This is a genomic window from Rhizobium alarense, from assembly GCF_021555155.1.
Classification (GTDB): Bacteria; Pseudomonadota; Alphaproteobacteria; order Rhizobiales; family Rhizobiaceae; genus Rhizobium_D; species Rhizobium_D alarense.
This window is the reverse complement of the sequence record NZ_JAKGBU010000024.1, coordinates 1-57,259: the sequence shown is the minus strand read 5'-3', so window position 1 is coordinate 57,259 and position 57,259 is coordinate 1. Positions and strand designations below refer to the sequence as shown.

General features: G+C 63.7%; 53 protein-coding genes and 2 pseudogenes (1 of these 55 cut by a window edge). 36 read left to right on the top strand and 19 right to left on the bottom strand.

From position 1 onward, the window contains the following. Both repA and hisC read right to left on the bottom strand, forming a co-directional pair. Positions 1-649, bottom strand: partial view of a plasmid partitioning protein RepA gene (repA, locus tag LXM94_RS09915; protein ID WP_235771054.1) — the 5' portion only. It extends 551 nt beyond the left edge of the window; 649 of the gene's 1,200 nt are visible here — the first part of the coding sequence; its start codon is at positions 647-649; its stop codon lies off the left edge, out of view. Between the two features lie 205 nt (positions 650-854). After that, complete coding sequence (gene hisC, locus LXM94_RS09910) at positions 855-1,961, bottom strand: histidinol-phosphate transaminase (RefSeq protein ID WP_235771053.1); 1,107 nt, start codon at positions 1,959-1,961, stop codon at positions 855-857. A 141-nt stretch (positions 1,962-2,102) separates the two neighbouring features. Between hisC and LXM94_RS09905 the strand changes: the two genes are divergently transcribed. The 15 genes from LXM94_RS09905 to LXM94_RS09835 all read left to right on the top strand — a co-directional run bounded on the left by LXM94_RS09905 (position 2,103) and on the right by LXM94_RS09835 (position 17,730). Beyond that, complete coding sequence (locus LXM94_RS09905; RefSeq protein WP_235771052.1) at positions 2,103-2,873, top strand: SDR family NAD(P)-dependent oxidoreductase; 771 nt, start codon at positions 2,103-2,105, stop codon at positions 2,871-2,873. 21 nt (positions 2,874-2,894) lie between these two features. After that, a complete protein-coding gene (locus tag LXM94_RS09900; protein WP_235771051.1) occupies positions 2,895-4,043 on the top strand; it encodes an ABC transporter ATP-binding protein in 1,149 nt (382 codons plus the stop codon). Positions 4,044-4,082: 39 nt separating this feature from the next. Next, positions 4,083-5,198 carry an ABC transporter substrate-binding protein gene (locus LXM94_RS09895; RefSeq protein ID WP_235771050.1) on the top strand — a complete coding sequence of 372 codons (1,116 nt, stop codon included), beginning with the start codon at positions 4,083-4,085 and terminating at the stop codon, positions 5,196-5,198. Positions 5,199-5,270: 72 nt separating this feature from the next. Next, positions 5,271-6,215, top strand: coding sequence for an ABC transporter permease (locus tag LXM94_RS09890; protein WP_235771049.1), 945 nt, complete (start codon positions 5,271-5,273; stop codon positions 6,213-6,215). Then, positions 6,212-7,012, top strand: coding sequence for an ABC transporter permease (locus LXM94_RS09885; protein ID WP_235771048.1), 801 nt, complete (start codon positions 6,212-6,214; stop codon positions 7,010-7,012). The genes LXM94_RS09890 and LXM94_RS09885 overlap by 4 nt, the downstream gene beginning before the upstream one ends. 36 nt (positions 7,013-7,048) lie before the next feature. After that, positions 7,049-8,365, top strand: coding sequence for a histidinol dehydrogenase (hisD, locus tag LXM94_RS09880; RefSeq protein WP_235771047.1), 1,317 nt, complete (start codon positions 7,049-7,051; stop codon positions 8,363-8,365). Between the two features lie 16 nt (positions 8,366-8,381). Next, on the top strand, positions 8,382-9,404 hold the full coding sequence (locus LXM94_RS09875; protein ID WP_235771046.1) for a zinc-dependent alcohol dehydrogenase: 1,023 nt from the start codon (positions 8,382-8,384) through the stop codon (positions 9,402-9,404). 18 nt (positions 9,405-9,422) lie between these two features. Beyond that, complete coding sequence (gene hutC, locus LXM94_RS09870) at positions 9,423-10,154, top strand: histidine utilization repressor (protein ID WP_235771045.1); 732 nt, start codon at positions 9,423-9,425, stop codon at positions 10,152-10,154. A 10-nt stretch (positions 10,155-10,164) separates the two neighbouring features. Next, the gene (locus LXM94_RS09865) at positions 10,165-11,457 is read left to right on the top strand and encodes a hypothetical protein (protein ID WP_235771044.1); all 1,293 of its coding nucleotides are present in this window, start codon (positions 10,165-10,167) and stop codon (positions 11,455-11,457) included. 152 nt (positions 11,458-11,609) lie between these two features. Then, the gene (locus LXM94_RS09860) at positions 11,610-12,332 is read left to right on the top strand and encodes a FadR/GntR family transcriptional regulator (RefSeq protein ID WP_235771043.1); all 723 of its coding nucleotides are present in this window, start codon (positions 11,610-11,612) and stop codon (positions 12,330-12,332) included. Further along, entirely contained in the window at positions 12,329-13,501 is a 1,173-nt protein-coding gene (locus tag LXM94_RS09855) for a PLP-dependent transferase (RefSeq protein WP_235771042.1), read from the top strand. Before LXM94_RS09860 ends, LXM94_RS09855 begins: the two co-directional genes overlap by 4 nt. 41 nt (positions 13,502-13,542) lie before the next feature. Next, positions 13,543-14,802, top strand: a complete 1,260-nt coding sequence (locus tag LXM94_RS09850; protein ID WP_235771041.1) for an ABC transporter substrate-binding protein — start codon at positions 13,543-13,545, stop codon at positions 14,800-14,802. An 87-nt stretch (positions 14,803-14,889) separates the two neighbouring features. Further along, the gene (locus LXM94_RS09845; RefSeq protein ID WP_235771040.1) at positions 14,890-15,813 is read left to right on the top strand and encodes a carbohydrate ABC transporter permease; all 924 of its coding nucleotides are present in this window, start codon (positions 14,890-14,892) and stop codon (positions 15,811-15,813) included. Between the two features lie 4 nt (positions 15,814-15,817). After that, complete coding sequence (locus tag LXM94_RS09840; protein ID WP_235771039.1) at positions 15,818-16,651, top strand: carbohydrate ABC transporter permease; 834 nt, start codon at positions 15,818-15,820, stop codon at positions 16,649-16,651. An 11-nt stretch (positions 16,652-16,662) separates the two neighbouring features. After that, positions 16,663-17,730: an ABC transporter ATP-binding protein gene (locus LXM94_RS09835; protein ID WP_235771038.1), complete on the top strand. Its 1,068-nt coding sequence runs from the start codon at positions 16,663-16,665 to the stop codon at positions 17,728-17,730. Between the two features lie 8 nt (positions 17,731-17,738). On the opposite strand, the gene LXM94_RS09830 is transcribed toward LXM94_RS09835, so the two are convergent. From LXM94_RS09830 to LXM94_RS09810, 5 genes are read right to left on the bottom strand one after another with little or no spacing between them, the layout of a single operon-like run. After that, complete coding sequence (locus LXM94_RS09830; RefSeq protein WP_235771037.1) at positions 17,739-18,788, bottom strand: L-idonate 5-dehydrogenase; 1,050 nt, start codon at positions 18,786-18,788, stop codon at positions 17,739-17,741. Then, positions 18,785-20,191, bottom strand: a complete 1,407-nt coding sequence (locus LXM94_RS09825; protein WP_235771036.1) for a TRAP transporter large permease — start codon at positions 20,189-20,191, stop codon at positions 18,785-18,787. Before LXM94_RS09825 ends, LXM94_RS09830 begins: the two co-directional genes overlap by 4 nt. 3 nt (positions 20,192-20,194) lie before the next feature. Beyond that, positions 20,195-20,752 (bottom strand): TRAP transporter small permease, encoded by a 558-nt coding sequence (locus LXM94_RS09820; protein ID WP_235771035.1) that lies wholly within the window; start codon positions 20,750-20,752, stop codon positions 20,195-20,197. A 60-nt stretch (positions 20,753-20,812) separates the two neighbouring features. Next, positions 20,813-21,793, bottom strand: a complete 981-nt coding sequence (locus LXM94_RS09815) for a sialic acid TRAP transporter substrate-binding protein SiaP (protein WP_235771034.1) — start codon at positions 21,791-21,793, stop codon at positions 20,813-20,815. Between the two features lie 37 nt (positions 21,794-21,830). Then, complete coding sequence (locus LXM94_RS09810) at positions 21,831-22,520, bottom strand: GntR family transcriptional regulator (protein WP_235771033.1); 690 nt, start codon at positions 22,518-22,520, stop codon at positions 21,831-21,833. A 114-nt stretch (positions 22,521-22,634) separates the two neighbouring features. Between LXM94_RS09810 and uxuA the strand changes: the two genes are divergently transcribed. The 3 genes from uxuA (at position 22,635) to LXM94_RS09795 (ending at position 26,613) form a co-directional block, all read left to right on the top strand. Then, positions 22,635-23,852, top strand: coding sequence for a mannonate dehydratase (gene uxuA / locus LXM94_RS09805; RefSeq protein WP_235771032.1), 1,218 nt, complete (start codon positions 22,635-22,637; stop codon positions 23,850-23,852). After that, positions 23,849-25,333, top strand: coding sequence for a mannitol dehydrogenase family protein (locus LXM94_RS09800; protein ID WP_235771031.1), 1,485 nt, complete (start codon positions 23,849-23,851; stop codon positions 25,331-25,333). Before uxuA ends, LXM94_RS09800 begins: the two co-directional genes overlap by 4 nt. A 119-nt stretch (positions 25,334-25,452) precedes the next feature. Next, entirely contained in the window at positions 25,453-26,613 is a 1,161-nt protein-coding gene (locus LXM94_RS09795; protein WP_235771030.1) for a fumarylacetoacetate hydrolase family protein, read from the top strand. Positions 26,614-26,630: 17 nt separating this feature from the next. Here the strand turns inward: LXM94_RS09795 and LXM94_RS09790 are convergent, their stop codons facing one another. The 4 genes from LXM94_RS09790 to gcl form a co-directional block, all read right to left on the bottom strand. Continuing rightward, positions 26,631-27,899, bottom strand: a complete 1,269-nt coding sequence (locus LXM94_RS09790) for a glycerate kinase type-2 family protein (RefSeq protein WP_235771029.1) — start codon at positions 27,897-27,899, stop codon at positions 26,631-26,633. Positions 27,900-28,001: 102 nt separating this feature from the next. Then, a complete protein-coding gene (glxR, locus tag LXM94_RS09785; RefSeq protein WP_235771028.1) occupies positions 28,002-28,886 on the bottom strand; it encodes a 2-hydroxy-3-oxopropionate reductase in 885 nt (294 codons plus the stop codon). Between the two features lie 4 nt (positions 28,887-28,890). Further along, positions 28,891-29,706: a hydroxypyruvate isomerase gene (gene hyi / locus LXM94_RS09780; protein WP_235771027.1), complete on the bottom strand. Its 816-nt coding sequence runs from the start codon at positions 29,704-29,706 to the stop codon at positions 28,891-28,893. A 23-nt stretch (positions 29,707-29,729) separates the two neighbouring features. Then, positions 29,730-31,514, bottom strand: coding sequence for a glyoxylate carboligase (gene gcl, locus LXM94_RS09775; protein WP_235771026.1), 1,785 nt, complete (start codon positions 31,512-31,514; stop codon positions 29,730-29,732). Between the two features lie 160 nt (positions 31,515-31,674). Here gcl and bhcR point away from each other — a divergent pair, with 160 nt between their 5' ends. The 8 genes from bhcR to apnL all read left to right on the top strand — a co-directional run bounded on the left by bhcR (position 31,675) and on the right by apnL (position 41,066). Beyond that, the gene (gene bhcR, locus LXM94_RS09770; protein ID WP_235771025.1) at positions 31,675-32,496 is read left to right on the top strand and encodes an HTH-type transcriptional regulator BhcR; all 822 of its coding nucleotides are present in this window, start codon (positions 31,675-31,677) and stop codon (positions 32,494-32,496) included. Between the two features lie 155 nt (positions 32,497-32,651). Further along, positions 32,652-33,479: a phosphogluconate dehydrogenase C-terminal domain-containing protein gene (locus LXM94_RS09765; RefSeq protein ID WP_235771024.1), complete on the top strand. Its 828-nt coding sequence runs from the start codon at positions 32,652-32,654 to the stop codon at positions 33,477-33,479. 76 nt (positions 33,480-33,555) lie between these two features. After that, positions 33,556-34,497, top strand: coding sequence for a D-ribose ABC transporter substrate-binding protein (locus LXM94_RS09760; protein ID WP_235771023.1), 942 nt, complete (start codon positions 33,556-33,558; stop codon positions 34,495-34,497). A gap of 77 nt (positions 34,498-34,574) precedes the next feature. Next, entirely contained in the window at positions 34,575-35,216 is a 642-nt protein-coding gene (locus tag LXM94_RS09755) for a DUF2291 family protein (protein WP_235771022.1), read from the top strand. Beyond that, on the top strand, positions 35,213-36,793 hold the full coding sequence (locus LXM94_RS09750; RefSeq protein WP_235771021.1) for a sugar ABC transporter ATP-binding protein: 1,581 nt from the start codon (positions 35,213-35,215) through the stop codon (positions 36,791-36,793). Before LXM94_RS09755 ends, LXM94_RS09750 begins: the two co-directional genes overlap by 4 nt. Further along, positions 36,793-37,857 carry an ABC transporter permease gene (locus LXM94_RS09745; RefSeq protein WP_235771020.1) on the top strand — a complete coding sequence of 355 codons (1,065 nt, stop codon included), beginning with the start codon at positions 36,793-36,795 and terminating at the stop codon, positions 37,855-37,857. Before LXM94_RS09750 ends, LXM94_RS09745 begins: the two co-directional genes overlap by 1 nt. Positions 37,858-38,130: 273 nt before the next feature. After that, positions 38,131-39,165: a Gfo/Idh/MocA family protein gene (locus LXM94_RS09740; RefSeq protein WP_235771019.1), complete on the top strand. Its 1,035-nt coding sequence runs from the start codon at positions 38,131-38,133 to the stop codon at positions 39,163-39,165. Continuing rightward, on the top strand, positions 39,162-41,066 hold the full coding sequence (gene apnL / locus LXM94_RS09735) for a D-apionate lactonase (RefSeq protein ID WP_235771018.1): 1,905 nt from the start codon (positions 39,162-39,164) through the stop codon (positions 41,064-41,066). The genes LXM94_RS09740 and apnL overlap by 4 nt, the downstream gene beginning before the upstream one ends. Positions 41,067-41,117: 51 nt before the next feature. On the opposite strand, the gene LXM94_RS09730 is transcribed toward apnL, so the two are convergent. Continuing rightward, positions 41,118-41,840 (bottom strand): transcriptional regulator NanR, encoded by a 723-nt coding sequence (locus tag LXM94_RS09730; RefSeq protein ID WP_235771017.1) that lies wholly within the window; start codon positions 41,838-41,840, stop codon positions 41,118-41,120. Positions 41,841-42,011: 171 nt separating this feature from the next. Here LXM94_RS09730 and oiaX point away from each other — a divergent pair, with 171 nt between their 5' ends. Further along, positions 42,012-43,268: a 3-oxo-isoapionate-4-phosphate decarboxylase OiaX gene (oiaX, locus tag LXM94_RS09725; RefSeq protein ID WP_235771016.1), complete on the top strand. Its 1,257-nt coding sequence runs from the start codon at positions 42,012-42,014 to the stop codon at positions 43,266-43,268. 1 nt (position 43,269) lies between these two features. Next, on the top strand, positions 43,270-44,628 hold the full coding sequence (locus tag LXM94_RS09720; protein WP_235771015.1) for a four-carbon acid sugar kinase family protein: 1,359 nt from the start codon (positions 43,270-43,272) through the stop codon (positions 44,626-44,628). 77 nt (positions 44,629-44,705) lie between these two features. Here the strand turns inward: LXM94_RS09720 and fba are convergent, their stop codons facing one another. The 3 genes from fba to LXM94_RS09705 form a co-directional block, all read right to left on the bottom strand. Next, the gene (gene fba / locus LXM94_RS09715; RefSeq protein ID WP_235771014.1) at positions 44,706-45,749 is read right to left on the bottom strand and encodes a class II fructose-bisphosphate aldolase; all 1,044 of its coding nucleotides are present in this window, start codon (positions 45,747-45,749) and stop codon (positions 44,706-44,708) included. 130 nt (positions 45,750-45,879) lie between these two features. Next, positions 45,880-46,182 carry a WGR domain-containing protein gene (locus tag LXM94_RS09710; protein ID WP_235771013.1) on the bottom strand — a complete coding sequence of 101 codons (303 nt, stop codon included), beginning with the start codon at positions 46,180-46,182 and terminating at the stop codon, positions 45,880-45,882. A gap of 88 nt (positions 46,183-46,270) precedes the next feature. After that, a complete protein-coding gene (locus tag LXM94_RS09705) occupies positions 46,271-46,738 on the bottom strand; it encodes a MarR family winged helix-turn-helix transcriptional regulator (protein WP_235771012.1) in 468 nt (155 codons plus the stop codon). 90 nt (positions 46,739-46,828) lie between these two features. On the opposite strand from LXM94_RS09705, the gene hmgA reads away from it, so the two are divergent. Beyond that, entirely contained in the window at positions 46,829-48,190 is a 1,362-nt protein-coding gene (gene hmgA, locus LXM94_RS09700; RefSeq protein ID WP_235771063.1) for a homogentisate 1,2-dioxygenase, read from the top strand. A 23-nt stretch (positions 48,191-48,213) separates the two neighbouring features. Here the strand turns inward: hmgA and LXM94_RS09695 are convergent, their stop codons facing one another. Beyond that, the gene (locus tag LXM94_RS09695) at positions 48,214-48,774 is read right to left on the bottom strand and encodes a DUF2585 domain-containing protein (protein ID WP_268965074.1); all 561 of its coding nucleotides are present in this window, start codon (positions 48,772-48,774) and stop codon (positions 48,214-48,216) included. Positions 48,775-48,885: 111 nt separating this feature from the next. Between LXM94_RS09695 and LXM94_RS09690 the strand changes: the two genes are divergently transcribed. The 4 genes and pseudogenes from LXM94_RS09690 to LXM94_RS09675 all read left to right on the top strand — a co-directional run bounded on the left by LXM94_RS09690 (position 48,886) and on the right by LXM94_RS09675 (position 51,243). Then, a complete protein-coding gene (locus LXM94_RS09690) occupies positions 48,886-49,902 on the top strand; it encodes a fumarylacetoacetate hydrolase family protein (protein WP_235771011.1) in 1,017 nt (338 codons plus the stop codon). Positions 49,903-49,908: 6 nt separating this feature from the next. Then, complete coding sequence (maiA, locus tag LXM94_RS09685) at positions 49,909-50,550, top strand: maleylacetoacetate isomerase (protein ID WP_235771010.1); 642 nt, start codon at positions 49,909-49,911, stop codon at positions 50,548-50,550. A gap of 57 nt (positions 50,551-50,607) precedes the next feature. Continuing rightward, the gene (locus LXM94_RS09680; RefSeq protein ID WP_235771009.1) at positions 50,608-50,766 is read left to right on the top strand and encodes a type II toxin-antitoxin system VapB family antitoxin; all 159 of its coding nucleotides are present in this window, start codon (positions 50,608-50,610) and stop codon (positions 50,764-50,766) included. An 82-nt stretch (positions 50,767-50,848) separates the two neighbouring features. Then, positions 50,849-51,243 (top strand): annotated as a pseudogene (locus tag LXM94_RS09675) (type II toxin-antitoxin system VapC family toxin). A 36-nt stretch (positions 51,244-51,279) separates the two neighbouring features. Here LXM94_RS09675 and LXM94_RS09670 read toward each other — a convergent pair. After that, positions 51,280-52,761, bottom strand: a complete 1,482-nt coding sequence (locus tag LXM94_RS09670) for an NAD-dependent succinate-semialdehyde dehydrogenase (protein WP_235771007.1) — start codon at positions 52,759-52,761, stop codon at positions 51,280-51,282. A gap of 97 nt (positions 52,762-52,858) precedes the next feature. After that, a complete protein-coding gene (locus tag LXM94_RS09665) occupies positions 52,859-54,127 on the bottom strand; it encodes a 4-aminobutyrate--2-oxoglutarate transaminase (protein ID WP_235771006.1) in 1,269 nt (422 codons plus the stop codon). A gap of 212 nt (positions 54,128-54,339) precedes the next feature. Here LXM94_RS09665 and LXM94_RS09660 point away from each other — a divergent pair, with 212 nt between their 5' ends. The 3 genes and pseudogenes from LXM94_RS09660 (at position 54,340) to LXM94_RS09650 (ending at position 57,079) form a co-directional block, all read left to right on the top strand. Continuing rightward, a complete protein-coding gene (locus tag LXM94_RS09660; RefSeq protein WP_235771005.1) occupies positions 54,340-55,158 on the top strand; it encodes a MerR family transcriptional regulator in 819 nt (272 codons plus the stop codon). A 64-nt stretch (positions 55,159-55,222) separates the two neighbouring features. Beyond that, a pseudogene (locus tag LXM94_RS09655) lies at positions 55,223-55,749 on the top strand (hypothetical protein). Positions 55,750-56,107: 358 nt separating this feature from the next. Further along, positions 56,108-57,079: a polysaccharide pyruvyl transferase family protein gene (locus LXM94_RS09650; protein WP_235771004.1), complete on the top strand. Its 972-nt coding sequence runs from the start codon at positions 56,108-56,110 to the stop codon at positions 57,077-57,079. On the opposite strand, the gene LXM94_RS09645 is transcribed toward LXM94_RS09650, so the two are convergent. Then, positions 57,074-57,259: hypothetical protein (locus LXM94_RS09645; RefSeq protein ID WP_235771003.1), on the bottom strand; the 186-nt coding region annotated here is incomplete at its 5' end. The two genes, LXM94_RS09650 and LXM94_RS09645, sit on opposite strands and share 6 nt — an antisense overlap.

Below are 57,259 nucleotides of genomic sequence, written 5' to 3'. Positions count from 1 at the left end.
GCGTGTCATGCTCGAACTCCATGAGTTCGAGATTGCCCGCCACGAGATCGAGCCCGTCGAAATAGGACTTGCGGATGATGTCGCGCAGCGGCCGCCGCTTCTCATCATAGCGGATCGCGCCGTAGAGCGTGTCGCCTTCGTTGAGATCGAATTCCGGCTGAACGCCCAGCATCGACGACAGCGACGCCTGCGGATCGAGATCGACCGCCAGCACGCGATATCCGGCAAGGGCGAGATACTGGGCGAGATAAAGCGTCGTCGTCGTCTTCGCCGAACCGCCCTTGAAGTTCGTGACCGCGATGGTCTGCAGTTTTTCGCCGGGCCGGCGCCGCGGTAAATAGCTGACCGCGTCCTTCGGCTTCTGTTCCGCGAGAAAGCGGCGAAGCGCATTGACCTGCGCGAGGGTGTAAGACCGGCGGCCCGTCGACGACGTTTCGGGAAGCGGCCCCTTGCCATCCAGCGACAACTGCCGAAGATATCCGTCCGACACGCCGATAAGCTGCGCCACCTCGCCCGACGTGAATGTACGAAGCGTTTTTTGGGAAAGCGGCGGAAACAGTCGGTCCCGCAGCAGCTTCAATTGCCTTGAAAGCTGCCTGGCATGCCGCTCGATGCGGATGTCGGTCGTCGAGACGTTTTGAATGTTCACGAAGCGGTTTCCCTGTGATGCGTTTTTTTAGCGTTACACAGCCAAAAAGCGTATCAACCATGCCACGATTCGGACCTCGCCTCAATCCGGGACCGCGCGCAGCCCGTTTGCCGCGCGTTGGCCGCGGCCAACCGGAGACGAACTCCCCGCCGAGGGCACTCCACTCCGTTCAATGTGCAGAGTGGCGTTTTGAATGAGTCCGACATCAGGCGATTGTTTCAGCTATCGCCGCCATGAACTGCTCATTCTCCGACGGCAGCCCTATACTGACACGGACGAAGCTTCGATAGTCATCCTGCTTCCACGGCTTCACGACCACACCGCGCTCCAGAAGCCGTGTTGCGAAAACAGTGCTTTCCATGCCGCAATCGAAGAAGAGAAAGTTGGCGTTCGACGGCGCCGCCATGATGCCGCGGCTGGCGAGGAATTCTCGGACCCGTGCGCGCTCGGATCGTACGATCGAAATGCAGGTCGCCATATGCCCCGGATCCTCCAGCGCGGCGCGCGCGGCGGCTTGCGCGAGGGCGCTGGTGTTGAACGGAGTGCGGGCGCGATCGAGATAGGCGACGAGCGCCGGGGAACTCGCAATGCCGTATCCGATGCGCAGTCCGGCAAGGCCGTAGGCTTTCGAGAAAGTCCGCAGCACCAGCCAGGACCGATCTGCCGCCTTCAAAGCGTCCAGTACCGAAACATATCCGTCGCCGACGGCATATTCCGCGTAGGCCTCGTCGACGACCAGAAGCGTCTCCACCGGCAGGGTCTCGACGACACACCGCATCTGGTCACCGGTAAGCCAGCTTCCGACGGGATTCATCGGATTGGCGAACATTACCAGCTTCGGCGCTGCGCGGACCGCCGAGAGAAGTCCGTCGGCATCAATGGACAGATCTGCCCTTGCGGTCACCCGATCGACATCGGCCCCCATCAGCCTGGCATAGTCCTCATGCAGCGGAAACGAAGGATAGAGCGTCGCCATCCGGTCGCCTGGCGAAAGCACGGTGCGGCAGACAACGGCGATCAGATCCTCCGATCCGTTGCCGAGAATGACCTGCGCAGGGTCGACACCATGCCGATCGGCGATCGCCGCGGCCAGATCGCGTCCGGACGGATCGGGATAGAGATGAAGCTGTCCCGTCGTTGCAGCCAGCGCCTCGGCCACCGCTGGCGACGGTCCGTACGGATTTTCGTTTGAGCCGAGCTTGGCGATCCGCGGCGGATCGTAGAGACGCCGCACCTCACCGATCGTCAGCCCGGCATTGTAGGGGGTCAGGCTCACGATCTCCTGGCGGATGAGATGGGAAGGATCTGCCATCGAAAGCTCCTTTGCTGCCTCTTTCACAAGCAATCTAGGTCGCTGCTCAAAATTTGTATAGATATGTATAGACAACTAACTCGAAAGATGGTGCTATAGGATCAGAAGCTGCACCAAACCGGCTCATTCAGGGAACGCGCGATGCCTGCCGCATCACCATTCGACTTGACCGGCCGCAAGGCGATCGTCACCGGCGCAAGCCGCGGCATCGGCCGGGCGATCGCCGAAGCCCTGGCGTCGGCCGGCGCCGATATCGCCGTAACCGCCCGCGACACCGCATCGCTCGACGAGACATGCCAGGCAATCGAGGAAAGGGGAAAAAGGGCATTTGCCTTCGCCCTCGACCTGCGCACGGCCGACCCCTGCAATCTGGCGATTTCCGCAGCGAGCAAGGCACTGGGGGGTCTCGACATTCTGGTGAACAATGCCGGCTATGAAGAGGTTCGCCCGTCGCTCGATGTCGACGAGGCCCTCTGGGACCGCGTCGTGTCTACGAACCTGAAGGGCGCCTTCTTCTGCGCCCAGGCGGCGGCGCGCCGGATGGCGGGCGAGAGGCGCGGGGCGATCGTCAATCTCTGCTCGCTGACTTCCTATGTGGGCGTTCCGACGGCCGTGCCCTACGGTTCGTCCAAGTCGGGACTGATGGGCATGACCCATGCGCTTGCGGCGGAATGGGCTCCCCTCGGCATTCGCGTCAATGCCATCGCGCCCGGCTACTTCCGCACGGCGATGACGGAGGTTTTCTACGCAAACGAAGACTGGCAGCAGGCCATGCTGACAAGGATTCCCCAGCGCCGCTTCGGCAATCTGGAGGATGTCGGGGGCGCCGTGGTGTTCCTCGCGAGCGACGCCTCGGCCTACGTGACGGGCCATTGCATACCGATCGACGGCGGTTATCTCGCGTCGATCTAGAAGTCGGGTACGGATTGGAACATGCAGTCAGCAACGGTCGAAACGGGGCAGGTCGACAGAGACGGGCAGGGCGTGCCGACCGCCGTCGCCGTGCGCAACGTCTCGATGGTCTATGACGGAATCCACGCCGTGCGGGACGCCTCTTTCGAACTTCCCCAGGGCCGGTTCCTGACGATCCTTGGTCCCTCCGGCTCCGGCAAGACCACATTGCTCCGACTGATCGCGGGATTCCAGCGCCCGACGAGTGGCGAAGTTGTCATCAACGGCGAAGCGGTGAGCGCCGTACCGCCGCATAGACGCTCGATCGGCATGGTGTTCCAGAAGCTCGCGCTCTTTCCGCACATGAGCACAGCGGAAAACGTCGCCTTTCCGCTGAAGATGCGCCGGCATGACGCCCGCACCATTCCGGGGAAGGTCGAGCGCTACCTCGACTTGGTTCGTCTCGGGGGATACGGCCCACGTCGGGTACATGAACTTTCGGGCGGCCAGCAGCAGCGGGTGGCGATTGCAAGGGCTCTCGTCTTCGAACCGGACCTTCTTCTGCTCGACGAACCACTGGCGGCCCTTGACAGGAAACTGCGCGAGGAGATGCAGCTCGAATTCCGTCGCATCCAGCGTGAACTCGGCGTGACGACGATCAACGTCACGCACGATCAGCGGGAAGCGCTGGTCGTCTCGGACGAAATCATCGTCATGGACGGCGGCGTGATCCAGCAGAAGGCGCAGCCGGCAGAGACCTATCGCCAGCCGTCGAACGCCTTCGTCGCAAACTTCATCGGCGTCACCAACTTTCTGAGAGGGACTGCCGGCGCGGCAACAGGCCCTGACCTGGACATCGAACGGAATGGCCTCCGGATCGCCGGAACACTGGTCGATGCGCGCAATCCGCCGAAACGCGGCGCGACGGTCTCGGGGGCGGTGCGGGCGGAGCAGATCCGGGTCTTGCCCGCCGGCGCACTAAGCGCCGCATTCGACACAGTCGTGACAGGCGTGGTCGCCGACGCAATCTTCGAAGGCGAACGCGTTGTCTACGAGGTGCGCGTGGCCGCACTCGACGACATGCTGCTCCGCGTGTTCGACCACGACCCGGTCGCGCATAACCAATTCAGCCCCGGTGCGTCAGTGATCCTCGGCTGGAACAGGAAGGACGTGCTTGTGTTCAACGACTAAGCCGGCAGCGAAAAGCCGGCCAACCAGAGGAGAACGAACATGACGGATACGAAATTTCTCGCGGCCGCACTTCGCCGCCGCGGTTTCCTGCAGGGAGCCGCAGCCATCGGCGGAGCGGCCGGGCTTTCGTCGCTGGGGCTGACACGAGCCTTCGCGCAGGAGCCTGAAAAACCCGCCGAGATCATCATCCGCGCCTGGGGCGGAAGCTGGGTCGATAGCCTGAAGGCCGGCGTCTCCGACAGTTTCACGGCCAAAACCGGTATCGCGATCCGCCACGATCTCACCGAGGACAATGAAATCCAGCCGAAAGTCTGGGCCGCAGTCGCGCAGAATCGCGTCCCCCCGATCCACATCAACTGGGACACCACGACGAATGCAACCAAGTCGGCCCTGCGCGGCGTCACGGAGGATCTCTCCGATCTGCCAAACCTGAAGAACACCACGGACCTCGCCAAGCCGGTCGGTCTTGACGGCTATCCGATCGTCAATACCTACGGCTATGTCTACGTGCTTGCCTATCGGCCGGCAGCCTTCCCCGACGGCCCGCCGGCCTCCTGGAAGGCGCTGCTCGATCCAAAGTTCAAGGGTCGCATCGCGCTCTACAACGACGGCATCGGATTCCATTTCCCCGCGCAGGTCGCGGGCGGCGGGAAGCTCGAGGATATTCCGGACAACATGCAGCCTGCCTGGGACTTCATCGCACAGATCAAGGAACAGCAGCCGCTGCTCGGCGAAGACCCCGATTTTACCACCTGGTTCCAGAAGGGCGAGATCGACGCGGCCTGCACGATTTCCACCAATGCCCGCGAGGCCAAGAAGAACGGCATCGAGATCGCCTGGACGGTACCGGAGGAGGGGTGCAAGTTCGATACGGACGGCCTCTGGATCCCGAAGGGCCTGCCGGAAAACGAACTCTACTGGGCCAAGCAATATATCAACCACGCCCTGACGGTCGAGGCCCAGCAGGTCTGGCTCGACGGGCTCGGCCTGCCGGGCGTCGTCCCGGGCGTCAATCCGCCGGCCGATCTCGCGAATGATCCGTCCTATCCGACGAAGGAAGAGGATTTCAAGAACCTCATCCGCATCTCGTCGAAGATCCAGGTCGAGAACGAAAGCGACTGGTTCGGCAAGTTCAAGGCGATCATGCAGGGCTGATTCAGCCAGAACCACCGGGCCCGCCGCGGCAAGGGCGGCGGGTACCGAACCAACCGATTCGGGAACCCTCACATGCGCGCGGCACGATCAGCCTATCCCATCACGTGGCGTATCATGGATGCGTTGGAAGCGTTCGCCGCCTTCGTCTGGCCGGCGCGCTTCGGGCGCGCCATTCCCTGGCTGATGCTTGCCCCGGCGCTGCTTCTTGTCGGGCTTCTCGCTCTCGGGCTCATCCAGATCGGCGACACGAGCCTGCGAACACTGGACAGGTCCACATTCCTTCTCTCAGAAGAGCACACGCTCGAGAACTACCGGCGTGCCGTGACAGAAAGCCTTTTTGCGACCGTTGCGATGCGCAGTCTCCTCGGCTCGCTGATCGTTACGATCACGACGCTCATCCTGGCCTTTCCGTATGCCTATCTGATGGTACGGACGCCGTCGGCGCTGCTGCGGAAACTCCTGCTGATCGCACTCTTTCTGCCGTTTTTCATCGGGCAGGTCGTACGAGCCTATGGCTGGCTCATCATCCTCGGCAACCAGGGCCTGGCGAACGAAGCACTTGGGCTTGTCGGCATCGCGCCCCTGCGTCTGCTCTACAATTATCCCGCCGTCCTTTTCGGGCTCGTCCAGTACATGCTTCCCTTCGCGGTGCTGATGCTTGCTCCGGCGCTGACAGCAATACCGGAAGAACTCGAGGCGGCCGCCGGCTCGCTCGGCGCAAACTGGGTGCGAACCTTCCGTCATGTCGTCCTGCCGCTTGCCCGCCCGGGCCTTGTCGGGGCCGGTCTGGTGGTGCTCACGCTGTCGCTTACCGATTTCGCCATGCCGGCGATACTCGGCGGCGGCAGCCAGGATTTCATCGCCAATGCAATCTACGACCAGTTCTTCCGCACATCCGACCAGGGCCTCGGCGCGACGCTCGCGCTGCTTCTCGTCGCCGTCGGTTCGCTGCTGGTCGGCCTCGTCTTCACCCTGTTCGGGGCGGGTACGCTCGCCATGGGGAGGGCGCGGCGATGAGCAGTCCGCTGAGCAAAACCATCGTGCTGTGGCTCTTCGTCGGCGCCGTGCTCGTGATGCTCTCCGCGCCGACGATTGTCGTGCTCGGCGCGTCCTTCACCTCCGGCAACATCATCACCTTCCCGCCGGACGGTTTTTCGCTGCAGTGGTACGCGAAGATCGCCGGCGCCCGCGACCTCTGGGAGGCATTCCTGCGTTCCCTCCAGGTCGCGTTGATCTGCACGATCGTCGCCATCCCGATTGGCACGTTCGCCGGCATCGCACTTGCAAAATATGCGATCCGCTTCGAGAGGTCGGTTCAGGTCTATCTGCTGCTGCCCTTTACCATCCCGCTCATCGGATCGGGCATCGGCCTCATGCTCGTCTTCGGCGAGTGGCGCCTGCTCGGGCAGCTCTGGCCGGTCGGCATCGCCTGTTGCGTCATCAACCTGCCATTCATGATCTGGGCCGTCACGGCAAGCGCCACCAGCCTCGACCCGGATCTCGAGTTGGCCGCGGCCAACTGCGGCGCGCCGCCGCTATCGACCTTCCTCCACGTGACCCTGCCGGCGGTGATGCCGGGCGTGATAAGCGGGGCACTCCTGATGTTCATCCTGGCCCTGAACGAATTCCTGGTCAGCCTTCTCCTGGTCGACGCAAGAATCGTTACGCTTCCGGTCCAAATCTACAATTCCATCCGCTCGATCATCACCCCCGACCTTGCCGCCATCTCGGTGGTCTTCATCGCCTGTGCGGCAACCGCCATAGTCCTGCTCGATCGGCTGGTCGGGCTCGACATCTTCCTCAAATCGAAATGATAGACCGCCGACCATCGGCACAATGGGAACCATGCCATGTCCGACATATCCTTCCACGAGCTCGTCGCGCTTGACGCCGACGCCCGCGCGGCACTCTTAAGGCGCTCCGAAACGGACCTCTCCGGCTTCATCGAGAAGGTGAAGCCGATCATCGAAGCCGTCAGGACCGAAGGCGACGCCGCACTTGCCCGCTTCGCCCGCGATCTCGACAGAGCCGACCTCGACGCCGGAAGCCTCAAGGCGACCGAGGCCGAATTCGACGCGGCTTTCGACACGGTCGAGCGGGAGGTTGTCGAGGCGATCCGCTTCGGCATCGACAACATCCGCCGTTTCCACGAGGAGCAGAAGCCGGAGGCCATGTGGCTGAAGGAAATGCGGCCCGGCGCCTTCGCCGGCGACCGCTTCACGCCGATCAGGTCTGTCGCACTCTACATCCCGAGAGGGAAGGGGGCTTTCCCGTCGGTGACGATGATGACCGCCGTGCCCGCGGTCGTCGCCGGTGTGCCCGAGCTTGCGATCGTCACGCCGCCAGCGCCGGACGGATCGGTCGATGCGGCGACGCTGGTCGCTGCCCGACTTGCCGGTGTGGAAACGGTCTACAAGGTCGGCGGCGCGCAGGCTGTCGCCGCCGTCGCCTACGGCACCGAAACGATCAAGCCGGCCCTGAAGATCGTCGGACCCGGCAGCCCGTGGGTGGTTGCCGCAAAACGGCTGCTCGCCGGCGTCATCGACCCGGGCCTGCCCGCCGGACCGTCCGAGGCGGTCATCTTCGCCGACGACACCGTGAAGGGCGGTCTTGCGGCCCTCGACCTGCTGATCGAAGCCGAACACGGGCCCGACTCATCGGCTTATCTCGTCACGCACAGCCGTCGCGTGGCAGAGGAGGCGTTGGCGGCACTGCCCGAGCACTGGGCCCGCATGACAGAGCAACGCGTCGCTTTTTCGCGTGCCGTGCTGACCGGCCCCTGCGGCGGTATCGTGCTGACCCCTTCGGTCGAGGAGAGCTATCGCTTCATCAACGACTATGCACCGGAGCATCTGGAAATCCTGTCGACCGACCCCTTCACCCATCTCGGGCACATCACCGAGGCGGCGGAGATCCTGATGGGACCCTATACACCGGTCTCGATCGGCAATTTCGGCCTCGGCCCGAACGCGGTCCTGCCGACGAGCCGGTGGGCGCGTACCTACGGACCGCTGTCGGTTGCCGATTTCGTCAAACGCTCGTCGATCGGCTATGTCACCGCCTCCGCCTATCCGGAGTTCGCAAAGCACGCGTGGACGCTAGCGCGCTACGAGGGCTTCTCCTCGCATGAGCACGCCGTATCGGACGTTCGCAAAACCTATCTCTGAACGAAGGGCGGGAACGATGAAGGCCGTACGTCTCTATGCCGCCCGTGACCTCCGCGTCGAGGAGGTCCGTGCCCCCGGCACGCTCCAGCCGGGATGGGCGCGCCTGCGCGTGACGGCTGCCGGGATCTGCGGCTCGGACCTTCACAACTATCGCACCGGCCAATGGATCACCCGGTCGCCATCCATCGCGGGACATGAATTCGCCGGCATCGTTACCGAGGTCGGCACGGAGGTCTCCGATCTAACGCCGGGGGACACCGTCGCGGCCGATTCGCGCTTCTGGTGCGGAGAATGTGCCGCCTGCGGCAGCGGACGGTACAATGTCTGCGAGAACCTCGGCTTTGTCGGCGAGGTCTGCGACGGTGGTTTTGCCGAAGAGACCGTCCTGCCGGCGCGCCTGCTGTTGCGCCACGATCCCGAACTCGATCCCGCCGTTGCGGCGATGGCCGAGCCGCTTGCCGTGGCGCTCCATGCGCTGCGCAAGCAGGCCGTTCCCTCCAAAGAGCCGGTACTCGTCATCGGATGCGGCCCGATCGGCGGGCTCGCCGCAGTGCTCCTGTCGCGCTCCCACGACGGCCCCGTGCTGGTCTGCGACAGCAATACGGCTCGCGCCGGTCTTATCGCCGCCGTCACCGGTGCCGTGCACGTCACCCTCGAACCGGGGAGCATCGCAGAGGCGCTCGGTGGCGCGCCCGTCCGGTATGCAATCGACGCGACGGGAAATGTCGGCATCCTCTCAACAATCCTCGGCCTGCTCGCGGGCGGCGGGTCGCTGGCGCTGGTTGGCATTTCGCACGGGCGGATCGACTTCGATCCCAATGTGCTGGTCGAACGCGAAATCGCGCTGATCGGCTGCCATGCCTATGCCGGCGAACTGCCGGACGCGATCGCGATGCTCCCTCAACTCACAGCAGCACTGACGCAACTGATCGATCGCGAAATCGGCCTCGACGAGGTTCCGGCCGCCTATGACCGGTTGATCGCCGGCAAAACGCCCGGGCTCAAGACGATCATCCGCATTCGCGCGTCGACACCCTGAGTGCAGGAGGAACCATCGATGCCGCCCCTTTCCGACACCGCCGGTCCGCTCTACGAAAAGGTCAAGGACTATGTTCTCCACCATATCGGCAGCGGCAAATGGGCAAGCGACCATCGGCTTCCCTCGGAACACGACCTAGTCGCCGCCCTCGGCGTTTCACGCATGACGGTGCACCGAGCGCTGCGAGAATTGACGTCCGAGGGCTATCTGCTGCGTATCCAGGGCGTCGGAACCTTCGTCGCCCCTCCAAAGCCGCAGTCCACGCTGATCGACGTCGCCAATATCGCCAACGAGATCACCGCGCGCGGCGGCCGGCATTCGGCACGCGTGATCCTGCTCGAAACGATCCGGCCGACCGCCGACCTTCTCGTCGCCTTCGAAGCAGGAGGCCACAAGGGGTTCGGGCATTCGCTCATCCTGCATTTCGAGAACGACGTGCCGGTCCAGCTGGAGGAACGCTTCGTGAATTCCGAGCTGGTGCCGGACTACGACAGGCAGGACTTCGAAGCGATCACCACCTTCGACTACCTGCAGCGGTGCACGCCGCTGACCGAAGTCGAGCACGTCATCTCCGCCATACCGGCCGACGCGGAAACGGCCCGCCTCCTGATGCTGCAGGAGGCCGAACCCTGCCTCCTCCTTCACCGTCGCACGTGGACGCGTTCGCAGGTCGCGACAGTCAACAAGCTCACCTATGCCGGCAACCGCTATTCGCTCGGCAGCCGCTACTCTCCGGCATCCGTCAGCTAGAGGACCGGCCATGACCGATGTTTCGAGCCGCACCGCAGACCTCCGACGCCTCGCGCGCACCGACGCCGCCGCCGCAAAGCGGCTGCTGCGGGATCTGCTGCACGACCTGTTCGCCATAAAGGCGACCGGTATTGCCTTCAACCACGACCAATATAGCCTCAATTCCCTGAACGGCTTCTTCGAGGCGGATGGACAACCCCTTTTCTTCAAGTTCCACCAGGAGGAGGGCGAGGAGGCCATGTCCGGCGAATATTACCGTGCCGACATCCTTGCGCGCGCCGGACTGCCGGTCGATCAGCCTGTCCTTATGTCCACGCTTCCCGGCGAGCAGATCCTGATCTACCGTCGCCGCAGCGATCCACGTTTTTCCGACGTGTTGCGGACGCTCGATCTATCACCGGACGATGCGGCGGAAGTGCGTGCCGTCGAGGCGGAGCGCCGGCTTTCGGAGATGCTGCTCGACGTCTACCGCCGGACGCTTCACCCGATCACGCCCGAGCAGGCGGCCGCCGAACCGATCCATCGTCTCTTCCACGAGCGGCTGATCGATCCGCCGACGAACGCCTTTCCCGGCGGCCGGTATCGCAATTTCTATGTCGGCCAGCGCTTTACCTTTCCCGGAGTTGACATCGGCTGGGACGCCCTTGCCGCTGCGGCGGTCGTCGTCAACGGCCGCCGGTACCGCAAATCCATCGGCCGGCTTTTCGATGACGCGGCGGAGCGCTTGCGCCCGGACAAGCTTGCCGACGCCGGCGGCGTCGTGGCGCATGGCGACGCGCACAACGCCAATGTCTGGTACACGGAAACCCAGGGCGGTGCCACGCTCTCCTATTTCGATCCCGCCTTCGCCGGCGAAAACGTGCCGACGCTGCTGGCGGAAATCAAGACGACCTTCCACAACGTCTTCGCCCACCCGCTCTGGCTCTACGATCCCGCCGAGGCGGAGCGGCGATACAGCGCAAACGCCCGTTTCGCCGATGGCACGCTGCATCTGGAGACCGACTGGCAGCCGAGCCGCATTCGCCTGTCACTGCTCGACGTGAAGGCACGCCATCTGTGGCGCCCGCTTCTCGCGACACTGAAGGAGCGTGGCATGCTGCCCGCCGATTGGCGCGACGTCGTGCGGCTTGGGCTCTTTCTCTGCCCGACGCTCGTCATGAACCTGCGGGCCGGCGCCACCTCCCACAATCGCCTGTCGTCGCTGATCGCGTTTTCGGTGGCAGCCATGGTCGGCTCGGAACCGGAGGGGGAAGGGGACTTCGTGAGCCGCTTCCTCGACGCCATCGATCCCGACCGGACCTGACTGTCATCGCTCATCTCCCACGACACTCCGGCAAACGCCGGGGGCTGGTCCTTCGGACTCGGTTAAAGCCACTTGACAATTGGTCTGACATCTTATCATTTTAAGTTGTCAGACCAATTTGAGAAGCTGGCGAGAAACAGGGGAATTGCCGCATGACGGCAGGGGTGAACGAGCGGCCGCGCATCCAGCCGCTGCCGCCGATCGATCGGGGGCGGCAGGTCACCGAGGCGCTCGCGGCCTATATCGACCAGGCAAGCCTCAAGGCCGGCGACCGGCTGCCGGCGGAACGCGAGTTGATGGCCGCACTCGCCGTCGGGCGCTCGACGATCCGCGAAGTAATCCGCCATTTCCAGGCGCTCGGCGTGATGGAGACCCGCAAGGGCAGCGGCACCTATCTTCTGAAACCCGTCACCAGTGCCACCGTGCACATGCCGCTCTCGCTGGAGACGGCGCATGTGCGCGACATTCTGCTCCAGACGCTGGAAGTCCGTCGCGGCATCGAATGCGAGGCGGGTATGGTTGCTGCCCGCCGGCGAACCGCCGGGGACCTCGTCGTCATCGAGCAGAAGCTCGACGAAATGGAGCGCGTCCACCTTTCCAAGGGCACTTCGGGCCCCGAGGATCTCGCCTTCCATCTCGCTATTTACGATGCGACCCACAATCCGCTCTTCCGGCAGCTTCTCGAACAGATGCGCGGCGCCTTCGAGCGCTTCTGGGAGAAACCGTTCGACCGGCCGGATTTCGCCCGGCGGTCGTTTCCCTATCACCGCACCCTCTTCAATGCGATCACTGTGCAGGACACCGAGGCCGCGCGGCGTGAAACGATGAAGATCCTCGACGTCGTCGAGGAAGACATCAAGGACATGTCCAAATGATCAACGGAGCCGATCCGTTCGATTTCGCTTCGCTCACCGTGGCGCATGACGAAAGCAATGCCTTCGATGCGGTCGTGCCGCCGATCGTGCAGACCTCGCTTTTCACCTTCGAGAACTACGACCAGATGATCTCAGCCTACCGCGGCGAGATCGTGCGGCCGATCTACACGCGCGGGCTGAACCCGACAGTGCGTGCCTTCGAAGAGATGCTGGCGAAGCTCGAAGGCGGGGAGGACGCGCTGGGTTTTGCGAGCGGCATGGCGGCGATCTCATCGACCGTGCTCTCCTTCGTCGAGCCGGGGGACCGGATCGTCGCTGTCAGGCACTGTTACCCGGATGCCTTCCGCCTCTTCGGTACGCATCTGAAGCGCATGAAGATCGAGGTGACCTACGTCGACGGACGGGACGAGGAAGCCGTCGCAAAAGCCCTGCCAGGCGCCAAGCTTCTCTACCTCGAGAGCCCGACGAGCTGGATCATGGAGGCGCATGACGTCGGCCAGCTGGCGGCACTGGCGAAGCGCCACGGTATCCTGAGTGTCATCGACAACAGTTGGGCGAGCCCGGTCTTCCAGCGCCCGCTGACGCTCGGCGTCGATCTCGTGTTGCATTCCGCCTCGAAATATCTCGGCGGCCACAGCGACGTCGTCGCCGGCATCGTTGCGGGATCGAAGGAACTGGTTGGCCGCATCCGCGCCGAGGCCTACCCCTATCTCGGCGGCAAACTTTCGCCCTTCGACGCCTGGCTGCTGGTGCGCGGGCTGCGCACGTTGCCGATCCGCATGAAGGCGCATGAAGCGTCCGCGCTTGAAATCGCAAGGCGCTTGCAGGCACTCGATATCGTCGAGACCGTCTGCCACCCGGCACTCGCCAATCGCCTGCCGTCGGGGCTCACCGGCACGTCCGGCCTGTTCTCCTTCGTCTTCCGCGAGGGCATCGACATCCGCACGTTCGCCGACCGGCTCGATCTCTTCAAGCTTGGCGTCTCCTGGGGCGGGCACGAGAGCCTCATCGTGCCCGGCGAGGTCGTCTTGCAGCAGAAAGCCCAACCGAATTCCGCGCAAGCCTTCGGCATCGATCCACGGTCCGTGCGTCTCCATGTCGGCCTGGAGGGAACCGAGGCCCTGTGGAGTGATCTGGAGGCGGCGATTGCCGCAGCCTCCGGCGGCTAACGCCATGAACTGAAACCGAAACCAGAAAAGAGGGAACGACTATGAAAAGACTTCTGACCGCAGTGCTCTTCGCCTCCATGATGGCAACGACGGCACTTGCCGATACCACGCTGAAGCTCGTCGAGGTGATCACCAGCCCCGAGCGGACCGAGACGCTGAAATCGATCGTCGGCAAATTCGAGGAAACCAATCCGGGTACCAAGGTCGAGATCATCTCGCTGCCCTGGGGCGAAGCCTTCCAGAAATTCGCAACCATGGTGTCGGCCGGCGAGATTCCGGATGTCATGGAAATGCCGGACACCTGGCTCTCCCTCTACGCCAACAACGGCATGCTGGAGAGCCTCGAGCCCTATCTCGCAAAATGGGAACACACGTCCGGCCTGACGGCGCGTGCGCTGGAGCTCGGCCGCGACATCGACGACACCGCCTACATGCTGCCCTACGGCTTCTACCTGCGCGCCATGTTCTACAACAGGAAGCTGCTCGCCGAGGCCGGTGTCTCCGAGCCGCCGAAGACGATGGACGAATTCGTCGAAGCGTCGAAAAAGGTGTCGGCCCTTCCGGGCAAGTACGGCTACTGCCTGCGCGGTGGACCGGGCGGCCTGAATGGCTGGGTGATGTTCGGCGCCACCATGGCGGGCTCCAACGAGTTCTTCAAGGAGGACGGCACGTCGACCATGAACAGCGAGGGTTGGGTCAAGGGCCTCACCTGGCTGATCGACCTCTACAAGAACGGTTATGCGCCGAAGGACAGCGTCAACTGGGGCTTCAACGAGATCGTCGCCGGCTTCTACAGCGGCACCTGCGCCTTCCTTGACCAGGACCCGGATGCGCTCATCGCGATTGCCGAACGCATGAAGGCGGAGGACTACGGCATCATGACCATGCCGAAGGGTCCTTCCGGCAAGACCTTCCCGACGATCGGCTATGCAGGATGGTCGATGATGGCGGCAAGCGCCAACAAGGATCTGTCCTGGAAGCTGATCGAGACGCTGGAAGGCCCGGAAGGCAACATCGCCTGGAACAAGCGCACCGGCGCGTTGCCGGTCCATACCTCGGCGGAAAAGGACCCCTTCTATGCGAGCGCGCAGTTCAAGGGTTGGTTCGAGGAATTGGAGGACAAGGACGCCGTGCCGACCGTGATGCCGACGCATCTCGAAGAATTCGCCTTCTTCAAGGATTCGCTCGTCATCAAGACCTCGCAGGAAGCGCTCCTCGGCGATATCACGCCGGAGGACCTCGCCAACCAGTGGGCCGACTATCTGACCAAGGCCCAGCAGAAGTTTCTCGCCAGCAAGTAGTGCCGGCGAGGCTCCGGGTGGAGAACACGAGGCTCCGCCCGGAGCTTTTCACATGACCGACAGCCGGCCTACGGAAGCACGCGCCCGATGACTCCCCTTGCCCAAACACATCTCCGCCGCCCGCTCGGAAAGCGGCTTGCGGATGCGTCGGAACCCTACCTCTACAGCGCGCCGGCGCTGATCCTCGTCGTCACCGTCATGCTGGTACCGCTGGCGCTCGGCATCTCCTATGCGTTCCGGGACATCCAGCTTCTGAACCCGTTCTCCGGCGGCTTCATCGGGCTCGACCACTTCCGCGCGCTCGGTGAGGATCAGGCCCTCTTCCGCGCGCTTCGCAACACGCTCTGGTGGACAGGTGCGTCTGTCTTCCTGCAGTTCGTCTTCGGCCTCATCCTCGCCCTGCTGCTCGACAAGCCGTTTTACGGTCGCGGCATCGTGCAGGCGCTGGTCTTCCTGCCCTGGGCGGTGCCGAGCTTCCTCGCCGGCCTCAACTGGGCCTGGCTGTTCAATCCGGTGATCGGCCCGCTGCCGCACTGGCTCTATGCCTTGGGCATCCTCGATGCGCCGGACAACATCCTCTCCGATCCGTATCTCGCCATGTGGGGGCCGATCGCCGCCAACGTCTGGTGGGGCATACCCTTTTTCGCGATCACTCTGCTGGCGGCGCTTCAGGCGATCCCGCGTGACCTCTACGAAGCGGCCAGCATCGATGGAGCTGGTCCGGTCCAGCGCTTCTGGTCGATCACGCTTCCCTTCCTCGCGCCGACCATCGCGATCACCGTGCTGCTGCGCACCGTCTGGATCTCCAATTTCGCCGATCTCATCATCGTCATGACCAATGGCGGGCCGGCGGACCGTACGCAGATCGTCGCAAGCTACATCTTCACCCAGGCCTTCAAGCGGCTCGATTTCGGCTATGCCTCGGCGATCGCCCTTGTGCTGCTGGTGCTGCTGCTCGTCTATTCGATGCTGATTGTCCTGCTCCGGCAGACGCTGCTGAACAAGGGCTGAGTCGATGCGCGCACGAAACCTCGTCCTTGTCGGCGCTCATCGCCTCGCGATCCTCACATACGTGATCGTGGCGCTCTTCCCGCTCTTCTGGCTGCTCAAGGTGTCGGTGACGCCGAACGACCTGCTCTACAGCGAGGGCGTGCGCATGTGGCCGTCGCGCGCAACGTGGGAGCACTACGAATTCGTCATCGCCCACAGCGCCTTCCCGACCTTCTTTCGAAACAGCCTGATCGTCGCCGGCTCCACCGCAATCGTGGTGACGATCGTCGCCTCGCTCTCGGGCTATGCGCTCTCGCGCTTCTCGTTCCGGGCGAAATACTGGATCGTCGCGCTGATGCTGATCACCCAGATGTTTCCGCTCGTCATGCTGGTCGCGCCGATCTTCAAGATGCTCTCGCCGCTCGGCCTCACCAACAGCCTGACCGGCCTCGTCATCGTCTATTCCGCCTTCAACGTGCCTTTCGCAACGTTCCTCATGCAGTCCTTCTTCGACGGCATACCGAAGGATCTCGAAGAAGCGGCGATGATCGACGGGGCAACGCAGCTCATCGCCTTCCGCCAGATCATCCTGCCGCTGACATTGCCCGGCATCGCGGCGACGCTCGGCTTTGTCTTTACGGCCGCCTGGAGCGAGCTGCTCTTCGCCCTGATGCTGATCTCCGGCAACGATGCTGCGACGTTCCCGGTTGGGCTCTTGACCTTCGTTTCCAAATTCTCGGTCGATTTCGGGCAGATGATGGCGGCCGGCATTCTTGCGCTGATCCCCGCCTGTCTCTTCTTCCTGCTCATCCAGCGCTATCTCGTACAAGGCCTGACGGCCGGCGCGGTCAAAGGCTGAAAGGTCCTCCCATGGCGTCCATCGACATCACCGGTATCCGAAAGAGCTACGGCACCTTTCCCGTGCTGCACGGCGTCGACCTTTCGATCCGCGACGGCGAATTCATCGTGCTCGTCGGCCCGTCCGGCTGTGGCAAGTCCACGCTGCTGCGCATGATAGCGGGGCTGGAGGAGGTGACCGCCGGCGAAATCCGCATCGAAGGCAGACGCGTCAACGACCTGCCGCCCAAGGACCGCGACATCGCCATGGTGTTCCAGTCCTATGCGCTCTATCCGCATATGAGCGTCGCCGAGAACATGAGCTACAGCCTGCGGCTGCGGAAGACCGCGAAGGAAAAGATCGCGGCCGCCGTCGGCGCCGCCGCGACCAAGCTCGGGCTCGAGCCCTACATGGAACGCCGCCCGAAGGCGCTCTCCGGCGGCCAGCGGCAACGTGTCGCCATGGGACGCGCCATCGTGCGCCAGCCGAAGGCCTTCCTCTTCGACGAGCCGCTGTCAAATCTCGATGCGCGGCTGCGCGAACAGATGCGGGCCGAGATCAAGAAGCTGCACGCCGATCTCGGCGCCACCTCGATCTACGTCACCCACGACCAGATCGAGGCGATGACGCTCGCCGACCGCATCGTCGCCATGCATGGCGGCGTCGTGCAGCAGGTCGGTTCACCGCTCGACCTTTACGACCGGCCGGCAAACCTCTTCGTCGCCGGCTTCATCGGCTCGCCCGGCATGAATTTCCTCGAAGGACGCTATCTCCTGTCGGGTGATCATGCCGATGTCCGGCTGAAGGACGGTACGCTCGTGGCGATGAAGCGACCCGTATCGCTGGAAAGCGGATCAGCCGTGACCCTCGGCATCCGCCCGGAACATGTGACGATCGTGGACGAGGGTGGCATGGTGGCGGATGTCGACCTCGTCGAGCCGACCGGTTTCGGCATCATCCTGCATCTGACGCTGCACGGCCTGCCGTTCAAGATCTTCACCCTGGACCGCGAGGCCCTCACGGCCGGCCCCACGATGCGCGTTGCATTCCCCACGCACTGCCTGCATCTCTTCGACGGTGACGGGAAGCGGGTCGACTGAGGAGGGCGTCAGACGAAGGCGAGTTGCACCTTCACGGCCTTCGACCGGTCGCCGGCGATCGCGAAGGCCTGCGCGGCTTCCGCAAGCGGTAGCGTGTGGGTGATCAGCGGCTTCACGTCGATCGCACCGCTGTCGATAAGACGCACCGCTTCCGCATATTCCGCGTGGAACCGGTGGGTGCCACGGAACGCAATCTCCTTGCCGACCAGGAGATTGAGCGGCACGGCCGTATCCCCTGCGACGCCGGCCTGCACGATCACACCCCGCGGACGGACGGCAAGCACCGCGGCCTTGATTGCCGGCGCGGCAGCCGAACATTCGAAGGCGACGTCGAACGTACCCTTGTCCGCGTTGTAGCTCTCGAGCGCCTCCGCCTCGTTCAGCATGTTGATCGTCCGCGTCGCCCCCATGCGGCGCGCGACGGCAAGCGTCGCGTCCTGCAGGTCTGTGACGACGATTTCTGCCGCGCTCGCGAGGCGGACCACGGCGACGCAGAGAAGGCCGATCGGCCCCGCACCCGTGACGAGCACCCGGCTCCCGGCGAGGTCGTCCGTCTGGCTGCGTGCATGCAGGCAGACGGCAAGCGGCTCAGCGCAGGCTGCCTCGCCGAGCGTGACGTGATCCCCGACGGGCATGCATTGCGCAGCGTCGGCCACGATCACATCCCGGAACCCGCCCTGTTCGTGCGGGAACCGCAGCGCCGACCCGTAGAACCGCATGTTCAGGCAGTGCTGGAAGAGACTTTCCCGGCAGTAGCGACACTGATGGCACGGGCGGCTCGGATTGAGCGCTACCTTCTGGCCGACCCGGAGTCCTGCGACCGCGCTGCCCAACGCTTCGACGGTGCCGGCCACCTCATGACCGAGGATGATCGGCTCGCGCACCCGGATCGGCCCGAAGCCGCCATCCTGGAAATAATGGAGATCGGAACCGCAAATGCCGCCGGCGCCGATGCGCACCAGCACCTGGCCGTCCTCGAGCGCGGCAACGGGATCCCTTTCGATCCGGATGTCGCCCTTGCCGTAAAGCCGGCAGACCCGCGTGGTCACCGCACTCATCGCACGAGCCCCAACTGCCGCGGCAGCCAGAGGCTGATGTCGGGGACGAAGGTGATGATCGCGAGTGCCATGAAAAGCGGGACGAGCCACGGCAGGATCGCCAGCGTCGTGCGTTCGATCGACAGTTTCGAAATGCGCGACAGCACGAACAGAATCATCCCGACCGGCGGCGTGAGAAGTCCGATCATCAGGTTGAGCGTGACGACCAGGCCGAGATGAACCGGGTCCACCCCGAAACGCGCGGCGATCGGCATCAGGATCGGCACCAGGATGGTGATGGCCGCAATCGTGTCGAGAAAGGCGCCGAGGATCAACAGGATGACATTCACCAGCAGCAGGAACATCCACTTGTTGTCGGTCAGTGAGAAGACGAAGTCCGATAGCAGTTGTGCCGCCTGGCTCACCGTCAGCAGCCAGGCAAAGATCGAAGCGGCCGTGACGATGAAAAGCACCGACGCCGTCGTCTCGATCGTGTCGAAGCTCGCCTTGGCGAGCGTCTTCATCGTCATCGTCCGATAGCGCACCAGCCCGAGGAACAGCGACCAGATGACGGCGGCGACCGCCGCTTCCGTCGGCGTGAACCAGCCCATCGTCATGCCGCCGATCAGAAGGATAGGCGTCATCAGCGCCATCACCGCGGAAAAATCGAAACAGTAGTCGAGCGCCACCAGCAACACGAGCGCGATGCCGACGGCGATGTTGATCGACAGGCCGGCCAGCATCAGCGCATAGACCACCACGGGGAAGCAGAGGACGATCAGCACTTCCAGCGCAGCACCGGCGAGGCGTTTCAATTCGAAGGGCGTATCCGACCCCCAGCCCTTGCGATGGGCGAAGATGAAGACGGTCAGCATCATCAGCGCCGTCATCACGACACCGGGAACGATACCCGCCATGAAGAGTGCGCCGATCGAGACGTTGGCCATCATGCCGTAGATGACGAAGGGCAGCGACGGCGGGAAGATCGGGCCGAGCGTCGCCGACGCCGCGGTAACGCCGACTGCCGCCTCCACCGGATAGCCATGGTCCTTCATCGCCTTGATCTCGATCGTTCCGATGCCGGCGGCGTCGGCGAGGGCCGTGCCGGACATGCCTGAGAACACGACTGAACCGACGATGTTCACCTGGGCGAGGCCGCCGCGCATCCAGCCGACGAGCGAGAGCGCGAAGTGATAGATGCGGCCGGTAACGCCGGCGATGTTCATGAGGTTGCCGGCGAGGATGAAGAAGGGGACGGCGAGAAGCGGAAAGCTCTCGACGCCGGCGATCATGCGTTGCGCCGCGATGATGTCGGGCGCGACGCCGTAAAGGACAAGATAAAGCAGCGATGCGACGGCCATCGACACGGCGACGGGCGTGCCGATCAGCATCAAAAGCACGAAGGAACCAATCAAAAGCAGCACGGCCTAGCTCTCCGATCCGTCGGGGGTTTCACCCGGACTGCGTTTCCTGTCGCGAATGAAGTTCTGCACCGATCGAACGGACATCAGCAGGAACGCCGCGAGCACGATGTAAAAGACGATGCCCCGCGGCAGGTCGACGGTCACCATGCGTTCCTTTCCGACGATCGCCACGTAGCGCCACATCAGCCAGGACGCATAGGCGAAGAAGCCGATGACGATGAGGTCGACGACCAGCACGAGCCAGCGGCGGATGTCAGGCGGCAGCAACTGCTGGACAAAATCGACATGGATGTGCCGCGCAAGCCGGACGCACATGGCGGAGCCGAGAAAGACGACCATGACAAGGCAGTTGGCAGCGATCTCTTCGGTCCAGGCCAGGCTGTTGTTCAGCGCGTAGCGCGTAAAGAACTGTAGGAAGACGCAGCCTGCCATGGTCCAGAAGATGGCAAGCGTTATCCAATCCTCAACCGCATGAGTGGACAGATCCACCGGCCCGACGTCTTCCTCGAAGGCATGCGCCATCTCGTCGACGCTCAGGAGCGTCTGCTGCTCGTCCGCCATCGGCGTCCTCCGCTTGCTTGTTTGAGAAGGCGGCCCGGGCCGAACCCGGGCCTTTCTTTGTCACTTGATCGCGCGGATCGCTTCCCAGTCGGCCTTGCGGTAGCCGAACTCCTCCATCGTCACCTTTTCCACGACGGTCTTTTCGAAGTCGGCCTTGTCAACCTCGGTCACGCTGAGACCCTGATCCTTGAAGAATTGCACGAGATCCTTTTCGCGGGCCACGATCTTGGCCGTCGCCCGCGCTGCGGCTTCCTGCATCACGTCGCTGAAAATCTGCTTGTCCTCGTCGGAGAGCTGCGACCAGCGCGACTGGGAGACGATGGTGTTCAGGTGATCGACGATATGACCGGTCAGCACGATGTGCTTCTGCACTTCGAAGAATTTCTTCGCCTCGATGGTCGTCAACGGGTTTTCCTGGGCCTCGACGGTGCCGTTCTGCAGTGCCAGATAGACTTCCGCGAAGGCGATCGGCGTCGTGTTGGCACCGCAGGCGCGCGGCATGGCAAGGTAGGCCGGGACATCCGGAACCCGAATCTTGAGGCCCGCCATGTCGCTGCATTTTTCGACAGGGCGATTCGACGTGGTATGACGCGTACCGTAATAGGTCGTCGCCGTTATATGGTGGCCCGAGGCCTCTTCGTAACCCTTCGTCAGGTCCTTGTAGACGTCGCTCTTGGCGTAGGCGAGCAGGTGATCCGCATCGCGGAAGATGAAGGGGAAGTAGGTCACGCCGATCGGCGGGAACTCGCGTGCCGCGAAGCTCGAGCCGGAAATGATGATGTCGACGGTCCCGAGCGTCAGGCCCTGGTTGATGTCGGCTTCCTTGCCGAGCTGCGACGAAGGGAAGACGTCGACCTTGTAACGTCCCTCGGTACGCTTGGCGATTTCCTCCGCCGCCCAGACCGATTCCGTATGGAACGGCTCGGTCGGTTCGTAGACATGCGCCCATTTGAGCACGGTCTCGGCACAGGCACTTCCGGCAATCAGTGCGCTGGCGATGCCGGCGAGCAGCGTCTTGGCAATATTCCTGTAAGCAATCATTCTCTTCCTCCCTTGCTTGCTTTCTTTCCGGGCTCGATCAGCCCGGCTCCTCGAAAAACTCCGGCCTGACACCTGCGATCCCCGGCAGGTCCGACAGGATCTCCCGCAGGTGCAGGCGCATGGCGCGGTCGGCCTCCTCCGGCTCACCGCGCTCGATCGCATCGACGATCGCCGCATGCTGGTTCACGATCTTGGGGATCGGGAAATGGATGAAGCTGAGGTAGCGGACGCGGTCCATCTGCGCCTTCACATCCTCAAGCACCTTCCAGGCGTAGGACTTGTCGGCGGCCTCCGCGAGCGTGCGATGAAAGAACTCGTCAAGCTTCATGAAGGTCGCCGGATCGTCTTCCGGTACGGCCCGCTGGCGCTTCACCTGTTCCCGCAGTTCACGCACGAGGGCGCCATCGTGTTCAGAGGCGACCAGTTTCACGATGTCGGCCTCGATCGCCTCGCGCACGAACCGCGCGTCCATGACCGCCGCCTTGGTGATCTTGCGCACAAGCGTGCCACGCTGCGGCCGCACCTCAAGCAGGCCCTCCTCGGCAAGCTTGATGAACGCCTCGCGGACCGGCTGGCGGCTGAGGGAGAACATCCGGGCGATCTCGGATTCCGAAATCAGCATGCCGGGCGTGAGCTCCGCGCGGATGATGCGCTCGCGCAGGATCCGGTAGACCTGCGGTCCGACCGGTGCTCCTTGAGCCAGAACAATTTCCGTCGCGATGTTCACAGCTTATCCTCCTCATCGCGATCTACCACCATACTTCCATACTAGTCAACATGATTGCCGAATGCTAATGGATCGAGAAAGTTGCAAAGGCGGCAGCCTGCAGGGGAGGAAGACGTGAAGCAGACCTGGCGGTGGTTCGGTCCGAGGGACCTTGTGAGCATCGACGACATGCTGCAGGCCGGCGTAGAGGGGGTCGTCTCCGCCCTCCACCATGTGCCGACCGGTGCGGTCTGGACCTCAACGGAAATCGGGAACCGTCAGGGCGAAATCGGCAGAATGAACGACGGGAGCGCCTCTGGCATCGCCTGGGACGTGGTGGAGAGCCTGCCGGTCTCCGAAGACATCAAGAAGCAGAAGGGCGCCTGGCGCGAGCATCTCGCCAGCTACAAGACCAGCCTGCGCAACCTGGCCGCTGCCGGCATTGATGTCGTCTGCTACAATTTCATGCCGGTCCTCGACTGGACCCGGACGGATCTCGCCTGGCGCCTGCCACACGGCGGCACCTGCATGCGCTTCGACTACGCCGACTTTGCAGCCTTCGACATCCACATTCTGAAACGCGCCAATGCCGCCGAGGACTTCCCGGAGGATATTGCCGCAGAGGCGGAACGCCGTTATCGGGCGATGAGCGACGACATCCGCAAAGCCCTTGCGGGCAACGTCGCCTTCGGCCTGCCCGGCGCCGCCGAGCGTCTCACGCTTGATGACGTGCGGGACCATCTGGCCGAATACGGATCCATCGACGCCGAGCGGCTGCGCCGTCACCTGATCGACTTCCTCGAAGAGGTGATCCCGGTCGCGGAGGAGGCAGGCATCCGCATGTGCTGCCACCCCGACGATCCGCCCTATCCGCTGCTCGGACTGCCGCGCATCCTGTCGACGGAAGCCGACTATGCGACGATCATGCGGGCGGTCGACCGGCCGGCAAATGGCATCACGCTCTGCGCCGGCTCGCTCGGCGCCCGGTCCGACAACGATCTTCCGGGCATGATGGAAAGGCTCGGCGACCGGGTCCACTTCCTGCATCTGCGCAACGTCCGGCGCGAAACGCCTGCTCTGTTCGGCTCGTTCTACGAGGCCGAGCATCTCGGCGGCGAAACGGACATGGTGGCGCTCATCGGCGCGGCCTTGAAGGAGGAGGCCAGACGCCGCGCAGCGGGTCGCTCCGACCATTCCATCCCCTTCCGCCCGGACCATGGCCAGGACATTCTTGACGACCTCAAGCGCAAGGCGCAGCCGGGCTATCCGGCAATCGGCCGGCTGAAAGGACTTGCCGAACTGCGCGGTATCGCCACCGCGCTTTCGCATCCGGCCTATGGGGTACCGGTATGAACGCTGTGCGATTGACCGACGCAACGCTTCCCGTCGCCTCAGGCCGGCGGCCGGCCTATGCCCGTGCCGCGCACGGCGTCGGCATCGTGCATCTCGGTATCGGCGCATTCCACCGCGCGCATCAGGCGGTGTACACGGACGATGCTTTGGCCGCATCTGGCGGCGATTGGCGCATCCTCGGCGTCAGCCTGCGCGGAACCGATGTAGCCGAACAATTGAATCCGCAGGATGGCCTCTACACCTTGCTCATTCAAGGAGAAGGGCGGACCGAGGCCCGCGTCATCGGCAGCGTCGCACAGGTTCTGCCTGCCGCCCGGAACGGCAGCGCCGCACTCGCCGCCCTTACCGATCCGGCGACGCGCATTGTCAGCCTGACGGTCACCGAAAAGGCCTATGGCATCGACCGGCTGACGGGCAGGGCGCAGGAGAGTCATGCCGCGATCGGCCACGATCTGGCGGAACCCTCCCGTCCGACCGGTGCCATCGGGTTCATCGTGGAAGCGCTGCGGCTCCGCCGGCTTACCGGTGCCGCACCCTTTACCGTTCTCTGCTGCGACAACCTCCCGAAGAACGGCGCACTCATCCGCGCCGGCGTTCTGGACTTCGCCGGCCGCGTCGATCCGGCCCTGTCGGAATGGACCGCCGAAAACGTACCGTTCCCGGCAACCATGGTCGACCGCATCACGCCCGCGGCGACGGCGGATACCCGCGCGTTGGTAGAGGCGCAGATCGGGCTTGCGGACCACGGCGCAATCGAAACGGAACCATTTACCCAGTGGGTTATCGAGGATCGCTTCGCGATCGGCCGGCCGGAGTGGGAGGCGGGTGGCGCGCTGATGGTGACCGATGTCGAGCCGTATGAGCTCATGAAACTGCGCATGCTGAACGGCACCCATTCGATGCTGGCCTATGCCGGGTTTCTCGCGGGCAGAACATACGTGCGCGATGTCATGGCGGACGCGCTGCTGCCGCGGCTTGTCCGGCGGCATTTCACGGCCGCCGCCGCCACGCTGCATCCGCTCGAAGGCGTCAGTTTTTCCGCCTACGCGGAGGCACTTGCGGACCGCTTTGCCAATCCCGCGATTGCCCATGAGACCTACCAGATCGCCATGGACGGAACAGAGAAATTGCCGCAACGGCTGTTGCAGCCGGCACTCGAGGTCCTGGAAAGCCGTGGAGACCTGCGCCCCTTCGCCTTCGCGGTCGCGAGCTGGATGCGCTATTGTCTCGGGCGCAAGGACGACGGCACACGCTACGCGCTCCGCGACCCCCGCGAGACCGCGATCAGCGCGGCACTCGTGCGCGCCGGATCGTCGCCCGAGGCGATCGTCGCGGCGCTGCATAATCTGGAAGGTCTCTTTCCGGACCGCCTTGTGCAGGACACCTTCTGGCGCGGCGCAGTGACGGACGTTCTGCGCCGAATGCTCGATGCCGGCGTCAGCTCGGCAATCGAGAGTGAGGCAATGGAACGAACGGCCTGAGCCGCAAGGCTGCCCTGCCCGAACCGCCGCCGTGCCGCGCACGGCGGCATTATCCTGCAGCGGCCGGTGGCACCAGAGGCATATTCCTTTAAGAAAGACGACGATCAAGGGAGGACAGTATGACCAGTGGAACGCCGGGCGATTTCTTAATCGGAACCTATGTCGGCAGGGCCTGGCGGCCGGACATTCAGGGGCCGGCCCTCGTCGTGGTGCGGGACGGCGACCTGTTCGATGTGACGGACAGGAAAGCGCCCACGATGCGCGACCTGCTGGAGATGGATGACCCGGTTGCCTATCTGGACGGCATCGATGGCGAGCACCTGGCGTCGCTCGACCTGGCCGCGGCCAACGCATTCGGACCGGCCGCCGCCGACAGCGTCGTTCACCTGCTTGCGCCCTGCGACCTCCAGGCGGTCAAGGCCTGTGGCGTCACCTTCGCCCGTTCGATGATCGAGCGGGTGATCGAGGAGCGGGCCGCCGGAAATCCCGACCTTGCGGTGAAGATCCGCGAGCGCGTCGCGGCCATCATCGGCGAGAGCCTGCGTGACCTGAAGGCCGGCTCGCCGGAGGCCGCCAAGGTCAAGGCGGCGCTGATCGAGGAAGGCGTCTGGTCGCAATATCTCGAAGTCGGCATCGGCCCCGACGCGGAAGTGTTCACCAAGGCACCGGTGCTGTCCTCGGTCGGCTGGGGTGCGTCCGTCGGCCTGCACCCGATCTCGCGCTGGAACAATCCGGAACCGGAAGTGGTGCTCGCCGTCGACAGCCGCGGCCGTGTCAAGGGTGCGACACTCGGCAACGACGTGAACCTGCGCGACGTCGAGGGGCGCTCCGCGCTGCTGCTCGGCAAGGCGAAGGACAACAATGCCTCGTCCGCAATTGGCCCCTTCATCCGCCTTTTCGACGAGACTTTTTCGATCGACGACGTGCGCAGGGCAGAGCTCGATCTCACCATCGAAGGGGAGGACGGTTTCGTCCTCAAGGGGCGCAGCTCGATGCGCGAAATCAGCCGCGACCCGCTCGACCTCGTCGCCCAGACGATCGGCAGGCACCACCAGTATCCGGATGGTTTCATGCTCTACATGGGTACGCTCTTCGCACCCGTCGAGGATCGCGACACGCCGGGGCAGGGGTTCACCCACAAGCTCGGCGACCGAGTGACGATCTCCAGCCCGGGTCTCGGCAGCCTGGTCAACACGGTGCGCCTGTCGACCGATTGCCCGCCTTGGACGTTCGGCACGGCCGCGCTGATGCGCAATCTTGCGGCCCGCGGATTGATCTGAACACGCGCCGATCCTGCCTACCGGATCAGGATCGCGCGGAAATCATTGACATTCGTACCGGTCGGGCCCGGCACGAACAGATCGCCGAGCGCATCGAAGGCCGTCCAGCTGTCGTTGCCGGCCAACAGCATCGCCGCATCGAGGCCGGCCGCTGCGAGCCGCGCGACGGTCGTGCCGTCGGCGAAGGCGCCCGCATTGTTCTCGGATCCGTCGATGCCGTCCGTGTCGGCCGCCAGAGCGGAGACCCCATCGACGCCATCGATGCCGCAGGCGAGGCCGAGCAGAAACTCGCCGTTCCGCCCACCCTTGCCCTTGCCGCGCACCGTTACCGTGGTCTCTCCACCGGAGAGCACGACGACCGGCCTGGCGAAAGGCCGATTGCGCTGGGCGGTTTCAGCCGCAATCGCGGCGTGGACGCGGCCGACATCGGATGCCTCGCCCTCGATGGCGTCGGACAGGATCACGGCTTCGATGCCCTGTCGGCGTGCTGCCGCCGCGGCTGCATCCAGCGATACCGCCGCGGATGCAACGAGCCTTACCTCGTCCCGTGCGAACGGCAGGTCCTCCGGCGTCGGCGCCTCGCCGCTCCCCGCGCGAATGTGGTGCATGACGGCACCGGGAAGGTCAAGGCGATAACGATCGATGATGCGCAGAGCGTCGTTTCGCGTGCCGGCATCCGGAATGGTCGGACCCGAGGCAACGAGCGCCGGATTGTCACCCGGAATGTCGGACACGACGAGCGAGACGACTCGCGCCGGATGCGCAAGGGCGGCAAGACGTCCGCCCTTGATGCGCGAGACCTGCTTGCGCACGCAATTCATGGCACGGATTGGTGCGCCGGAGGCAAGCAGCGCGCGATTGACCGCGATCTCGTCTTCCAGCGACAGCCCCTCCGGCGGCGCAGGCAACAGCGCGGAGCCACCGCCGCAGACGAGCGCCACGACAAGGTCGTTTTCGGTCAGGCCCGTTACCGTCTCCATCAACCGGCGGCTTGCCTTGATGCCGTTCTCGTCCGGCACGGGATGCGCCGCCTCAAGGATCTCGATGCGCTCGCAGGCGACGGCATAACCGTATCGCGTGACGACGACACCGGAGAGTGGCCCGTCCCACAGGCGCTCGAAGGCGCGCGCCATCTGCGCCGCACCCTTGCCGGCGCCGATGACGACGGTTCGCCCCTTCGGCTTTTCCGGCAGGTGGGCGGCCAACACCTTCTCGGGATCGGCCGCAGCAACCGCCGCATGAAAGAGCGCTTCGAGAAAGGCGCGGGGCTCGGCGATTGGTGGCATCTGATTCCTCACACAAAGGAGGGTCGGGCAGCACTCCTCCCGCCACCCGCCCTCATACAGGAAGGAGCCGGGCGGCGCTCCTCCCGCCGCCCGGCCGGGCCGTCATGCGACGGCGTGGTTGGCCATGCGCTCCAGCGCCTTCACGAGGCCGGAATGGTCGAGCCCGCTGTCGCCGTTGGCAGCGCAGTTGTTGAAGAGTTCCTGCGTCGCCGCCGTGTTCGGCAGCGAGATGCCGAGCGACTTGGCACCCTGCAGCGCCAGATTCAGGTCCTTCTGGTGCAGCGAGATGCGGAAACCCGGATCGAAGGTGCGCTTGATCATGCGGTCGCCATGCACCTCAAGGATGCGCGACGAGGCGAAACCGCCCATCAGCGCCTCGCGGACGCGGGCCGGATCGGCGCCGGCCTTCGACGCGAAGACAAGGGCTTCCGAGACCGCCTCGATCGTCAACGCGACGATGATCTGGTTGGCAACCTTCGTCACCTGGCCGTCGCCGCAGTCGCCGACCAGCGTGATGTTCTTGCCCATCAGTTGGAAGAGCGGCAGCGCCCGGTCGAAGCTCTCCTGCGAGCCACCCGCCATGATGGAAAGCGAAGCGTTCCTGGCGCCGACCTCGCCGCCGGATACGGGCGCGTCGACATATTCTGCGCCGGTGTCGCGAACTTGTCTCGCGAACTCCTTCGTCTCGATCGGCGAGATGGAGCTCATGTCGATGACCAGCTTGCCGGCCGAAAGGCCATAGGCGACGCCGTTCTCGCCGAAAAGAACGTCCTTCACCTCAGGTGTGTCGGGCAGCATGAGGATGATCGTATCGACGGCTTCCGCCAGCGCCTTCGGTGTCTCGACGGTTTCGAGCCCGTTGGCGACCAGTTCCTGGCGTGGCGGGATGACGAATTTCGACGTGACGACGGTGTGGCCGGCGTCCTGAAGATGCCGCGCCATGGGCGTGCCCATGATGCCGAGGCCGATGAATCCAATTCTTGCCATGTGCTTAGCTCCTGATCCTGATGATGTCTGCGCCCTTGGTCTGCCGGCGCGCTTCGGCGAACCAGCCGAGCCCCTCGGTCGTCGTCGTGCGCGGCTTGTATTCGCAACCGATCCAGCCGTCGTAGCCGAACCCGTCCAGCGCCTCGAAGACGAAGGGCCAGGCGATTTCGCCGGTGCCCGGCTCGCCCCGGCCAGGATTGTCGGCAAGCTGGATGTGGGCGATCTGCGCCTGGTGCCGCTTGAACGTGCCGACGAGTTCGCCCTCGGTGCGCTGCTGGTGGTAGAGGTCGTACTGGATGAAGAGGTCGTCGCTGCCGACCTCGCGGATGATCGACGCCGCCTGTTCCACCGTGTTCAGGTAGAAGCCCGGAATGTCGAAGCGGTTGATCGGCTCGATCAGCAGGCGGATGCCGTGCTTGCCGAGTTCGTCGGCAGCGAGCTTCAGATTTGAGACGAAGGTCGTGCGCAGGATGCTTTCGGCAACACCGACCGGGGCGATGCCAGCCAGGCAATTGATCTGGGTGCAGCCGAGCGCCATGGCATAGTCGATGGCCGAAGCGACGCCGCGGCGGAACTCGTCGATCCGGTCCGGCAGAATGGCGATGCCGCGCTCGCCCGATGCCCAGTCGCCGGCCGGCAGGTTGTGCAGCACCTGCGTCAGGCCGTTGAGGTCGAGCGCCGCGCGCAACGTCTCCTTGTCGAAATCATAGGGGAAGAGATACTCGACGCCCTCGAAGCCGGCTTTGGCCGCAAGGCCGAAGCGCTCCAGGAACGGCGCCTCGGTGAAGAGCATGGTGAGATTGGCCGCGAATTTCGGCATGATCGGTCTCCTTCTTCGTCTCGTCAGTCGAGCAGCGCGAGTGTTGCGGTCGGGGCATCCTCGCCGCGTTCGGCAAGGTCCTCGAACTCGACGACCGCATTGATGTCGGCGCCCATGGCGATGTTGGTGACGCGTTCGAGGATGAACTCGATGACCACCGGCACCCGGTGCTCGTCCATCAGCGCTTTGGCGGTGGCAAACGCCTCCTGGAACTCGTTGGGGCTGCGAACCCGGATCGCCTTGCAGCCGAGGCCCTCTGCGACCGCGACGTGGTCGACGCCGTAGCCCTTTTCCGCATCGCCCGACGCGTTGATGTTGTCGAAGGCGAGGCTGACCTCGAAATCCATGTTGAAGCCGCGCTGCGCCTGGCGGATGAGGCCGAGATAGGAGTTGTTCACGACGACATGCAGGTAGGGCAGCTTGTGCTGCGCCCCGACCGCCAGTTCCTCGATCATGAACTGGAAGTCGTAGTCGCCGGAGAGCGCCACGATCGGCCGGTCCGGATCGGCGGCGCGCACGCCAAGCGCTGCCGGCAGCGTCCAGCCGAGCGGGCCGGCCTGGCCGCAATTGATCCAGTTGCGTGGCTTGTAGACATGCAGGAACTGCGCGCCGGCAATCTGGCTGAGGCCGATGGTCGAGACGTAGCAGGTGTCGCGGCCGAAGGCCCGGTTCATCTCCTCGTAGACCCTCTGGGGCTTGAGCGGTGTCTGGTCGAAATGGGTCTTGCGCAGCATCGTGCGCTTGCGCTCGCGGCATTCCTCGGCCCAGGCGGACCAGTCGCGCAGCTTGTCCGCCGTCTTCCACTCGGTGGCGACGTCGAGGAAGAGCTTCAGGGCCGCGCCGGCATCCGAGACGATGCCGAAATCCGGCGCGAAGACGCGGCCGATCTGCGTCGGCTCGATATCGACATGGACGAAGGTCCGGCCTTCCGTATAGGTCGCGACATTGCCGGTGTGGCGGTTTGCCCAGCGATTGCCGACGCCGAGCACGAAGTCGGAGGCGAGCATCGTCGCATTGCCGTAGCGGTGCGAGGTCTGGAGCCCGCACATGCCGGCCATCAGGTGGTGGTCATCAGGGATCGTGCCCCAGCCCATCAGCGTCGGGATGACCGGGACGCCGGTGATCTCGGCAAACTCGACCAGCAGGTCGGAGGCGTCCGCATTGACGATGCCGCCGCCGGCGACGATCAGCGGCCGCTCGGCCGCATTCAGCATGGACAGCGCCTTTTCGGCCTGCGCCCGTGTCGCTTCCGGCTTGTAGGCGCCGAGCGAGGCATAGGTCTCGATGTCGAACTCGATCTCGGCAAGCTGGACGTCGATCGGCAGGTCGATCAGCACCGGACCGGGACGGCCGGAGCGCATGACATGGAACGCCTTCTGGAAGACAAAGGGCACCAGCGCCGGCTCCATGACCGTAACGGCCCATTTGGTGACAGGGGCCGCGATCTTGGAAATGTCGACGGCCTGGAAATCCTCCTTGTCGAGCCGGGCGCGCGGCGCCTGGCCGGTGATGCAGAGGATCGGGATCGAGTCGGCCGAGGCCGAGTAGAGGCCGGTGATCATGTCGGTGCCGGCGGGGCCGGACGTGCCGATGCAGACACCGATATTGCCGGGCTCGGCGCGCGTGTAGCCCTCCGCCATATGGCTCGCCCCCTCGACATGGCGGGCAAGGATATGGCGGACCGAGCCGCGCGCCTTCAGCGCCGAGTAGAAGGGATTGATCGCGGCACCGGGAACGCCGAAGGCGCAATCGACGCCTTCCTTTTCCAGAACCAGCACCGCCGCATCGACAGCACGCATTTTCGCCATGGGATGTCCTCCATCTGTTGAGAGGAGGGTAGCGCATCGGCCGCGCGCCGCAATAAAATAATGGAATTAATTCTCATAATATGGAAATAAACATTTTCAACAAAACTGGAAGAATGGCCACGCGGCCGCTATGGAAGGAAGGGCGAGCGGAGGGCGGATCATGGCGGGCGAGACGGAACGAAAGCGCGGACGGCCGGGCCGCAAGGCGGCGGAGAATGCCGCTCCCTCGTCGGTGCAGGTGCTGGACCGGAGCGTCGCGCTGCTGCAACTGGTCGCCGCCTCGGATGGTGCCGTCCTGACCGACCTCGCCGACCAGTCGGGCATGGCACCGTCGACCGCGCACCGGCTGCTGACGGCGCTTGCCGGCCACGGACTGGTGGCGCATGACGGCGAGACCGGCGCCTGGACCATCGGCGTCAAGGCTTTCGAGATCGGCAGCGCCTTCCTGCGCTTCCGCAAGCTTGGCACGATCGCGCGGCCATTTCTGCAAAGTCTCATGGAGACGACCGGCGAAACCGCCAATATCGGCATTGAGGATGAGGGCGAGGTGGTCTTCATCTCGCAGATCGAAAGCCACGCACCGATGCGCGCCTTCTTCCGCCCGGGACGCCGTGGACCGATACACGCCTCCGGCATCGGCAAGGCCATCCTCTCCACCTGGGCCGACGACCGTATTCGCGACCTCGTCTTGCACAGCACGCTCACGCCATTTACCGCGCGGACCTGCGGCTCACCGGGGGCGCTGATCGCCGACATCGCTGCGATCCGGACCCGCGGCTGGTCCATCGATGACGAGGAGCACACCGTGGGGATGCGCTGCATCGCGGCCCCGATCTTCAACGAATATGGCGAGGCGATCGCCGGCGTTTCCGTCTCCGGCCCGTCGGTTCGCATGACAGACGACCGGCTCGCTCTTGTGGGCCCGCATGTGCTGGAAACCGCCACCCGCCTGACGGCAGCCCTTGGCGGCAGCCGCCTTTAGGCTCTCAGGAAACCTGCATACTCGATCGATCTGCGCCTTCCGTCGTTTGGCGGAGGCAATTCGCGGTCTCCGTTTGCGGACGATGGAATACTCATTGACTCATCATACCAGTTAGGGTTAGCTGCTCCCAACGACAAGACTGAGGAGACACCCTGATGACTTCGATCGCCCTCTTCGGTGCTGGCGGCAAAATGGGCTGCCGGCTTGCCAAGAACTTGAAAGGTTCACGCTTCGACGTGCGCCATGTCGAGGTCAGCGAAGGTGGCAAGGCGCGCCTGATGACCGAGCTTGGCCTCTCGGCCGTTTCCGCAGATGAAGCGCTCGACGGGGCCGGGGTCGTCATCCTCGCCGTACCGGATACGGCGATCGGCAAGGTCGCGACCGGCATCGTCGACAGGCTGAAGCCCGGCACCATGGTCGTCATCCTCGACGCGGCCGCCCCTTTCGCCGGCCACCTGCCGGAACGCAGCGACCTCACCTATTTCGTCACGCATCCCTGCCATCCGCCGATCTTCAACGATGAGACGGAACTCGCGGCGCGCAGGGACCATTTCGGCGGCGTCGCCGCCAAGCAGCACATCGTTTCGGCGCTGATGCAGGGGCCGGAAGAGGCCTATGCGCTCGGCGAGGAGATCGCGAAAGTCATCTGGGCGCCGGTCATGCGCTCGCACCGCGTCACCGTCGAGCAGATGGCGCTCCTGGAGCCGGGCCTCTCCGAAACCGTCTGCGCCTCGCTTCTCGTCGTCATGCGCGAGGCGATGGACGAATGCGTGCGCCGCGGCGTGCCGAAGGAGGCCGCGCGCGACTTCCTGCTCGGCCACATGAACGTGCTCGGCGCTGTCATCTTCGAGGAAGTCGAGGGCGTCTTCTCGGATGCCTGCAACAAGGCCATAGAGTTCGGCAAGCCGATGCTGATGCGCGACGACTGGAAACGCGTTTTCGAACCGCAGGAGATCGCCGACAGCATCCGGCGCATCACCTGAGAAAAGGGCTTTCGCCCACCCGCCGGTCCTCACGGGAAAAGGTCCGGCCCAACCAACCCGAATGGGAGGAGACACCATGAAACTGACCCGCAGACTGACCATGGCGGCCATGGCCGCCGTTCTTGCCGCAGGCGTATCCATGCCGGCCTATGCGGCGGACCTCATCGCCATCATCACGCCCTCGCACGACAATCCGTTCTTCAAGGCGGAAGCGGTCGGTGCCGAGGCGAAGGCGAAGGAACTCGGCTACGAGGCGCTCGTTCTCGTGCATGACGACGACGTCAACAAGCAGTCGCAGCTGATCGACACGGCAATCGCCCGCGGCGCCAAGGCGATCGTCCTCGACAATGCCGGTGCGGACGCATCGGTTGCCGCCGTGCAGAAGGCCAAAGATGCCGGCATCCCGTCCTTCCTGATCGACCGCGAGATCAACGCCACCGGCGTCGCCGTCGCGCAGATCGTCTCCAACAACTACCAGGGCGCCCAGCTCGGCGCCGGCGAGTTCGTCAAGCTGATGGGCGAGAAGGGCAACTATGTCGAGCTGCTCGGCAAGGAGTCCGACACCAATGCCGGCATCCGCTCGCAGGGTTATCACGACGTGATCGACGACTATCCGGACCTGAAGATGGTCGCCCAGCAGTCGGCCAACTGGAGCCAGACGGAAGCCTATTCCAAGATGGAGACCATCCTCCAGGCGAACCCGGACATCCAGGGCGTCATCTCGGGCAACGACACGATGGCCATGGGCGCCATCGCGGCACTCCAGGCGGCCGGCCGCAAGGACGTGATCGTCGTCGGCTTCGACGGTTCCAACGACGTGCGCGACTCGATCACCTCGGGCGGCATCAAGGCGACCGTCCTCCAGCCGGCCTATGCCCAGGCGCAGATGGCCGTGCAGCAGGCGCATGACTACATCACCACCGGCAAGGCGCCGGCGGAGGAGAAGCAGCTCATGGACTGCGTGCTGATCAACGCCGACAACGCCGCCAAGCTCGAGACGTTTGCTCTCAGCGAATAATCGCCTCCCGGCTGGACCGCGGCGGAGGACGGGGCAACCCGTCCTCCGCCTCTATGATACGGAAGTGGAGTGAAGTCATGGCGAGGTTCGCAACCGCCTTCCTGACGCTGGCGCTGGCGGCGTCCGCCGTCTCGGGCTGCAAGATCATCAAGAACCCGACCGCCGAGGAGATCGCCGCGGCGAAATTCGACCCGACCCGGCAGGTCGCCGAAATCTGGGATGCGCAGGCACTGCCCTATCTCGACGGCAAGGCCGCGCCGCTGACGGAGGTCGTCGAAGCCGCTGCCGCCGACGCCAAAGCCGCCGGCGAGAAATACGGCAACCCGAACAAGCAGGCCAATTCCCCCTGGACCTTCGCCGTGAAGATCGACGGCACCATCGTCGCCGCCGAGACGCAATCGCGCGCCGCAACCATCGACGTGGACGTAAACGCCGACGGCAAGACGGATGCGAAGGTGCAGATCGGCCCGGCGATCCGCGGCACGGCGCTGCGCGACAGCTTCGACTTCGTGAATTTCAACGAATTTAAAAACCAGATCGAATGGGCGCAGTTCGGCAAGGCGCTGAACCAGCATGTCGACCAGAGCCTGCTTCAGGCCATTCCACGCGACGCTCTCGTCGGCAAGACGGTCAGCGTCACCGGCGCCTATCCGATGCCATCAGGCGGCGGCCTGCCTCTGGTCACGCCGGCGCGCATCACCATCGGGGCCGGATCATGAGCACGCCGGATAGGACGCCGACTGACGACTGCATCCTGCACCTGGAGGACGTGACCAAGGTCTATTCCGGCATCGTCGCCGTCCGCAAGGCCAACCTCGCGCTTAGGCGCGGCGCGGTCAATGTGCTGGTCGGCGAGAACGGTGCGGGAAAATCGACCCTGATGCGCATCATCGCCGGCGTCGAGAAGCCGTCGCTCGGCCGCATCCTGCTCGACGGCGAGGAGGTGAGCTTTTCCTCGCCCGCCGATGCGCAGGCGCGCGGCATCGCCATGATCTTCCAGGAATTGAACCTCTTCGGCAATCTCTCGGTCGCCGAGAACATCTTCGCGACCCGCGAGATCACCCGCGACGTGCGCGGCATCGACCATCAGGCGCAGGTCGAGAAGGCGAACGGCTTCCTCGCCAAGCTCGATGCGGATTTCGCGGCGGATCAACTTGTCGAGGACCTGCCGATCGGCCAGCAGCAGCTTGTCGAGATCGCCAAGGCGATCTCGCTTGACGCGCGCATCCTCATCATGGACGAGCCGACCTCGGCACTGTCGGCGGCCGAGGTCGATACCCTCTTTCGCGTCATCAACGAACTGAAGGCGCAAGGCGTGGCGATCGTCTACATCTCGCACCGGCTCGAGGAACTGCTGCGGATCGGCGACCACATCACCGTGCTGCGCGACGGCCAGATCACCGGGCAGGCGGAGGTGAAGGACATCGACACGCAATGGATCGTGCGCTCGATGATCGGTTCCGACGCCAAGGATTTCTCCAAGTCGGTGGACCACAGGATCGGCGCCGAAGCCTTCCGGGCGGAAGAGATCTGCCTGCCGCGCCGGACGGGCGGCTATGCCGTCGATCACGTCTCGATCTCGGTCGGCGCCGGCGAGGTGCTCGGCATCTACGGCCTGATGGGCGCCGGGCGCAGCGAGTTCTTCGAATGCGTCATGGGTTGCCATCCGCACGCCGCGACAGGCAGGATCTTCGTCGCGGGCGAAGAGGTCAGGGAGAGCGATACCAGCGGCCGCATCCGCCGGGGCCTCGCCCTCATCCCCGAGGATCGCCAGCGCGAGGGGCTGGTGCAGGTGCTTTCCATTGCGAGCAACCTGACGCTTGCCAGCCTCGAACGCTTCACGCGCTTCGGCTTCCATATCAGCGGCGACCGCGAGCAGTCTTCGATCAAGGAGGCGATCCGCAACCTCGCCATCAAGGCGCCGAATCCGGATTTCGAGGTCACGTCGCTGTCGGGCGGCAACCAGCAGAAGGTGGTCATCGGCAAGGCGCTGATGACGGGTCCAAAGGTTCTGCTGATGGACGAGCCGAGCCGCGGCATCGACGTCGGCGCCAAGGCGGACGTCTTCCGCACCATGCGAAAGCTCGCGGGCGAGGGGCTCGCCATCCTCTTTTCCACCTCCGATCTCGAGGAGGTCATGGCGCTCTCCGACCGCATCGCCGTCATGAGCAACGGCCGGCTGGTGACGGTGGTCGATCGCAGCGCGGCGACCGAGGAGATGATCGTCAAGGCCTCCGCCGAAGGACACAAGACGGCCGCCGGACCGGCCGCGGACAAGACAAGGGAACATGCCTGATGACCACGGCAAGCACGACCACCACGGCGCCGGACGCCGCGACGGGTTCCGCCCTCCTGACGCTGATGAAGCTCAGGACCTTCATCGCGCTCTTCGCGGTGATCATCTTCTTCTCGATCTTCGCGCCGAACTTCCTGTCGACGGCGAACCTCATCCTGATGTCGAAGCATGTGGCGCTCAACGCCTTCCTCGCCATGGGCATGACCTTCGTCATCATCACCGGCGGCATCGACCTGTCGGTCGGCTCCATCGTCGGTCTCTGCGGCATGGTCTCGGGCAGCCTGATCCTGCACGGCATCGACCTTCAGGTCGGTTACACCCTGTATTTCAACATCGTCGAGGTGGCGCTGATCACGCTCGCCGTCGGCGTCGTCATCGGTGCCGTCAACGGGCTGCTGATCACCAAGCTCAACGTCGCGCCCTTCATCGCGACGCTTGGCACGCTCTATGTGGCGCGCGGCTTCGCGCTGCTCTCCTCCGGCGGCCAGACCTTCCCGAACCTCGCGGGCAAGGAAGAACTCGGCAACACCGGCTTCTCCTTCCTCGGTTCGGGCACGATCTTCGGCCTGCCCTTCTCGGTCTGGCTGCTCGTCGTCGTGGCGCTCGCCGCCGCCTATATTGCGAGATACACGCCGATCGGCCGACACATCTTCGCCGTCGGCGGCAACGAACGGGCGGCGCGCATGTCGGGCATCAAGGTCGACCGGGTGAAGATGTTCGTCTACATGTTCTCCGGCTTCTGCGCGGCGATCGTCGGGCTTATCATCTCGTCCGAACTGATGGCCTCGCATCCGGCGACCGGCAACTCCTTCGAGCTCAACGCCATCGCTGCGGCCGTGCTCGGCGGCACCTCGATGTCCGGCGGGCGCGGCACGATCGGCGGCACGATCATCGGCGCCTTCGTCATCGGCATCCTGTCGGACGGCCTTGTGATGATGGGCGTCTCGTCCTTCTGGCAGATGGTTATCAAGGGCATCGTCATCATCGTCGCCGTGGTGGTGGACCAGGCGCAACGCCGCTTGCAGCAGCAGGTGACGCTGATGCAACTGGCGAAGAAGGGGTAGAAGAGCAAGCCCCTCCCCACAAGGGGGAGGGGCTATGGCGGCGCAAGCCGGGCGGGACGTACTACTAGAAGCGGTTTATCGAGGGATCGTGAGGCGGCTCGTTCAGATTTTGGCACCGACCGTCCACTTCCGGAGGGGCAGGGCAATTTCTGAAGACCAGTCCTGCTGCTGCCCAAAACATCCCTTGAGCATTCGGCGGTAGCGGCAGGTTAGCCCCGCCCTGTGGGGAGGGGTCGGGGAGGGGACTCCCCGCGGACGAAAACGGGAGACACCATGACCAATTTCAAGGGCGCACTGATCGGCTGCGGCTTCTTCGCCGTCAACCAGATGCATGGCTGGCGGGATGCCGACGGCGCGGAGATCGTGGCGATCTGCGACCGCGATCCCGAACGGCTGAAGCTCGTGGGCAACCAGTTCGGTATCGAGCGGCGCTATGACAACGCCGAAGAAATGTTTGCCGACGGCGGCTTCGATTTCGTCGACATCGCGACGACGGTCGGCAGCCACCGCGTGCTCGTCGAGCTTGCCGCGTCCCACAGGGTGCCCGTCATCTGCCAGAAGCCCTTCGCGCCGACGATGGACGATGCAAAGGCGATGGTTGCCGCCTGCGAGGCGGCTGGCGTGCCGCTGATGATCCACGAAAATTTCCGCTGGCAGTCGCCGGTGCTGGCTGCGAAGGCAGCGCTCGACAGCGGCGCGATCGGCGAGGTCTTCTGGGGCCGCGTCAGCTTCCGTTCGGGTTATGACGTCTTCGCCGGCCAGCCCTATCTGGCGACGGGCAAGCGCTTCATCGTCGAAGATCTCGGCATCCACGCGCTCGACATCGCCCGTTTCCTCTTCGGCGACGCGACGGCGATCACCGCGCGCACAAAGAGGGTCAATCCGAAAATCGCCGGCGAAGATGTCGCCACCATGCTGCTCGACCATACCGGCGGCGTCACCTCCGTCGTCGATTGCAGCTATGCGACGACGCTGCCGGTGGAGCCCTTCCCGGAGATACTGCTGGAGGTGGACGGCAGCCGGGGCACGCTGCGCCTGTCGCAGAGCTATCGCATGACGGTGCATTCGCCGGACGGGACGGAGACGAGCGATGTCAGCCCGCGGCTTCTCCCCTGGGCATCGCAGCCGTGGCACAACATCCAGGAAAGCGTGGCGCTCATCCAGCAGCACTGGATCGACTGCCTGAAGGCCGGCCGCGAACCGGATACGTCCGGCGCCGACAACCTGAAGACCTTCGCGCTGGTCGAGGCGGCCTATCGGAGCGCCGCGGAAGTCCGTACCGTGCCGCTGTCGGAGGTGCTCGGATGAGTGTCTCGGCCGACTTCCTGCTCTACGGCACCGATGAACGCGAGCCCGAGGCGAAGCCGCTCAGGGCCGGCGCTCTCTCCGTGGACCTGATCGCCGGCAACCTGCGCACCATCCGCTTCCGCGATGTGGAGGTGCTGCGCGCGGTCTCCTTCCTCGTGCGAGACCGCGACTGGGGCACCTGCGACGCAGCACTTTCGGACCTGAGGGCGACCGAGAGGGAAACCGGCTTCACTGTTACCTATACCGCCACCTTCACCGCTCCCGACGGGGCGATCCTTAGCTGCCGCGCGTCGATCACAGGCACGGCCACCTGGCTGAGTTTCGATGCCGAGTTCACGCCCGATCGCGATTTCGAGACGGCACGCACCGGCTTTGCCATCCTGCATCCGATTGTCGGTGTGGCGGGCCGGGCAGTGACGGTCGAGCACGGCGACGGTTCGGTGGAAAGGACGGCGTTCCCGGACCTGATCGAGCCCTGGCAGCCTCTCATGGACATTGCCGCGCTCACGCACGAACCGATGCCCGGCGTCGTTGCCGAGTGTCGGATGACCGGCGATATCTTCGAAATGGAAGACCAGCGCAACTGGACGGACGGGTCCTACAAGACCTATGTGCGGCCGCTCGCACTGCCATGGCCATACAGGTTGAAGGCCGGCGAGACGGTCCGGCAGTGCGTCACGCTGACGCTGAAGGCCGGCCGCGCCGCGGCTGCAGTCGTAAAGGCTGCGGACGCGGTGCAGCTTTCGGTCGGCGATCCCATCGGCCGACTGCCCGCCATCGGCGTTGGGCTTCGGCCGGACTGCATAGAAGAGGAGCAGCGCCATGTCGGCTTTTTGCGCGACGTGGGCGCCGCACGCCTCGTCGCGCATTTCGACCCGGTCGCCGGCCACGGCGTAAAGGACCTGGAGGGCTTTGCAGGGATTGCGGCCGCTTCCAGCCTGCCCCTGACGCTGGAATGCTTCGTCCCGTGCCACGGCGACCTCAACGAGGAACTGGGCGCCATCGCCAGCCAGGTGCGCGATAGCGGCGCGGCGCTCGCCGATATTGCCGTCTCGCCTTCTGTCGATCGGCAGTCAACGCCGCCCGGCAGCATATGGCCGGCATGCCCGCCGCTGGAAGACGTTTACGCCGCGGCGCGGAAAGCCTTTCCCGGCCTGCCGCTCGGCGGCGGCATGTTCAGCTATTTTACCGAGTTGAACCGCAAGCGGGTGCCGGAACGCCCGCTCGACTACGTCACCCATTGCACAAACCCGATCGTGCATGCCGCCGATGATCTTTCCGTGATGCAGACCTTCGAGGCATTGTCGGATGTCGTGCGCTCACTCCGCGCCATCTACCGCGACAAGCCCTATCGCATCGGCCCCTCGACGATTGCCATGCGCCACAATCCCTATGGCAGCGCGACCAAGGAAAATCCGTTCGGAAAGCGCATCGCCATGGCCAGCCGCGACCCGCGCCACAACGGTCTCTTCGGCGCCGCCTGGACGCTCGCCTATGCCGCGACGGTGGCAGGCAGCGGGCTCGATGTGTTGACGCTCTCGACGCTGGCCGGCCCGTTCGGGCTGGTGGCGGGGCAGGGTGAGCCGATGCCGGCGGGCCGACCGCGTCCGCTCTTTCGTGCTCTGAAATGGCTGGGCGGACTGGAGGGCACTCCGACCCTCGCTACGCAAAGCAGCATGCCGCAAAGGGTCAAGGCGCTGGTGGCCGAGACCGGGGAGGGCCGCGTCTTTCTTCTCTGCAATGTCACACCGTATGCGCAGACCGTGCACCTCGGGAAAGGCAGGCTCTCGATGCTCGACGAGGCGTGGCTTCGGTCCGGCGGCGGCGATCCCGCAGAGCAGGCCTTCGCGGGCGGCCCGCTGATCCTGTCGGCCTATGCGGTCGCGCGGCTTGCAATATAGCCGGAGACACGGATGGCAAGCCGCCCGCCGGATCGCAATTGGCCCGGATGTTCAGCCGTCCGCCCGCGCTTTCAACACGTAGAGCGCCCGTGAGCGCTCCAGATGCTTGATCATCGCCTGCTCGGCCTCGCCGGGATCGCCGCTGCGGATGCAGTCGATGATCTCCGCGTGCTCGGAGAGGGTGAAATTCTCCTTGCCGGTCCAGATGAGCATCTCGGTGTGATACTCCTTCAGCCAGCCGAGCATCGCCTCGCTGACGGCGGTGTAGATCGGGTTGCCGGAAATCCGGGCGATCTGCGTATGGAAGGCCATGTCCGCGTTGATGAAGGCCTCGGAATCGCCGAGACAGTCCTTCTGCCGGGCAAGCGTTTCCTCCAGCGCCGCGATGTCTGCCGGTTTCGCGCGCGTGGCCGCCTCGCGCACCATGCCGCGCTCGAAGAAGATGCGGGCGCTTTTCAGGTGCTCAAGCGAATCGGACGATCCGGCGAGCATGATCTTCGCCGCCACATCCACCTGCCGCATCAGCGAATGGGCGGTCAGCTTCAGGACTTTCGCCCGCTCGCCGTGCGAAATCTCGACGAGGCCCATATTGGCGAGCGCCTGCATCGCTTCGCGGATCGTCGGGCGACCGACCTCGAAGCGCTCCATCAGCGTTCGCTCGGAGGGCATTTCGTCGCCCGGCTGCAATTCGCCGCTCTCGATCATGCGCTTGAGACGTGCGAATACCTCGTCTGAAAGCTTGCGCCTCACGATCGGTTCGGATTGCGTGACCATCGACCTCTCCATGCCGCCGATTCCAAGGCGCCATATATGCACAAATCCGCATCGACTGGGAACGTTGACGCATGGCGAACAAACGGCTTGCGGAACTTAGATACTCATTATACCAGTTGAGGGGGTCCGTCATCCCCTAAGTGAGAACATGACGGCAATGGGAGAGACCCCGTGATACGTCTGACCTACCGGATCGAAACCCCCGGCAATGTCGAGGCGATGGCCGAGAAGATCGCCAGCGACCAGTCGACCGGCACCTTCGTCGCCGTGCCGGGTGAAACAAGGGAATTGAAAGCGCACGTGGCGGCCCGCGTGGTCGCCGTTCGCCCGCTTCCGCCGGCAGGCAGCCCGTCCTTTCCGGATGAGGGTGGCGGAGCCAAGGTCTTCAATCGCGGTGAGGCCGATATCGATTTTCCGCTGGATGCGGTCGGAACCGACCTTTCCGCCCTGATGACCATCGCCATCGGCGGCGTCTATTCAATAAAGGGCATGACGGGCATCCGCATCGTCGGCATGAAGCTGCCGCCCGAATTCGCCGACGTCCATCCAGGCCCGCAATTCGGCATTCCGGGGACACGGGCGCTGACGGGCGTGGCGGGCCGACCGATCATCGGCACCATCGTCAAGCCGGCGCTTGGCCTGCGTCCGCAGGAGACGGCGGACCTTGTCGGTGATCTCCTGGCTTCCGGCGTCGATTTCATCAAGGATGACGAAAAGCTGATGAGCCCGGCCTATTCGCCGCTGAAAGACCGCGTCGCCGCCATCATGCCGAAGATCCTCGAGCATGAGCAGAAGACCGGAAAAAGGGTGATGTATGCCTTTGGCATCTCGCATGCCGACCCCGACGAGATGATGCGCAACCACGATCTTGTGTTGAAGGCAGGCGGCAACTGCGCAGTGGTCAATATCAACTCGATCGGCATGGGCGGCATGTCCTATCTCCGCAAGCGCTCCGGCTTGGTGCTGCATGCGCACCGCAACGGCTGGGACATCCTCACCCGCCATCCGGGGCTCGGCATGGAATTCTCCGTCTGGCAGCAATTCTGGCGCCTCCTCGGCGTCGATCAGTTCCAGATCAACGGCATCAAGGTGAAATACTGGGAGCCGGACGAGAGTTTCGTAAAATCCTTCGAGGCGGTGAGCAAGCCGCTCTTTTCCGATGCCGACCGCCCCCTGCCGGTCGTCGGATCGGGCCAATGGGGCGGCCAGGCGCCGGAGACCTATGTCCGGACCGGCCGGACCGTCGATCTCCTTTATCTCTGCGGCGGCGGCATCGTCAGCCATCCGGGCGGGCCGGGGGCCGGTGTGCGCGCCGTGCGCCAGGCCTGGGACGCTGCCGTGGCAGGCATCGATCTTGCAACCTACGCGAAGGACCATGCCGAACTCGCAGAATCGCTCGAAAAATTCGCCGCGGGCAGGGGAGCCTGACATGGGATCGGCAGGAATTGCGTCCAAGAAACCAGCTCCGCTCCTGACCTATTACGGCGACGACTTCACCGGCTCGACGGACGTCATGGAAGCTCTGTCGTCACAAGGGATCGAGACGGTCCTTTTCCTGGGGATGCCGTCCGAGACGCTGTTCGATCGCTTCGCCCATTTCCGTGCCTTCGGCATTGCCGGCGCGAGCCGCAGCGAGACACCGCAGTGGATGGAAAAGAACCTGACGCCGGCATTCGAATGGCTGAAGTCTCTCGGCGCAGCGATCTGCCACTACAAGGTCTGCTCCACTTTCGACTCCAGCCCGAACATCGGCAATATCGGCAAGGCCATCGAGATCGGTCGCGCGGTTTTCGGGACTGCTCCCGTACCGCTTGTCGTCGGTGCACCGCAGATCAGGCGCTACACGGCGTTCGGCCATCTCTTCGCGGCCTTTCGCGGTGAGGTCTTCCGTATCGACCGCCACCCGGTCATGAGCCGCCATCCGGTCACGCCAATGGCGGAAGCCGATCTGCGGCTTCATCTTGCAAACCAGACGCAGCTTGCGACGGGGCTCGTCGACCTCGCAACGCTCCGGTCCAGCGACGCGGACGAACGGGTCGACGCACTTTTCGACACGGGCACCGAGATCATCCTGATCGATGTCGCGGACCATGACACCCAGGGGGGCGCCGGGCACCAGCTTTGGCGCAAAATCAGGCCAGAGGGCCGGTTCGTCTGCGGATCATCGGGGGTGGAGTATGCCCTCGTGGAGGAATGGCGCCGGCTCGGGCTAACGCAGGACGTGCCGCACTACGAGCCGCCCGGGCCGGTGGAACGCATGGCCGTCGTCTCGGGCAGCGTGTCGCCGACGACCGAGCGACAGATCCGCCATGCGATCGATGTCGGTTTCGCCGGCATTGCGATCGACCCCCTGCAACTCGCGGGCGCCCATGCGGATGGCGCCGTCTCGGAGGCCGCCCGGCTCGCGCTCGCGGCCCTTGCAGAGGGCAGGAGCCCGATCCTCTACACGGCGCTCGGGCCATCGGCCGACCACGGCGCCGTGCTTTCGGACAATGACGGCGCGCGCCACCGGATCGGCAGGAATCTCGGGCGCATCCTCAGGCGTATCGTCGAACAGGCGGGTCTGCGCCGCAGCGTGATCGCCGGAGGCGACACGTCGAGCCATGCGCTGTCGCAAATGGGCATCGATGCACTGACGCTGCGTCTGCCGCTGCCGCAGACGCCAGGATCGCCGCTGTGCACCGCCCACGCCGCATCCCCGGCGATCGACGGCATGGAGATCGCCCTGAAGGGCGGGCAGGTGGGCAGCGACGACTATTTCAGCATGATCCGCGCGGGCCAGGGCTGACCGGGCTCCGGCACTCGCGAGCCAAACGAGAATGGCCGGCAGCAAAGGCCGGCCACCACATCCTTCTCTGCCTGCAATCAGGCGGCGGCGTACATTTTTGCCATCTCCGGCAGCCGCTTGACGCGGATCTTGGAGGCGTTGCCTGCCGTCCCGAAGGCCTCGAACCGTTCCCTGCAGACTTCTGTCATCAGCGCTGTCGCCGGCTTCAGATAGTTGCGCGGATCGAAATTGTCCGGCTTCTCCTTGAAGCTCTTGCGGATCGTGCCGGTCATGGCAAGGCGAAGGTCCGTGTCGATATTGACCTTGCGCACGCCGAGCGGGATCGCCTTCTGGATCTCCGCGACCGGAACGCCCCAGGTCTGCTTCATTTCGCCGCCGTAGGTCGTGAAGAGATCCTGCAGTGCTTGCGGCACCGAGGACGAGCCATGCATGACCAGGTGGGTGTTCGGCAGTTTGCTGTTGATCCTGGCAATCGTCTCGATCGACAGGATGTCGCCGTCCGGCGCACGCGTGAACTTATAGGCGCCATGACTGGTGCCGATCGCGACCGCGAGCGCGTCGACGCCGGTCTTGCTGACGAAATCGAGCGCCTGGTCCGGATCCGTCAGCAGCTCGTCGCGCGACAGCTTGCCCTCGAAGCCGTGGCCATCCTCCTTGTCGCCGGCACCGGTCTCGAGGTTACCGAGGCAGCCGAGTTCCCCTTCGACAGAGACGCCCGCGGCATGCGCGATCTTCACCACTTCGGCGGTGACGCCAACATTGTACTCATAGGTCGCGACCGTCTTGCCGTCGGTCAGCAGCGAACCGTCCATCATCACCGACGTAAAGCCGTTCGTGATGGCAGAGATGCAGGTGGAAGGCTGGTCACCGTGGTCGAGATGCAGACAGACCGGGATATGCGCATATTCCTCCGCAGCCGCCAGGATCAGATGGCGGAGGAATGTGTCGCCGGCATAGGCGCGGGCGCCGCGGCTCGCCTGCAGGATGACGGGCGAGTCCGTCGCATCCGCCGCCCGCATCACCGCCTGAATATATTCCAGATTGTTCACGTTGAACGCCGGCAATGCATAGCCATTTTCCGCTGCATGATCGAGCAACTGCCGCATGGAAATCAACGCCATTCCAACTCTCCCTAGATGAGGCACACCACTTTCGAGGCGGCACTATTCATGGATCGTTCCGGGGATGCAACCGTGAACGGGCATGATGAACGTACGGCAAAAAATTACAACCGATTTAAAAATCAAAATGTTACGACGAAGCGGGAGCACTTGCCCCACCTGTGGGCGAATCTTCCGGATGGTTGCCACAGTAGCCGCGACGACGCTTCGCCAGAGCCAATTTTGCAAGCGCCGAACAGGCGGCATGGACGGAACCATAGCTGTCCGACTTCTGGCGACCGGTCGTACCGATGCGCCCCCAGGCCCGCACGACGTCGATATCGCCGAAGAGTGTCGGCTGCAGTGACAGCACGTAAAAGCGCGCTATGTTGCGCTCGGGATCGACACGCCGCAATCCTAGTAGCGGGCAGTCGGTGGAAGACGTCTGGGTCATGCAGGGATTCTGCGTGCCATGCCCCATCGCGTCCAATGAAAGCTTTGAATCGGTTGCGGCGCATCGATTCACCCGCGTGATGGATCGCCTATTCGGACCTGCTGCGCCGTGTCTTCCTTCGCGGCAGCATGACGGACTCGACGGCGTCGAGCCCGGCCTCAAGCTTTACCAGTCCCGTGGCGCCGAAGAGCGCGGCAAGCTCCGCCTGGTAGGCGCGCGCCAGTTTCGCCATATCGGCATAGGCCCTCATGCCCTCGGACGTCAGTTCGATATGCTCCATGCGGCGGTCGCGATCGTCCTCGACCCGCTTCAGCCAGCGGCGATCCTCCAATGCCTTTACCGCGCGGCTGACCTTCGTCTTGTGCATGCTGGAATGAAGGCCGATCGCCGTCGCCGACATGCGGCCGTTCGCGCCGAGCGCCGCGAGTGTCCGCCATTCCGGCCGGGTCATGCGATAGCGCTCCTTGTACTGGATCGCGAAGCGCAGGCTCACGGCTTCGGCCGCCCGGTTCAACCGGTAGGGAAGAAATGTCTCGAGATCGAAGTCCCCTTCCATGCGCCAACTTCACCTTGATAGTTACAAAATAGACAGTTACGAATGAAACTAATTTACGTCTATGGCAGCTACGCGGAGGAGACGCAAGCCATGCTGGAACGGACCGAAAGGACGACGGACAGGACCACCGGCGCGACCGGGACCATCCGCTACATGCCCGGCTTCGGCAACGATTTCGAGACTGAGGCGCTGCCGGGCGCCCTGCCGCAGGGCCAGAACAGCCCGCAGAAGTGCAACTACGGCCTTTATGCCGAGCAGCTTTCCGGATCTCCCTTCACCGCGCCACGCGGCACGAACGAGCGCTCCTGGCTCTACCGGATCCGTCCGAGCGTCCGCCACACGCGGCGCTTCTCGAACAGCGCCTATCCATACTGGAAATCGGCACCTTGCCTCGACGACCACGCGCTGCCGCTCGGGCAATTGCGATGGGACCCGCTGCCCGCGCCCGCGCCGGCAACGACGTTCCTGGACGGCATCCGCACAATGACGACGGGAGGAGACGCCCTGACGCAGGTCGGTATGGCCGCCCATGCCTATGCCTTCGATGCCGACATGGTCGACGACTACTCTTTCAACGCCGACGGCGAACTGCTCGTCGTGCCGCAATTGGGCACGATCCGCGTCTTCACCGAAATGGGCGTCATGGACGTTGAGCCGCTCGAGATCTGCCTGATCCCGCGTGGCATGATGTTCAAGGTATCGCGCCTCGGCGAGGGCGACGTTTGGCGCGGCTATATCTGCGAGAACTACGGCGCAAAATTCACGCTGCCGGACCGTGGCCCGATCGGCGCCAATTGCCTCGCCAATCCGCGCGACTTCAAGACGCCCGTTGCCGCCTATGAAGACAAGGAGACGCCCTGCCGGGTTCATGTCAAATGGTGCGGCCGGTTCTACGTCACCGAGATCGGCCATTCGCCGCTCGACGTCGTCGCCTGGCACGGCAACTACACGCCGTTCAAATACGACCTCAGGACGTTCTCCCCTGTCGGGGCGCTCCTGTTCGACCATCCGGACCCCTCGATCTTCACGGTGCTAACCGCGCCGTCAGGCGAAGAAGGAACCGCCAATGTCGACTTCGTCATCTTCCCGCCGCGCTGGATGGTGGCGGAGCACACCTTCCGCCCGCCCTGGTACCACCGCAACATCATGAGCGAATTCATGGGTCTCATCCATGGCCAGTACGACGCCAAGGAGAAGGGCTTCGTGCCTGGCGGCATGAGTCTGCACAACATGATGCTGCCGCACGGCCCGGATGCATCGGGCTTCGAGAAGGCGTCGAACGTCGAGCTCAAGCCGGTGAAGCTCGACCACACCATGGCCTTCATGTTCGAGACGCGCTTTCCCCAACAACTCACGAAATTCGCCGCAGAAGTCGAGACGCTGCAGGAGGACTATCTCGAATGCTGGGACGGGCTGGAGCGTCGCTTCGACGGCACGCCCGGCATCAAGTGACCGACATTGTCTACCAGCAGCCGTCAGCCGCCCTGCCACTGCCGGACGGCGTCGAGCGGCCAGAGAAGCATGAGGATGTTCAGCGCCAGTCCGTCGCGGATGAGCCAGATCGTGAGGGCCTCGAAGACGCCGACGATGGCGACGCTCGTCCAGACGGGCAGGCGGGCGGCGAGAAAAAATCCCAGGATCATCGCGAGAATATCCGCGCTCGAGTTGACGATGCTGTCACCGAAATAATCGAGCGCGATCGTCGCCTCACGGTAGCGGTTGATGATCATGTCGGTGTTTTCGAGAATCTCCCAGGCGCATTCGACGATGAGCGAAAGGGCCAGCTTCAAGTTGATGCCGGCGCGGGGCAGGATCAGCGTGAAGAGGCCGAAGAACAGGATGCCATGGATGATGTGGCTCGGCGTGTACCAGTCGCTCAGATGCTGTGAATTCTCGGACGAAACGACGACGCCGTGCCACAGCTTCACATAGCCGCATTTGCAGATCCAGATGCGGCCCATCAGATGCAGGACGACGGCGGTCACGACGACCGCAACCGCAACGAGGATCACGGATTTCACAATGGTGCGATTCAACGGATGTCTTCCTCGAAGAAGCAAGGCTAAGGTGAGGCCACCTGGCGGCGGGACGGAGCGTCGGCGGGACAATGGCACGGCCGCTGGCCGTCGAACAAGATGGGAGGAAGAATGAAACTCGCAACCCTGAAGGATTCCACGCGGGACGGCCGGCTGGTCGTCGTCGCCAAGGACCTGACGCGCTGCTCCGAGGTCGGGCACATCGCCCGCACACTTCAGGCGGCTCTCGACGACTGGCTGCATGTCGGACCGCGCCTGGCGCGTGTCGCCGAAGGCATCGAGACGGGCTCGCAGCCGACGGTGCGCTTTCACGAACATGACGCCGCGTCGCCGTTGCCGCGCGCCTATCAGTGGGCGGACGGCTCGGCCTACGTGAACCATGTCGAACTGGTGCGCAAGGCACGCAATGCCGAGATGCCGGAGAGTTTCTGGACCGACCCGCTGATGTATCAGGGGGGCTCCGACAACTTCCTTGCGCCGCGCGACCCGATCCTCGTCGCCGACGAGGCCTATGGCATCGACATGGAAGGCGAGATCGCGGTCATCGTCGACGACGTGCCGATGGGGGCGAGTGCGGCGGAAGCGCGCGATGCAATCCGGCTCGTCATGCTCGTGAACGACGTCTCGCTGCGCGGCCTGATTCCGGCGGAACTTGCCAAGGGATTCGGCTTTTTCCAGTCAAAACCGTCGTCCACCTTCTCCCCCGTCACAGTCACGCCTGATGAACTGGGCGATGCCTGGAAGGACGGCAAGGTCCATCTGCCGCTCCTCGTCTCGCTGAACGGCAAGACCTTCGGCAAGGCGAATGCCGGCATCGACATGACATTCGACTTCGGAGCACTTGTCGCCCACGCCGCCAGAACCCGCCCGCTCGTCGCCGGCTCGATCATCGGTTCCGGCACCGTGTCCAACAAGTTCCAGGGTGGACCGGGCAGGCCGGCCACCGACGGTGGTGCCGGTTATTCCTGCATTGCCGAGATCCGCATGATCGAGACGATCGAAACGGGCGCTCCAAAGACATCCTTTCTCAAGTTCGGCGATACGGTCCGCATCGAGATGAAGGACGAGAGGGGACATTCCATCTTCGGGGCGATCGAGCAGACGATCACGCGATACGAAAGGTCGTGACACGACATGGCCGAGACCATCCTCTACGACTACTGGCGCTCGTCGGCCAGCTACCGTGTCCGCATCGCACTGGCGAGCCTCGACATGGAGTATCGCCGCGTTCCGGTGGACATTCTCGGAAAGGCACAGTTTGCGCCGGAGCATATCGCCCGAAACCCGCAAGGCCTCGTTCCGGTCCTGGCAGTGGACGGCCAGGTGCTGACCCAGTCGCTCGCGATCATCGAATATCTCGACGAGACACGCTACGCGACGGGCTTCCTTCCGAGCGATCCCAAAGGTCGTCATCGCGTCCGCGCGCTTTCGCACGCAATCGCCATGGACATCCATCCAGTCTGCAACACGAGAGTCGTCGATCATGTTATGGCGCTGACCGGGGGAGGAAACGAGGTCCGCGCCGACTGGATGAAGAAGATCATCGGCGATGGCCTGCGTGCCGTCGAAGCTCTGCTCGACGATCCGGCAACCGGTGCCTTCTGCCATGGCGATACGCCCGGCATGGCGGATTTCTGCCTCGTGCCGCAAGTCTACAATGCCGAGCGTTGGGGCGTTGAAACGGCGGACCTCAACGAAGTGCGGCGCATCGTCGAGATCTGCCGTGCACTCCCCGCCTTCCAGGCAGCGCATCCCGATGCCGTGAAGCCGGCCTGACCTTTCGGACATGGTCACCGCATGTTTTATATACCTTCTCCGAAGAAGGGATATACCATGCCGCTCTATGTCAAGGATCCCGAGGTCGGCCGGATGGCCGAACGGCTTTCCACATTGCGCAAGGTGAGCAAGACCGAAGCGGTCCGGCAGGCACTGATGCATGAATTGGAGAAGAAGAGGGTGAACCGACACTTGTCTCAAAGGCGTTGGCAATGACGCGCGAACTCAACAGGAAATATCCGCCGACCGGGCTTGAGGCCGACAAGGCTTTCATCGACAGCCTCTGCGAAGACGATTGATGTTTATCGACGCTTCGGCCATCGTCGCCATGATGACGAACGAGCGTGAGGCAGGCTCACTTTCCGCTCGGCTGGCGACGACGAAATCCAGAATGACTTCGGCGATGGCGCTCTGGGAAGCGTCCGTTGCCTACGGTCGCATATCCGGCCTCGAGCCAAGCGCCACCTTGCAAGAAGTCGAGTCCTATATCCGACCGCTGCAAATCGACGTCATTGCGATCGCACCGGCGACGGCGACCGCAGCTATCGTGCCTATCAACATTATGGTAAGGGCCGTCACCCCGCCGCCCTCAATTTCGGCGACTGCTTCGCCTATGCCTGTGCCCGGCAGCTCAACATGCCGCTCCTCTGCAAGGGCGATGATTTCTCCCAGACCGACATCGGTGCCGCATGACGGTCGCCCGCGCCGGCCGGGGCAATCTCCATATGGTCAGGCGACGGCGCCCATGCAGAGATACTTCATCTCCAGATAATCATCGGCGCCGTGGGTCGAGCCTTCGCGGCCGATGCCGGACTGCTTGATGCCGCCGAAGGGGGCGGCCTCGGAGGAGATGATGCCGGTGTTGATGCCGACCATGCCGTATTCGAGCGCCTCCGCCACCTTCCAGACCTTCTTGAGGTCGCCGGCGAAGAAATAGGCGGCGAGGCCGAATTCGGTGTCGTTCGCCTGCGCGATCACATCCTCGACCGTCTCGAAGCGGAAGAGCGGCGCGACCGGGCCGAAGGTCTCTTCCCTGGCGACCGTCATGCCTGATGTCACGCCCTTCAGGACGGTCGGCTGGAAGAAGGTGCCCCTGCCGTCGACGCGGCTGCCGCCGGCGACCACCGTCGCACCCTTGGCGACCGCATCGGCGATATGCGCCTCGACCTTGCCGATTGCCGCTTCCTCGATCAGCGGGCCGATGGTGATACCCTTGTCGAAACCGTTGCCGACGGACAGTTCGGCGACCTTCCTCGCGAGCTTTTCCGCGAAGGCGTCGTAGACATTCGACTGGACGTAGATGCGGTTGGCGCAGACGCAGGTCTGGCCGGCATTGCGGTATTTCGACGCCATGGCGCCTTCGACGGCGGCGTCGAGATCCGCGTCGTCGAAGACGATGAAGGGCGCGTTGCCGCCGAGTTCCAGGCTCACCTTCTTGATCTGGTCGGCGCACTGGCGCATCAGGATGCGGCCGACCTCCGTCGAGCCCGTGAAAGAGATCTTGCGGACCTTCGGGTTGTAGCAGAGCTCCCTGCCGATCGCCGGGCCGTCCGTGCCGAGGATGACGTTGAAGACGCCGGCCGGAATGCCGGCCTTTTCGGCGAGCACGGCGAGCGCAATCGCCGACAGCGGCGTCTGCTCCGCGGGCTTGGAGACAACCGTGCAGCCGACGGCCAGCGCCGGCGCGATCTTGCGGGCGATCATCGCGGCCGGGAAGTTCCACGGCGTGATCGTGCCGACGACGCCGACCGGCTGCCGGATGACGAACATGCGCTTGTCGGCGGACGGGGCGGGGATGGTCTCGCCGTTGATGCGCTTGGCCTCCTCCGCATACCACTCGACATAGGATGCGGCGTAGAGGATCTCGCCCTTTGCCTCCGGCAGCGGCTTGCCCATTTCGGCGGTCAGGATCGCGGCCAGTTCATCGGCATTGGCGACGATCAGGTCGTGCCATTTGCGCAGCAGCGCACTGCGGTCCTTGGCGGGCCGCGCCGCCCAGGCCGGCTGTGCGCGATGGGCGGCATCGATGGCGGCTGCCGTCTCAGTGGCACCCATTTCCGGCAGCGTCGCCAGCGTTTCGCCGGTCGCAGGATTCGTGACGTCGAAGGTCTCGACGCCGTTGCCGCCGATCCAGTTACCATTGACGTAACCCGCGTCGCGCAGGAAATCGGTCGAGGTCAAGTGCTTTGTCAGCGCATCGTGGAAGGCCATGGTCTTACTCCTTCGGGACAGGAATGGGCGCTCACCCGAAGCGGGAGACTTCGGGCGCTGCCATGAGAATCGGGGTTCGATCGTTTGCGTCGCCCGGTCAGGCGGCACGGGCCTCGATCATCGCCGCCTCGAGGATGTCGAGCGCCTCGGCGAAGACCTCGTCCTGGATGGTGATCGGGGCGAGGAAGCGGATGACGTTGCCGTGCACGCCGCAGGTGAGCAGGATCAGGCCCTTTTCGAGCGCCTTCAGCCGCACCCTGTTGGCAAAATCGGCGCTCGGCTGCTTCGTCGAAACGTCGTTGAACTCCACGGCGTTCATGAAGCCCGGGCCGCGGATGTCGGCGATTTCCGGCACCTTGTCGCGCATCGAGGCGAGGCGCTGCTTGAGGCGAGCCCCGAGATTTTCCGCCCGGTTGCAGAGGTCCTCGTCCTTGATGACGTCGAGAACGGCGTGCGCGGCCGCAACGCCCAGCGGATTGCCGGCATAGGTGCCGCCGAGGCCGCCGGGGCCGGGCGCATCCATGATCTCGGCGCGGCCGGTGACGGCGGCGATCGGGAAGCCGCCGCCGAGCCCCTTGGCCATGGTGACGAGATCGGCGGCGACGCCGTAATGCTCCATGGCGAAGAGCTTGCCGGTGCGGGCAAAACCGGTCTGCACCTCGTCGGCGATCAGCAGCATGCCGTGCTGGTCGCAGATTTCACGCAGCGCCTTCATGAAGGCTGCCGGCACCGGATAGAAGCCGCCTTCGCCCTGCACCGGCTCGACGATGATCGCCGCGACGCGGTTCGGATCGACATCGGCGGCGAAGAGCTTCTTCAGCACCGAGAGCGACTGCTCGACCGTCGTGCCGTGCATCTCGACCGGGAAGGGCGCATGGAAGACGTCGCCCGGCATGGCGCCGAAGCCGACCTTGTAGGGCACGACCTTGCCGGTCAGCGCCATGCCCATGAAGGTGCGGCCGTGGAAACCGCCGGAAAAGGCGATGACGGCCTGGCGGCCGGTGGCGGCGCGGGCGATCTTCACGGCGTTCTCGACGGCTTCCGCGCCGGTCGTCACGAAGATCGTCTTCTTCGCGAAATTGCCGGGAGTGATCGCGTTCAGCCGCTCGGCGAGCTCGACATAGTTCTCATAGGGCACGACCTGGTGGCAGGTGTGGGTGAAACGGTCGAGCTGCTTCTTCACCGCCTCGATGACCCGCGGATGACGATGGCCGGTGTTGACCACGGCGATGCCCGCCGCAAAATCGATATAGCGGTTGCCCTCCTTGTCCCAGATTTCCGCATTCTCCGCGCGGTCGGCGTAGATCTGCGTGGTCATGCCGACGCCGCGCGAAATGGCAGCGTTCTTGCGGTCTGTGAGGGTCATGGGCGCTGTCCTGAACTGGAGGGCTTATGCAGTATCTTGCATTTTTTCTGCAAGACTTGAGTGGAATTCCTACATTTTTTCTGCAAGAATGCAATGGCCTTCCACGGGGGCCGGTCAATATTTTTCGGACGCCTTCGGGACGCGACGGGAGACGCGAAACGGCGTGGAGTGCTATAGCCTGATGATAACACAGAAACAGGGATTTTGGCGCAATGGCAGGACTGGATCCGGTCCACTACAAGGTGGCGGAGGCGGCACGGCTGGCGGGCGTTTCGGCCTCCACCCTTCGCCTCTGGGAGACGCAGGGCCTCGTCATTCCCGGCCGATCGGATACGGGACATCGCCAGTATAGCGCCGACGATGTCGCCCGCCTGAAGCGCATCGCCTGGTATCGCACCGAGCGCGGCTTGAACCCGGCGGCGATCCGCGAGGCGCTGGAGGCGGGAGAGCCGATGGCGGACGGCTTGAGTGCGGTCGACAGCGATGCTCCGCAGGGTATCGGCCGCAAGCTGCGCAGTCTCCGGCACGATGCGGGAAAGACGCTGGAGCAGGTGGCCGGCGACATCGGCATCGCAACCTCGCTGCTCTCCACCTTCGAGCGCACCTCGCAGGGCGTCACCTTCCGCGTGCTGCACGATCTCGCCGAATATTACGGTACGACCGTCTCGAAGCTTTCCGGCGAGGAGGAGGGCGGCGAGCGTGCCCTCGTCCGGGCCGGTGAGTGGAAGATCTGGCCCGAAACCTCGCCGGGCGTCACCGTCCAGGTGCTCGCCGACGGCCGCAACATGATGGATTGCCACCGCTTCGTGCTGGCGCCCGGCGCCTCAAGCGACGGCGCCTATAAACACGAGGGCGAGGAGTTCGTGCACGTGCTCTCGGGCCGGGTCGAGATGGTTCTCGACGGCCATGAGTTCCATGATCTCGGCCCCGGTGACAGTCTCTATTTCGCGAGCAACCGCCGCCACGCCTGGCGCAATCGCCATGACGGCGAGACCGTGCTGATCTGGATCAACACACCGCCGACCTTCTGAGAGTCCGCTTGGAAAATAGGTTCGAGGGCTTTCGCGTCGGTTCGGTTTGTGATTCAAGCTTTGGATGTGGACCGAACAGAGCCGTGGGCGAATGGCCAAGACCGCCAGGAAAACCAAGCGTTGCCGCTGTGACCTGACGGATGAGGAAGGGGAGCGGATCGCACCGCCGATGCCCAAGCCTGGGCGTTGTGGCCGTCCGCGCGAGGTTGACATCCGGGAGGTGATCAACGCCGTGGCCATCTTGAGCGCTCCGGCTGTGGCTCGCTGCTGCCGATCCACTTCGGCACACAGGCCATTCTCGACGGCATCCGAAAGCGTCGGCCATGGGTGAAGCATTTGTTCGCCGGCGCTACCTACGACCGGCTCAAGCTCATGGACAAGGCCTCTTATCTCGACTTCGTCATCGAGGTCATCCGAAGGCCCAGCGAGCAAAAGGGCTTTCAGGTTCCACCCCGACTCAGGGTCCTCGAGCGAACCTTCGGCTGGGCGACAAGATGGCACCGCCTCATGCGCGAATACCAGCAGCGCATCGACGCCTCTCATGCCATGATACCCGTCGGAAACCTCCTACGAAGAACCATTCGTCCGTGAATTTCAAAACAGGCTCTGAGCTGGACGAGCCTTGGATCTCAGCCGACGTGATAAAGAGTACTTCTCAATTCGAGCCGACGCTTGAAATTCACACTGGAGATATAGGACCTGCACCGAGACGCGACAGGATATGTTCGCCTTCACCGAAATGTGATTCACCCAAAACGCAAGCATGAGAGGGATTGGTGCTAGCACTCACAGAATTCGAATGACAGCAATGGACAGAGCCGAGGGCATCTCGGGGCTCAGCGCTTTTCAATGAAGTTCACATTGGAAAACGCTTTGGAAGAAAATTCTCACCCCGCGACAGTTAATACTCGAGCTAGCGCACACTAATATATCACACGACATAACAAACGTGGCAACACAATACAGAAAGGACAGTGACGCAGCAATGATGAGGCGAATATATAATTTTCTTCGTGCAATTTTACCGATCCGCAAGGCTGGCGATTTAATAAATCTCGAAAATATCTCCGAACAAATTAATGATTATAAGGAATTTAAGCCGAGTAATTTTAAAATTAACACACCCCCAATCTGCACAAATCTTTTCCTTAATGCGATAGATACTTCAAATGTCGGAGACATTAATTCTACACCTTTTGATTATTTCACTTTTCCCGGCGAAAGCCAGACCGCCGATTTCTGGTCAAGAGTAAATGCGAGCGAAGATCGTTTCGACAATATCTTTGTCGGTGGTGGAGTATTCAGTAAAAACTATGTACGAACGCCAATGTATTATGAGAGGCTTCGTCCCAAAAAGAACCTTGTTCTTTGGGGCGTCGGAACTGATATGCCAGGATATCCGCCGATGCCGAAGGACTTTATCGACAGATGCTCCCTCATCGGAACGCGTGATTTTGGTGCCGCGTCTCTTGATGGAGATAAAGTCGTATTTTGCCCGTGCGCAAGTGCAATGAACAGAGCATTCGATGTATCACGTCAGTCTCCAATACACGAATTCGTACTATTTTTACACCACAATAGATCCGTCGACGACGATGATTTCTTTAAACATCGCCCAACAATGCGAAACTATGGCGACTTTACGGAAACGATTGACTTCATTGCATCTGGCGAAGTTGTAGTAACAAATTCATACCACGGACTTTATTGGGCTACACTGCTCGGCAAAAAGGTAATTTGCCTCATCAAAGGAGGGAAGTTTGCTTACTTTAAGTGGAAACCCGCCTTTGCGACACCGGAGACCTGCCGGCAAATTCTTGCCAGGGCGCACGACATTTCCGCCTATCCAAACGCACTTGCTGAAGCCCGTGCGCTGAACATGAATTTCTATGAAAAGGTACTTGCCATACTTCGTTCATAATTTGGAAAATGTCAGAACTGAGAGAAGGGAAACTGTTGATTGCCCGTAAGAACGGACCCGGCGCAGCTCGATATTCCCATTGAGAATTGCCCCCTGTTTGAACGTAAGCGGCAAGCTGAGGCCGCTCAGGCTGCGTAATTCCACGGCATGAGTGCATCGAGATCGCTGCTGGGCCAGCTG

Bases quoted from the DNA above. Each gene is read 5' to 3' on its own strand.
- LXM94_RS09800 (WP_235771031.1), top strand. From the start codon at position 23,849: ATGAACGCTGTGCGATTGACCGACGCAACGCTTCCCGTCGCCTCAGGC.
- LXM94_RS09875 (WP_235771046.1), top strand. From the start codon at position 8,382: ATGAAGGCCGTACGTCTCTATGCCGCCCGTGACCTCCGCGTCGAGGAG.
- LXM94_RS09745 (WP_235771020.1), top strand. From the start codon at position 36,793: ATGACCACGGCAAGCACGACCACCACGGCGCCGGACGCCGCGACGGGT.
- LXM94_RS09750 (WP_235771021.1), top strand. From the start codon at position 35,213: ATGAGCACGCCGGATAGGACGCCGACTGACGACTGCATCCTGCACCTG.
- LXM94_RS09760 (WP_235771023.1), top strand. From the start codon at position 33,556: ATGAAACTGACCCGCAGACTGACCATGGCGGCCATGGCCGCCGTTCTT.
- LXM94_RS09765 (WP_235771024.1), top strand. From the start codon at position 32,652: ATGACTTCGATCGCCCTCTTCGGTGCTGGCGGCAAAATGGGCTGCCGG.
- gcl (WP_235771026.1), bottom strand. From the start codon at position 31,514: ATGGCGAAAATGCGTGCTGTCGATGCGGCGGTGCTGGTTCTGGAAAAG.
- LXM94_RS09820 (WP_235771035.1), bottom strand. From the start codon at position 20,752: ATGGCGGACGAGCAGCAGACGCTCCTGAGCGTCGACGAGATGGCGCAT.
- hmgA (WP_235771063.1), top strand. From the start codon at position 46,829: ATGCTGGAACGGACCGAAAGGACGACGGACAGGACCACCGGCGCGACC.
- hyi (WP_235771027.1), bottom strand. From the start codon at position 29,706: ATGCCGAAATTCGCGGCCAATCTCACCATGCTCTTCACCGAGGCGCCG.
- LXM94_RS09705 (WP_235771012.1), bottom strand. From the start codon at position 46,738: ATGGAAGGGGACTTCGATCTCGAGACATTTCTTCCCTACCGGTTGAAC.
- bhcR (WP_235771025.1), top strand. From the start codon at position 31,675: ATGGCGGGCGAGACGGAACGAAAGCGCGGACGGCCGGGCCGCAAGGCG.
- LXM94_RS09905 (WP_235771052.1), top strand. From the start codon at position 2,103: ATGCCTGCCGCATCACCATTCGACTTGACCGGCCGCAAGGCGATCGTC.
- LXM94_RS09860 (WP_235771043.1), top strand. From the start codon at position 11,610: ATGACGGCAGGGGTGAACGAGCGGCCGCGCATCCAGCCGCTGCCGCCG.
- LXM94_RS09730 (WP_235771017.1), bottom strand. From the start codon at position 41,840: ATGGTCACGCAATCCGAACCGATCGTGAGGCGCAAGCTTTCAGACGAG.
- hisC (WP_235771053.1), bottom strand. From the start codon at position 1,961: ATGGCAGATCCTTCCCATCTCATCCGCCAGGAGATCGTGAGCCTGACC.
- LXM94_RS09865 (WP_235771044.1), top strand. From the start codon at position 10,165: ATGACCGATGTTTCGAGCCGCACCGCAGACCTCCGACGCCTCGCGCGC.
- LXM94_RS09720 (WP_235771015.1), top strand. From the start codon at position 43,270: ATGGGATCGGCAGGAATTGCGTCCAAGAAACCAGCTCCGCTCCTGACC.
- LXM94_RS09670 (WP_235771007.1), bottom strand. From the start codon at position 52,761: ATGGCCTTCCACGATGCGCTGACAAAGCACTTGACCTCGACCGATTTC.
- LXM94_RS09680 (WP_235771009.1), top strand. From the start codon at position 50,608: ATGCCGCTCTATGTCAAGGATCCCGAGGTCGGCCGGATGGCCGAACGG.
- hutC (WP_235771045.1), top strand. From the start codon at position 9,423: ATGCCGCCCCTTTCCGACACCGCCGGTCCGCTCTACGAAAAGGTCAAG.
- LXM94_RS09885 (WP_235771048.1), top strand. From the start codon at position 6,212: ATGAGCAGTCCGCTGAGCAAAACCATCGTGCTGTGGCTCTTCGTCGGC.
- apnL (WP_235771018.1), top strand. From the start codon at position 39,162: ATGAGTGTCTCGGCCGACTTCCTGCTCTACGGCACCGATGAACGCGAG.
- LXM94_RS09815 (WP_235771034.1), bottom strand. From the start codon at position 21,793: ATGATTGCTTACAGGAATATTGCCAAGACGCTGCTCGCCGGCATCGCC.
- LXM94_RS09660 (WP_235771005.1), top strand. From the start codon at position 54,340: ATGGCAGGACTGGATCCGGTCCACTACAAGGTGGCGGAGGCGGCACGG.
- LXM94_RS09830 (WP_235771037.1), bottom strand. From the start codon at position 18,788: ATGAGTGCGGTGACCACGCGGGTCTGCCGGCTTTACGGCAAGGGCGAC.
- LXM94_RS09895 (WP_235771050.1), top strand. From the start codon at position 4,083: ATGACGGATACGAAATTTCTCGCGGCCGCACTTCGCCGCCGCGGTTTC.
- LXM94_RS09795 (WP_235771030.1), top strand. From the start codon at position 25,453: ATGACCAGTGGAACGCCGGGCGATTTCTTAATCGGAACCTATGTCGGC.
- LXM94_RS09690 (WP_235771011.1), top strand. From the start codon at position 48,886: ATGAAACTCGCAACCCTGAAGGATTCCACGCGGGACGGCCGGCTGGTC.
- LXM94_RS09790 (WP_235771029.1), bottom strand. From the start codon at position 27,899: ATGCCACCAATCGCCGAGCCCCGCGCCTTTCTCGAAGCGCTCTTTCAT.
- LXM94_RS09890 (WP_235771049.1), top strand. From the start codon at position 5,271: ATGCGCGCGGCACGATCAGCCTATCCCATCACGTGGCGTATCATGGAT.
- LXM94_RS09740 (WP_235771019.1), top strand. From the start codon at position 38,131: ATGACCAATTTCAAGGGCGCACTGATCGGCTGCGGCTTCTTCGCCGTC.
- LXM94_RS09855 (WP_235771042.1), top strand. From the start codon at position 12,329: ATGATCAACGGAGCCGATCCGTTCGATTTCGCTTCGCTCACCGTGGCG.
- LXM94_RS09845 (WP_235771040.1), top strand. From the start codon at position 14,890: ATGACTCCCCTTGCCCAAACACATCTCCGCCGCCCGCTCGGAAAGCGG.
- fba (WP_235771014.1), bottom strand. From the start codon at position 45,749: ATGGCGTTGATTTCCATGCGGCAGTTGCTCGATCATGCAGCGGAAAAT.
- hisD (WP_235771047.1), top strand. From the start codon at position 7,049: ATGTCCGACATATCCTTCCACGAGCTCGTCGCGCTTGACGCCGACGCC.
- LXM94_RS09900 (WP_235771051.1), top strand. From the start codon at position 2,895: ATGCAGTCAGCAACGGTCGAAACGGGGCAGGTCGACAGAGACGGGCAG.
- LXM94_RS09710 (WP_235771013.1), bottom strand. From the start codon at position 46,182: ATGACCCAGACGTCTTCCACCGACTGCCCGCTACTAGGATTGCGGCGT.
- LXM94_RS09665 (WP_235771006.1), bottom strand. From the start codon at position 54,127: ATGACCCTCACAGACCGCAAGAACGCTGCCATTTCGCGCGGCGTCGGC.
- LXM94_RS09850 (WP_235771041.1), top strand. From the start codon at position 13,543: ATGAAAAGACTTCTGACCGCAGTGCTCTTCGCCTCCATGATGGCAACG.
- LXM94_RS09835 (WP_235771038.1), top strand. From the start codon at position 16,663: ATGGCGTCCATCGACATCACCGGTATCCGAAAGAGCTACGGCACCTTT.
- maiA (WP_235771010.1), top strand. From the start codon at position 49,909: ATGGCCGAGACCATCCTCTACGACTACTGGCGCTCGTCGGCCAGCTAC.
- LXM94_RS09840 (WP_235771039.1), top strand. From the start codon at position 15,818: ATGCGCGCACGAAACCTCGTCCTTGTCGGCGCTCATCGCCTCGCGATC.
- LXM94_RS09755 (WP_235771022.1), top strand. From the start codon at position 34,575: ATGGCGAGGTTCGCAACCGCCTTCCTGACGCTGGCGCTGGCGGCGTCC.
- glxR (WP_235771028.1), bottom strand. From the start codon at position 28,886: ATGGCAAGAATTGGATTCATCGGCCTCGGCATCATGGGCACGCCCATG.